Source organism: Pirellulales bacterium (assembly GCA_036267355.1).
GTDB lineage: Bacteria > Planctomycetota > Planctomycetia > Pirellulales > DATAWG01 > DATAWG01.
Genome location: DATAWG010000082.1, coordinates 1 through 57,671 on the forward strand (window position 1 = coordinate 1; position 57,671 = coordinate 57,671).

Here is a 57,671-nt window from a genome sequence, read left to right on the forward strand (position 1 = left end):
CCTTCTTCTTCAAAGCCTTCTTCCTCAAAGCCTTTTCTTCCCATGCTCAAGGCGCTGGAACTTGTCGGCTTCAAGAGTTTCGCCGACAAAACGCGGTTCGACTTTCCGCCCGGCATCACGGTCGTCGTCGGACCGAACGGCTCGGGCAAGTCGAACGTCGTCGATGCCATTCGCTGGATTCTCGGCGAACAGAGCATCAAGAATCTTCGCGGCAAGGAGATGGTCGACGTTATCTTCAACGGCTCCAGCAGCCGCCGCGCACTGAATTCCGCGGAAGCGACGCTGGTGTTCGACAATTCCGATCATCGTCTGCCGGTCGATGCGGCCGAAGTGGCCGTTACGCGGCGCGTGTATCGCAGCGGCGAAGGCGAATATCTGCTCAATCGGCAGCCATGCCGCTTGCGCGACGTTCGCGACCTGTTTGCCGGCACCGGCGCGGCGACCGAAGCCTACAGCGTCATCGAGCAGGGCAAGGTCGATATTCTGCTCCAATCGTCGCCGCGCGATCGCCGGGCGATTTTCGAAGAGGCTGCCGGCATCAGCCGCTTCAAGCTGAAGAAGATCGAAGCGCTGCGGCGATTGGAACGCGTCGAGCAGAATCTGCTGCGGCTGCGCGACATCGTCGATGAAGTCGAAGGACGGCTGAATTCGGTCCGCCAACAGGCGGGAAAAGCGCGGCGCTACAAGGAACTTGCCGATCGGCTGCAAGCACTGCGCGTCGGCATCGGGCGAACCGATTGGCGGAAATTCACCGCCCGCATCGAAGCCGCCGAACTGGAAATCGCCGGGCTGCGCGACGAGAGCGTGGCAGCGGCAGCCGAAGCCGATATTATCGAAACACGCGGCCTTTCGCTCGAAACGGATATCGCCGAGATCGATCGGCTCGTTCGCACCAGCGAATCGCGGATTGCCGAAAATCGCGAACGGCTTGCCAAACTCGATTCGACGATCGAGCATCAGCGCGCCCAGATCGCGGATTTCGAAGAACAGTCGGCTCGACACCGCCGGCAGGTGGCGGCACTGGGCGTGCGCACCAGCGACGTCGAAGAGCAGATGCAGGCCACGCGCGATGCCGTCGCTGCCGCGGAAACAAGCCACGAACAAAACACCCAGCAACTGGCCGAGCGGCAGAAATCTTTCGATGCGCTCACGAACCGGCTCGACCAAATCCGCAACGAGAACGACACTCGCCGCACGGCCCTGTTGGAGCAAACGCGTCTTGCGGCGGCCCGCGCCAAGGAAATTGCCGCCATCGAATCGCAGTCGGCCGCAGCGCGCAAGGGTCAGGAAACTTGCCTTGCTCTCCAATCAGAACTCGAAGCCGAACGAAATCGGGTCGCCGCCGAAGTGGGCGATCTGAACGCCCGCCACGAGCGGCTTGTCGACCAACTGTCTGCCAAGGCCGATGCGCGAACCGCGATCCAAAACCAACTGTCGGAAGTACGCCGCCGCCAACAATCGCATCAGGAAGAGCTGACGCGGTGGAAAGAACGTCTCACCGCCGCCCTCGAACGCGACCGAATTCTCAGCGAACTCGAAAATCGCTTGGAAGGGGTTGGCGCGGGCGTGAAGCAGATGCTGGCGATTGCCAGGCAAGACCCGGCCGGGCCGCTCGGCACAGTGCGCGGGATGCTCGCCGATCTCTTGCAAGTCGACGTGCCCATCGCGGCGCTGGTGGAAATGGCGCTCGGCGAAAAAGCCCAATATCTCGTGATCGACTCCGACGCACGCCTCGGCGAACTTTTAGCGGCCGAGGAAACGCTTGCCGGCCGGGCTGGCTTCCTGCCGATGTCGCCCTCCGCCTCGACCACGGCAAGTGCCACTTCGGCGGCGGCTGGTTCGAAGGAACTCGAACGTCGGCCGAGCGTCGTCGGCCGGGCCGATCGGTTCGTTCGCACGGCCGCTGAATACGAGCCGCTGGTGCGACAGCTTTTGAGTCGAACTTGGATCGTCGAAGATTATGCCGCTGCCGCGGAACTCTCCGCATCGCCGACCGGCCGTGGCTTGCAGTTCATCACGGTCGGCGGACAGGTGCTGGACGCCGACGGCAGCCGTTCGATCGGTCCGTTGCAATCCGCAGCAGGATTAATCTCGCGCCGCAGCGAACTCCGTGCGTTGGAATCGCAAATCGTCGAGTTCAAACGAAACATCGGGCAACTCGAATCGCTGTTGAGCACGCTCCAGCGGCAGGCGACCCGGCACGACCGCGAACTCGCCGACGCGACATCGCAACATCAGCACGTGTCGGAGCAATTGGCCGAGAGCCGTATGCGGCTCGAAGCGGCCAAAGCACGTCAATCGCGGATCGACGGCCGCTATGCAGCAATGGTCGGTGCTGCGAGCGAAGCCGAGCGACGGTTGTCGGATCTTTCCGCGGCGCTCACGGCATCGCGAGCTCTCGCCGAGCGGCAAACGGCCGATCTTGCTCAAGCCGAGAAACTATTTGAAGAAACCGCGCGGCAAATCGCCGAATTGGAGCAAAGCCGCGAAGAGCAACATCGCGAGATGAGCGCAGCCAAGGTCGAATGGGCTCGCGGCGAACAGAAACTCGACCACCTGAAAAACCAACTGCGGCAATTCTCGCAACACCGCGAAGAACGCCAGCGCGCCCTGACCGACAGCCGCGAGCAATTGGCGCGTTCGATCGAACGAATCGGCGAGGCCGAGGGACGAATCTTGTCTGCCGAGGCCGAATTGGCCGGCTTATATCTGCAAAAGGAATCGTTTTCCGGCGAAACGGCCGGGCATATCGATCGCCGCGAAGCGCTCCGCGCCGAACGCTCGGCCACGCTCGACGAAGCCCAGCGCCGCCGCAATCGGATTCGCAAGCTGGAAGAAAAACTCCACAAGCGCGAACTCGCCGCGGGCCAGTTGCAACACGAACGCGCAACGCTCGTCGAGCGGCTCCGCGAAGACTATTGTCTCGATCTGGCCGAGCTCGCCGAGCTGGGCAAGGGTGAGGGTGAGGGTGAGGGTGAAAGCGACGGTGGCAACGACCGGGGACTGGCTCATTTCGCGATGCCCGGTGAGCAAAATGTGCCTGTCCCCTTTGCGCCGAGAAAGCGAGCCGACATCGAGCAGGAGATTACCGATCTGCGCGCCCAATTGGCGGGTCTTGGGCACGTGAATCTCGATTCGCTCGAGGAAGCCGACGCCTTGGAGCAGCGGTTCGGCACCCTATCGGGGCAGTTCGACGATCTTTCGAAGGCCAAGGCGACCTTGCAACAGATCGTCGGCAAGATCAATGCCGACAGCCGCCGCCTGTTTGGCGAGACGCTGCAAACCGTGAAGGATCATTTTCAGGGGCTGTTTCGCAATCTATTCGGCGGCGGACAGGCCGACATCGTGCTCGAAGAGGGGGTCGATATCCTGGACGCCGGGATCGAAATCATCGCTCGGCCGCCCGGCAAGGAACCGCGGAATATTTCGCTGTTGAGCGGCGGCGAGAAGACGCTCACGTGCGTGGCCCTGCTGCTCTCGATTTTCCGCAGCCGGCCGAGCCCCTTCTGCGTGCTTGATGAAGTCGATTCGGCCCTCGACGAGGCCAACACCGAGCGATTCGTCGGCGTGTTGCACGAATTTCTCTCCTGGACGCAATTCATCATCGTGACGCATTCGAAACGCACGATGACGTCCGCCAACACGCTACACGGCGTCACGATGCAAGAATCGGGCGTGTCGAAGCGCGTCTCGGTGCGTTTCGAAGACGTAAGCGAGAACGGCGAGATTCTCTCCGCGCCAACGCAGCGCCCGGCCGCCGACGGCGGCAACGACGTCGCTCGTGCCGCGTAAGCAAACGAAGACGGCTCACACCAAGCCGCGGCCAACGTAGCAGGCACACTCCGTGTGCCGTCTGCCCTGCCCTGTGCGCAATGCGCCGCGGAGCGCCGAGGCATACGGAGTGTGCCTACTACAATGTCGAAGCGAGCCGCGAGGCGGATAGGTCACGAATGGCAAATGCCCGTTCGCCATTCGTGCTTCGTCGTTGCTTAGACATTCGGCGTTCGGCATTCGTCATACTCCTCCGCCCCTCCGCGCCGCCGCATGAAAACCGCCTGTCGCTGGTCTTTTCGCCGCAGCCCCTATAATTGATAGGGTTTGTCGTGCTGGAATTCTCGGTACAGGCGGACGGACGGAAGACGGCGATTGGAAGGGCGATCGGGCGCATAGCGTTTGGGGACGGCGACGGGCACCATCGAGCAATCAAAGGATATAGATATTCGGCGGCAAAATCCGCGGTTTCCGCGGGTTTGCCACCCTCGGCAGTACTTCTCTGACCCGTTCGAGCGTTACGACTGGCGAAAGTTTCTAAAGTCTGCTGGCCGCGCGACTCGAAACTAATCATCGGAAGGCTTGCTCTCGGAAGCGTTTGACCACCAATCTCAGCCCGCTGGGATTGGAGGGACAACGCGAGCGTGAGCGGGCCGCAGGGGGGACCTGCCCAGTCAGACGGCTATCGATCGGGGTGCTAGCGCGCGGTTTGGCGCTAGGGCCCGGGCGCTGGCGGTCTATCTTGTTGCCTGTCTCCCTCCGCGGTTCCGCGAGCGCGTGGATTCGGCGAGGGAAGTTCCGCTGAATGGGGAAGACACGGTGTGTTTCCCTGTTGGCGAATTTTCGCCCATTTCCGCCCGTCCGGCTAGCCGATGTGTCCCTTGTAGGCATTGGCAAGAGGGAACTGAGCCACGGCCCAACACGAAATCGACTATACGGAAGGCCCCGACCCAAAAGCAAACGGATCGCCCGGTTAAACCCGCAACCCGGCGAAGAAGGATCTGACCCATCAGACCGACGGTCCGCTAGCAAGGGGCGTGGAAGCTGACCTCGGATTGCCACGAGCACTCCGACGCGCGTCAGCGGAATCCCCAAACAAGCGAAGAGTACATTGGAGAGCCTGCGATGAAGGTCTTCACAACAGGACAGGTCGCAAAGATCTGTAAAGTGGCCCCGCGCACCGTCAGTAAGTGGTTCGACTCCGGTCGGCTTCGCGGCTACCGGATTCCCGGTTCCCAGGACCGCCGAATTCCCCGCGAATACCTGATCAAGTTTCTCAAGGAGCATGGTATGCCCCTGGGCGACTTGGAAGATGAGGCGATGGCCAAGGTGCTGGTCGTCGGTCAGGATCAGGTGCTGCTCGAAAATCTCAAGCGTCAGTTGCCCATCGAGCGGTCGTTCAAGATTGCCGTGGCCGCCAGCGGCTTCGAAGCTGGCATTCAGGCCGAAAGCTTCCATCCCGATTGCATTATCGTCGATTTTTCGATCGGCCGGGTGGAGTCGCTGCAAATCTGCCAGAACCTCCGCCGCAACCCTGAGTATGCCGACACGATCCTGATCGCCTTGCTGCCCGACGACGGCAGTTCGACGAGCTTCGATCGATCGACGATCAACGAAACGTTCAAGAAGCCGTTCGACGTGGCCTTGCTGGCCGAGCGTCTGCGGACCTTGATTGGCGCCCGCAAGGAACTGGTCTAAGAATGGGTTTGCGTCGGGAGGCAGTTTCCGCCCAAACGGCCGCCCGCTATTGCTTCGCCGATTTCCGCTCAAACCGTCGCGGATGACCCCCGCGGCGGATAATTTTCCGCTGCTCCGACAAACCCGAAGCGTTAGCGAGGATGCCTCGCCAACGCTTCGGGTTCGTTTGTTGTGGGAGCGCGGATTGGCGTGGCGCGCCCGATCAGAAGGCCAATTTGCTCACGCGGAGTCGCTGCGGAAGCGGGGAGCGCGGAGAAAACGCCAAAGCGGACGAAGTGGACGAAGTGGACGAAGCGAAATAGAGCGGACGGAAGGGACGGAGCAGACGGAGTGCAGGAAAATCGGGGAAGTAGCAACTCACGGTTGCCTGTCCCCCTCTCCCCTCCGTGGGAAATGGGTTAGGGGTGAGGGGAGCCCCGTCAGAAATCATTCCACCCAACCACTGGAACCCTCCGGGCACTCCCCTCCCCGGCTCCGCGTGATTCCTTCTGCCGCGTCGTGCTGACCGATTGCCGGTGGCCCGGGCGCGGCGCATAATCGCGCTTGCTGCCTCACAGCCTCAAGCCTCAAGCCTCACAGCCTCAAGCCTCACAGCCTTTTCCCCCATGTCCCACTTCGACGCCGAAGGCCGCAGCCGAATGGTCGACGTCGGCCAGAAGCCGATCACGGTGCGGATGGCACGAGCCACCGGCGAAGTGTACCTACTTGAAGCGACGCTCGATCGCATTCGCCGCCGCGATCTTTCCAAGGGCGACGTGCTCGAAGTCGCCCGCCTGGCCGGCATCATGGGCGCCAAGCGCACTTCGGAGCTGATTCCGCTGTGCCATCCCCTGCCGCTCGATGCGGTGACGATCGATTTCGCCTTCCCGGATGCGGGCACGCTGGCGATCGAAGCCCAGGTGCAGTGCACAGCGAAAACCGGCGTCGAAATGGAAGCCCTCACGGCCGTTTGTGTCGCCGCCCTGACCGTATACGACATGTGCAAAAGCATCGACCGCGAAATGCAAATCGGCGCCGTCCGGCTGGAAGAAAAATCCGGCGGCCGCAGCGGACATTTTGTGAGGGGCCAGGGAACGGGGAGCGGGGGCCACGGGACAGGGGCCAAAGATCAGGAAGCGAAATAGGTTCTCATCCAAACGCATGTTTTGGCCCGGCTACGCGCATGCAGCGGTTTGCAGCAGCCCGCAGCGCTGGCAAGGGAATCGAGCCCATACTCCCTTGCTTGCGCGACGGGCTAATTCTGCCTGCGGAGCAATTGAGTTCGGGGCGCCGGTCGGCGGCGGAACTCTTCGGTCGTCCGTTACATCCCGACATATTTCGCGTACACATTTCGAGCCGTGGCAATATCCTCCGTGCCGGCGATGATGGCGCGGCCGTCGGCGAAGAGGGTGATCGTGTAGCCGTCGATCGCGAAGCGGAGCAAAAATGCGTTGCGAGTTACCTGGCCGACCGTGCGAAGTTTTCTTTCGAGATCGTCGAGTGATGCGGCCGTTGACGAATCGTCCGTCGATGGCGACGCCAGTTGCACGGCGTTGCGGCCGCAGAGAACTGCCGTTTGACTGCCGCGGCGGCCGGAGAGCCAGGGGAAATCGCCGTCGCGGCACGTCGCACAGCCTTGCTCGGCCAATCGCGCGAGGCCCACTTGTCGGAACCGATTTTCCCACAGATCGACCACCGTCAATCCCCGGCTCACCGCGGCGAGATTGCCGCTAAGGATTTTGATCGCTTCGCAAGCCTGGATGGCCGAGACTGCGTGGATCGCCGAGGCGAGGATGCCGGCCGTGTCGCAGGTCGGCATGCTCCCCGGCGGCGGCGATTCGGGAATCACGCAGCGCAGGCATGGCGGCCGATCGGGCAGAATCGTCATCGCCTGGCCGATCGCGCCGATCGCACCGCCGTAGATCCAGGGGATTTTGCACCGCAAGGCGGCCTCGTTCAGCAGAAAGCGGGTTTCGAAATTGTCGGTGCCATCGACAATCAGATCGACGCCGTCGCACAGCGCCAAGATATTGCCGGCTGTGACATCGGCCACCAGGGGTTCGACTTCCACCGCCGAATTAATTCGCCCTAGTTTCGCGGCGGCGGCGATCGCTTTCGGCAATCCTTCCGCGGCGTCGGCTTCGTCGAACAGGACTTGACGCTGAAGATTCGTGATCTCGACGAAATCGCGATCGACGATCCTCAGCCGGCCGATGCCGGAGCGGGCGAGCGTATCCGCGGCCGCGGAGCCTAAGGCGCCGCACCCGCAGATGAGCACCCGCGCCGCCGCGAGCCGCCGCTGCCCCGTCTCGCCGATCGGCGGGTAGCGCATCTGCCGGGTGTATCGATCGAGAGATTCGCTCATTGTAGCAGGCATGCTCCGCATGCCGTCGGGGGGTTGAAACGCTTAATTGGCGGGAGGTTGTCACAAGGGCAGACGGCACACGGAGTGTGCCTGCTACGTTACGAAATAGCCTGCGAAATCGCCCGAAGCGGCCATGTCGTATTGTAATCGGTCGCACGCGGCGCGGGCGGCGGCAAGCTGGGCGGCGGCGCTTGAAATCCGGCGGCGAATCAAGACTGGAAGTTGGCAGCCGGTAGACGGTGGCAGGTGCTCCGCATCGACATCGCAAAGCAGCACTTGAGCCCATGGCGGAGCTACCCGCGCGGCGCCGGCCGAGAATTTTGCCGCAAACAGCACGTTCTTGGCGGCGGCGCGAATTGCAGAATCTACCTCCGCATCCGCCGGAAATATCAACAGAAAAATCGCCGGCCATTGGCCGAGCCGGCGTACTTCTTCGAGCAGATTTTCCGCGTGCGAGTTCAAATCAATGAAGAGCGGCACGCCGTGCTTACTCGCTTCCAAGCAAATGCCGTCATCCGGCGGAGGCCCGCAAAGCGTGATGTTCGCTTTGCGCGCCGCTTTTAGATCATCGACAGTAATTTGCGGCAACCATACGCCGCGCGGCACCCAGCGCACCATGTCTAAAAAAATTGCCCGCCCTTTTGTTCCCAGGCGCCGAATTCCGAACCAGCGTCGGATCGAATTGGATTGGCCCTCCGAAGGTTCCCCCTCACCCCTAACCCCTCTCCCGCAAGGGGAGAGGGGAACCGGCGTTGCGGCCTGTTCCACCGATTCCTCGCTACGGACGACTAGCTCGTTTCCCCTCGGCCCTCGTCCCTCGTCCCTCGCCCCTAGCTCGGCCCGATACAGCATCGGCAACTCGGGCGTCCAGAAGCACGGGTCGGGCACGACGGCTTCGGCCAACAGCGACTCGCCCGGCCCGAGATCTCGAAAGGGAATTCGGGCGGAAAGAGTTTGCGCGAAGCGGCATTCGGGACCGACGAGTTCACCGGATAGCTTCCGGTCGGCCGTCGATTCGTCGCGCGCGAGCCGCGCATAGACGCGGGCGGCCGCCTCATGGGCATCGCCGAAGAAAAGTTCGAGTTGATTCAATGCCTGCATCAAGAGCACCGGTTCAATTGTGTGCCACTGGCAAGCGAAGTCTGCCAGCGCGAGCGCCGCGCGACGCAATTATTTCCTTCGACGTCGCCGTCTGATCAAGGACCAGCCGTCCGCCTCGGATACAAAGTTCAACGTCAAGCTGCCCGCCGGCACTGGCAGACTGCGCTTGCCAGTGGCACATGGTTTGGGCGTCAGGCCGGTTGCTCCCGCGGTGGATGGGCGAGGGCTTCGGCGAGGAATCGGCCGGTGGCGGTGTGCGTTTGCCTGGCAATATATTCCGGCGTGCCTTGCGATACGATCCGGCCTCCCTCGTCGGCCGCTCCCGGGCCGAGGTCGATAATCCAATCGGCAGCCTTCATCATTTGCAAGTTGTGCTCGACCACGATCAGCGAATGCCCGACCGCTAATAGGGCCTCGAAGCAATCGAGCAATTGCACGACATCGGCGAAGTGCAGTCCTGTCGTCGGTTCGTCGAGGATAAATAGGGTGCGAGATCGCTTGGCGGCCGACATATAGCCGGCCAATTTCAGCCGCTGGGCCTCGCCGCCGGAAAGCGTGTTTGCCGGTTGGCCCAAGCGCAGATAATCCAGCCCGACGTCGATCAGCCGCTTCATCCGCACCTGCACCTTGCCGCAGCCGCGGAAGAAGGCGAACGCCTCGCGAGCCGTCATGTCGAGCACCTCGGCGATATTTCGGCCACGGTATTGCACGGCCAATATCTCCGGCCGATAACGCTGCCCGTTGCACTGCGGGCACTTCATATACACATCGGCCATGAATTGCATGTCGATCTGCAAATACCCGTCCCCTTCGCACATGCTGCACCGCCCGCCATCGACATTGAAGCTGAAATGGCTGGCGGAGTAGTTTCGCGTGCGGGCTTCGAGCGTTTCGGCGAACACGTTGCGGATTTCGTCAAAGGCTTTGATGTAGGTCACCGGCTTCGAGCGCGGCGATCGGCCGATCGGGCTCTGGTCGACCAGCACGAGGTCGTCGATTTGGCCGTCGCCGAACACGTCGTCGTAGGGGGCCGGCTTCGGGCCTTCGAGCCGCATTCGCCGCCGCAGGGCCGGATAAAGCGTGTCTTCGACCAACGTGCTTTTTCCCGACCCACTCACGCCCGTCACGAGGCACAACACGCCGAGCGGAAATTCGACGGTCAGGTTCTGCAAGTTGTTTCCCCTCGCGCCGGCGAGGCGAACCCAGCCGTGGCTTGGCCGGCGGCGGCGATTGATGCCGCTCACGCCGCGGCGGCCAGTGAGAAAATCGCCCGTCGTGCTTTGTGGACAATTCTCCATCTCGGCCACCGTGCCTTGGAACACGACCTTTCCGCCGCGCTCGCCGGCGCCGGGGCCGATCTCGATAATTTGATCCGCCGCACGGAGCATCGTTTCTTCGTGTTCCACCACCAGCACGGAATTACCGCGATCGCGCAGAGCGGTCACTGCCTTCAGGAGCCGATCGACGTCGGCCGGGTGCAAGCCGATCGACGGTTCGTCGAGCACATAGAGCATGTTCACCAGGCTCGAGCCGAGAGCCGAGGTGAGGGCGACGCGCTGCGATTCGCCGCCGCTGAGCGTGCGCAGCGTGCGGTCGAGCGTGAGATAGCCGAGCCCGACGGCATCGAGATATCCCATCCGCGATTGCACTTGTTCGAGCATCATCCGCCCCACGCGGCGCTGCCAGTCGGATAGCGGCAGCTTGGCGAAGAAGCCGAGAGCATCGCGGATTTTCAACGCAGCCAGTTCGGCGATATTCAGCCCGCCGATGCGCGTGGCAAGCGCCTCCGGCCGCAACCGGCTGCCGCCGCACACCGGGCACGGCCGATAACTCCGCCAACGGCTCAGATACACGCGCAGGTGCATCTTGTATTTCCGCCGCTCGAGCCATTGAAAGAAGCCTCGCAGGCCGCCGAAATTTCGCTCCGCCACGCCTTCGCGCACAATCCGCAGTTGCTCGTCATTCAAACTGCGAAATGGCACGTCCAGCGGCAATCCAAAATCGTCGGCCAGCGCGATCAGTTCCTTCAACTCGTGGGCATAGGCGGGCGTATTCCACGGGGCGATGGCCCCCTCGCGAACCGACTTGTTCGGATCCGGAACGATCAAATCCATATCCAAATCGATCACATTGCCGAACCCCTCGCATTCCGGGCAGGCCCCGAGCGGACTGTTAAAGCTGAATAGCCGCGGCTCGGGCAGCGGATATTCGATGCCGCAATCGTCGCAGCGCATGGTGCGGCTAAATGTGAGCCGCCACCACGGCCGACCATCCAATTCGAACGCCGCCCCGCGGCCGCCGCTGGGCAGATCGGGCCGCTCCGGCAGGTCGATGAGCACATGGCAGACGCCGTCGCCTTTGGCAAAAGCTGTTTCAATCGACTCGCGCAATCGTTGCGGCGTCGCGGCCCCGGCGGTAAGGCGATCGACGATGACGAGCAGAGGGGCGAGGGGCGAGGGGTGAGGGACGAGTGAAGGCCGGGGACTGTCCCCTTTTGCGGAGTCCGCGGAGCAAAAGGGGACCGTCCCCATCGGCGGCGCGCCCAGCGTCGTCGATTCCTCGTCACTCGCCCCTCGCCCCTCGCCCCTCGCCCCTATCTCCACCGTCCGCCCATCGAGCACCACCCGAACAAATCCTTCTTCTCGTAGCGCGGCCAATGGCGATGCAAGCTCGGCGTCGTCTCCGTTTGCCGCGGATTCCGGCGGCGGAGCGAAGGCCAACATGAACCGGGTGCCCGCCGGCAGCGGCGCAAGCGCGTTGGCGGTGCTCTCGGGCGATTCGCTGCGAACCGGCTGGCCGCAGTTCGTGCAAAACACCTGGCCGATTTTGGCCATCAGCAGCCGCAGGTAGTCGTAGGCTTCGGTAGCGGTTCCGACCGTGGCCCGGCTGGAGCGATTGCTGCTGCGATGGGTGACGGCGATCGCGGGCGGGATGCCGGCGATCAATTCGGCCGTGGGTTTTTCCAGCCGTTCGAAGAATTGCCGGGTGTAGGCAGAAAAAGTTTCGATATAGCGCCGCTGCCCCTCGGCATAGAGCGTGTCGAGGGCGAGGCTCGTTTTTCCGCTGCCGCTCAGGCCACAGAATACGACGAGCTTGCGGTGCGGGATATCGAGATCGATTCCCTTGAGGTTATGCACCTCGACGCCGCGCAGTCGGATAAATCCCTTGCTGCCGCTCACGAGTTGTCCTGCCAGCTATTTGCACGACGGTCCAAACTATCATCATAGACAACCGCCGCGCGCCAGCCCAGCCGGCGCTCGTTTCAGCCTTCAGCCTTTCGAAAAGAGCTGCGTCCCAGCGTCCCCTTTTCGCCGTCCCTTTTCGCCGTCGTTGCCCGTCTTCTGCCCGCCATGCTTCGGCTTGTTAATCAGCTTTGGTTGCTGCGGTTGACGGATCGATCAACGCGTCGGTTAATGCATCGATTCAATTGCAATATAAAAAGAGCGAGCGAAATGGATACCCAGCAAAAGGTCGTCATCGCGGGGGGAAGTGGTTTTCTGGGACGACCCTTGGCTCGATGGTTTGCCGAGCGAGATTGGGCCGTCACGGTGTTGTCTCGGCGCCCCGGCAATATTGCACCGCGAGTCCGTTCGATCGGTTGGGATGGCGAATCGCTCGGCGATTGGACGCAGGCACTAGAAGGCGCGGCGGCGGTTATCGATCTCGCGGGGCGCTCGGTCAACTGCCGCTACACTCGCGCAAATCGCCGCGAAATCATGCAATCGCGAGTGCGTTCGACGCGGGTGATCGGCGAAGCGATTGCCGCATGCTCGTCGCCACCGGCGGTATGGCTCAATTCGAGCACTGCCACCATCTACCGGCATTCGATCGATCGGCCGATGGATGATGTTACCGGCGAAATCGGCGCGACCGCGGAAGCCAACGACGCATTTTCGATCGAAGTTGCGACTACCTGGGAGCGGACGGTGGATGAAGCCTGCACACCGCGCACTCGCAAGGCAAAACTGCGCATCGCGATGGTGCTTGCTTTCGGCCGTGGGGGAGTGTTCGACGTGCTGCATCGGCTCGTTCGCTGTGGTCTGGGTGGAACGATGGGCCCCGGCAATCAATTCGTCTCATGGATTCACGGCGACGATTTTTGCCGGAGCATCGAGTGGCTGATCGAGCACGGCGACTTGAGCGGCCCCGTCAACATTGCCGCCCCGAATCCCTTGCCGAACCGCGAGTTGATGCGACTGTTGCGGCGGTTGTGCAGAATGCCGATCGGCCTGCCGGCGGCAAGTTGGATGCTGGAAATCGGCGCATTTTTTCTCCGCACGGAAACCGAGTTGATTCTGAAAAGCCGGCGCGTGGTGCCCCGGCGGCTGCTGGATTCGGGATTTCAATTTCAATTCGCCGACGCCGAATCTGCGCTCGCCGAGATTTTGCGCCGTTCGGGATGCGATCGCACGAGTCCATCGCCCCGCGAGCAGGCGGCATTGAAAACCGCCAAGCGCAGTTTTGCTCGCGTTGACAAAACCTATGCTGGCAGCTAGAGTTACGATGGCAATTCGGCGGTAGGTCGCCAGAATTTGCTTTTCCCGCGCGTTCTCGCCCTTGTTTGGAAGCGACTTGTGATGGTTCGGCGCCACTCGGCCGAAGCGGCCGAAGAAATGCCCGTCGATATCGCCGGATGCGAAGGCCGCATCGACTACGTATTTCGTGACAAGGGCTTGCTCCGCTCGGCATTGACGCACGCCTCGGGCGCCTTGCACCGCTTGGCTTCGAACGAGCGGTTGGAGTTTCTCGGTGATGCCATTCTCGGGGCCATCGTCTGCGAGATTCTGTTCCACCAGTATCCCGAATATCTCGAAGGGGATCTGACGAAGATCAAATCGGTCGTCGTCAGCCGCACGACCTGTGCAAAGCTCAGCGGCGAACTGGGGCTGGAAGAATTCTTGATTCTCGGCAAGGGGATGGCAACGCATCCGCGTGTGCCGCCCTCGGTTCTGGCCGACGTGTTCGAGTCGCTCGTGGCAGCCATCTATCTCGATGGCGGCGATGCGGCGATTCGGCCGTTTATCGAGAAATTCATTGCCCCGGAAATTGAAGCGGCCGTGACCGGCGACACCGGCAACAACTACAAGTCTCTGTTGCAGCAGGTTGCCCAGCGGCAGCACGGCCAGACGCCGACGTATCAACTGCTCGACGAAAAGGGCCCGGATCATAGCAAGTGCTTTAAGATCTCGGCCCAGATCGGCCAGCTACGCTATTCGCCGGCGTGGGGGCGGAACAAGAAAGAAGCCGAGCAATGCGCCGCCCGCAACGCGTTGAGCGAAATCTGCGGCGAAGCGATCCCGTTTCCGGCCGATTGATCTGGCCAAGCGTTGTCGCACCACACTAGCCCGAAGCGTAAGCGAGGGTGCGCCCCGTGGTGAAGCTAAAAGCTTGGCCCGTGGTGCCGAGGTTCACTAGCCCGAAGCGTAAGCGAGGATGCGCCCCGTGGGGGGTTGCCGTAGTTTACGCCTCGAGCCGACGTGCAGGTGGCGTTGGCGTCAGACAGCGAGGCGATCCGCCGTTGCGGGGCTCCCTCGCTCACGCTTCGGGCTTGTGTGCTTCGGGCTTGTGTGCTTCGGATTCGTGTGCTTCGGGCTCGTGTGCTTCGGGCTTGTGTGCTTCGGGTTCGTGTGCTGATCGGCTGGCTTGTTTAGCGGTGCCGCCATCACGGCCACGGATTGCCGCAATGCCGTGCCCGTGCGCCAAATCGCGGGGCGACTGGTCTTTTCCCGAACTGCCGGTTTCTGTTATTTCTACGCCTTCCGGAGCGGAAGCAAGCATCAGGGACCTAGGGATGGGGCTCGGCTTGCACACTTCTATCCGCGCGAAAATTGGATCAGGTGCCATGTCGATTGCCATTCGCAATTGCGGATCGTGCTTTGCATTTCGTGGTTGGTTCGCCGGGCTTTGTACCCTTTCTCTCGCGATTGCCGCGGTGCTTGCACCGCGGACCGCGGTCGCCCAGCAGCAGCCGGCGGCGGCCGGAGAGCTTCGCGAATACGACGTGCTTGTCAAGCAATCGCCGGTCGGCAAAGTTTCGATCCGCACCGCCGAACATCCGGATGGCACCGTGGTCGCCACGACCGACACCACCGTCAACGCGCGATTTTTCCTGGTCACCTACCACTACGAATATCACGGCACGGAAGTCTGGCAAAACGAACGGCTGGTGCGGCTCGATAGCCGTGCCGACGACGACGGCAAGAAGCTGGCAGTGACGGCAATCACCGACGCCCGCGCTTCGCGGACTGATCTGCCGGGAGGGCCGCCGCGCTCGGGCCCGTCGCTGGTGATGACCAGCAACTACTGGCGCCTGCCGGATCAGCGGCTTACTGCCGGCGATTTTGCCATCATCGACTCCGACACGGGCACACTTTTCACCGTAAAGATTCAACGCCTGGGAACCGATACGATTGCCGTCGACGGACAGAATATTGCCTGCGAGCACTTTCGTGTGTCGGGCGATACATCGGCCGAACTATGGTTCGACGGCAAGCGCCGGCTGATCCGGCAGCAAACCGTCGAACAAGGCCACCTCACCGAAGTGCGACTGGTGCGGATCCGCGCGGTGGCTGCGAGACAATAATCGCTCGCGGCAATCGCGGCAAGCAAGCCGCGTTGCTAGCGTTGCGAGCTTGTTCTTGCGACACGTTTCGACTTGGTCGATTGTTACGAACCGGGTACGATGCTCGGTCTGCGGATGGCAAGTCGGGCAGGAGAGCCCGACGCGGAAAAGCTCAGGCTTCTGGCCTGGCGGGAAAGCCACGGATGGGCGGGAGCAAAATGGAGATGGATCGAGTCCACACGTCGGCTCGGACTCCTTCGGCGGAAAGCGCCGAAGTCTGGCTCGATTTCGACGGCACCTTGACCAACCAAGATGTCGTCGATTCGCTGGTGCGCGGCTTCAGCGCGACGGACGAGTGGCGCGAAATCGAAGATGCGTGGCAGGCGGGGCGGATTGGTTCGCGTGCCTGCCTGGTCGGCCAATTCGCTTTAGTCCGCATCCGCGACAAACAACTCGACAGTTTTCTGCGTTCGGTATCGCTCGATCCGGGCACCCCGCGGCTGCTGGATTTGCTCGAGCAGCATGGTGTTCCGGCGACGATCGTGAGCGATGGCATCGATTGGTTTATCGATCGCATTCTTCGCGCGCATGGATTGCGACCGCCGCGAATCCGCAGCAATACGCTGGTGCGCGACGGCAACTCGTGGCGGCTCGGCTGTCCCCATTCTTCGTTGTCGTGTGCCGTCGCGGCTGCGCATTGCAAATGCGCTTCGATGGAGCAGCTTGGCAGTGCGGAGCGGCGACGGATTTATGTCGGCGACGGCCGCAGCGACCTATGCGCCGCCCGGAAGGCCCACCTGCGGTTTGCCAAAGGCACGCTCGCCGCCCTGCTCGATGGGGAGGCGTTGGAGTATATTCCGTTCTCGACGCTGCACGATGTGTGCGCCGTGCTGGATGCGGCATGGTCGCGATCGAGGGCCCGCGCAGCATGACGAGCGCGAACGCATCAACCACGTATGTCGCGAATCCGAACAGTCCGGAACTAGTCGTCGCAGGCACGGGGCAGTCGGCCGATTGCCGTGCGCTGGTGGCCGCCGATCGGGCGATCGAACAGGCGATGCTCGAATTTCTCCTCGCCGCGTTGGGCTTCCGTAGCATCAGCGGCGAAGAACGCGAGTTCGTCCATTTCGTCGCCGCTTGGGGACGACGGCATGGCTTTCGCGCCGACCTGTGGGAAGCGGACGAAGCTTCCTTGGGCGCCGAGCACAAAAAATTCGCCCGCCATATTCCGCTCGCCGGCCGGCCGACGCTCGTGCTCGAGTTGCCCGGCGATCCGGACTTGCCGTCGCTGATGTTCAATGCGCATTCCGACATGGTCGCCGCCGATGCCGATGCCTGGTCGCATGATCCTTGGGCCGGCACGCTCATCGACGGTCGCGTGTTTGGCCGCGGCGCCTGCGATGTCAAAGGGCCTTTGACGAGTGCGCTTTGGGCAATGATGCATCTGGCCCGCCGATCCGAGCGGCGTGGGAGTATTCTTCTGGAACTTGTCCCCGGCGAAGAAGACTGTGTCGGCCTGGGAACGCTCACAAGCGTGATGCGCGGCTGGAACGCCGATGGCCTCGTTGTTTTGGAACCGACGGAACAGTATCCGCGCTGCGCTTCGCGCGGCGGATGCCGCTTCGAAATCGAGGTCCTAGGTCGCGCGGTTCACGGAACCGTCAAATGGATTGGCCGCGATGCGATTCCGGCGATGTGTACGACGATCGGGGTGTTGACCGAGTTGGAAGCTGATCTGAACCGAACGGCGAGCAGTTGCGACGGACAAATTCACGAAGGCGACCCACTTTTTGCCGCGTATCCCTTCCTTCGGCCAATCACGGTCGACGCGATTCACGGCGGCCAGTGGCAGGGAATGGTGTGCGATCGGTGCATGTGTGCTGGGTATTTCGAGCTTCTACCGGATGATGATGTTCGCGGCTGGCAGCAAAAGTTCATCGGCGAAGTAACGGCAAGGATCGCGGCTCGCGGAATTCGATCCGACGAAGTGCGCGTCCGCTTCACCGAGGAATACCAGGGTCATCGCTTGGCGCCGAACCATGCACTGTGCGGCCGCGCGGCGAAAGCGATTTCGGGGTGCGCGGGGTCGGCCGGCTTTTCCTGGAAAGGGTTCAATGCGGGCTGCGAAGCGGGACTTCGCGCCAACCGGAGCCAGACGCCGACGTTGGTTTGGGGGCCAGGCAGTTTGGCCCAGGCCCATGCCGTCGATGAATACGTCGAATGGGCCGACGTGCGCCGCGTCGCGGATATGTTTACGACATTTGCCACACTTTGGACGGGCAACATCGATGAAATTTGACCCTCCCGCGCAGACCTACGAACTGGCATTCGATCCGGCGCACGATGCTCCCTCCTCGAGCGCTTGGTTTGCTCGCGCCAAGCAGGCGCTGGCAGGCGGAATCAGCAGCTCGGCCAGGGCCACGACCACCGTGGCCGAGCCGTATCCGCTCTATCTCGAACGCGGCCGTGGCGGACGAGTGCAGGATGTCGACGGCAACGAATTCGTGGATTTCCTGTTGAGCTATGGAGCACTGATTCTCGGACACGCGAATCCAGCGCTCGTGCAGGCCGCCAGCGAACAACTGCGCCGTGGCACGATGTTCGGCACCGCAAACTCGGTCGAAGTCGAGTTGGCCGAAGCCATCCATCGGATGGTGCCTTGTGCCGATCTGGTCCGCTTTGCGAATTCCGGCTCGGAAGCGATGTGCGGCGCCGTGCGCGCCGCGCGCGGTTTCACGGGAAGAAACAAATTGCTGAAATTCGAGGGCCATTATCACGGTTGGGTCGATGTTTTGGCCGTGAGCAATCGGCCCACATTGGCCGAGGCCGGGCCGGCCAACCGGCCGAACAGCGTCGCCCATTCGCGGGGCATTCCCAGCGGCGTGAGCAGCGATGTGATCGTGTGTCCCTGGAACGATCTTGCGGCGCTGCGAGCCGTGCTCGATGCCCACGCGGGCGAATTTGCCGCGGTGGTTGCCGAACCCATCGTTGCCAATAATGCGTGCGTGATGCCCGCCCCGGGCTATTTGGAGTTTTTGCGCGATGAATGCACGCGGCGTGGAATCGTGCTGATCTTCGACGAGATTGTGACCGGCTTCCGGCTGGCGGCCGGCGGCGCGCAGAGTTTTTTCGGCGTCGTGCCCGATATTGGCGTGTATAGCAAGGCGCTGGGGGGCGGATTCCCGATCAGTGCCTTTGCGGGCGTGCGCAAGGTGATGGAACCGATCGGCGCCAACCAGGTCAAACATGGCGGCACGTACAACGGCAACTCGCTCTGTGCGACGGCCGCGCTGACAGTGTTGCGGTGCGTGGAACGGCCGGAAACGCTGGTAGGGATTCGCCGGCATGGCGAGCGGTTGATCGAGGCGATTCGCCGGGCGGCGCGCGATCATGCGATTCCGTGCTGCGTCGCCGGGGATGGGACGATGTTTCAGGTGGTGTTTTCGCCCGATGGCCGGGCCCCCGCAAACTACCGCGAACTATTGGCTGCCGACATGCGGCGATACGTCCAATTGCGCGACGCCCTGTTGCGCCGCGGCGTGCATATCACCCCCAGCGGCAGCGCCTGCTGGTTTCTTTCGACGGATCATGACGACGACGACATCTCGCTGGCCTGCGACGCGATCGACGCGGCATTTGCAGATTTGATGTAGCAACGGAAGGAACGAACATGCTTTTTGCCGCGGCGGATCGTGCGATCAACTTTGTTTCGGACAGCGGGCTCGCCTATCTCTATCGCCGCACGCCCGTGAGCTTGCTGGACGGCTTGGCGCGCTATCGCTTCCGGCGCACGGTGCGTTGGGTGGCGAAGAAATCGGCCTTTTATCGCGAGGCGTTTCGGGCGCTCGGAATCGACGCACGGCGCGTCCGCTCGCCGGAGGATTTGGGTGATTTTTTCACCACGCCCGACGATTTGAGCCGCGATCCCGAAAAATTCCTCTGCGCCCCGCCGAGCTTCGTGTTCGAATCGTCGGGCACGAGCGGCACGAACAAGCAGGTCTATTTCGACGTCGAAGAAATGACCTACATCGGCAAAGTCGCCGCTTCCGCGATGTCGCTGATGGGGATCGCGCCTGGCGACCGCGTGGCCAACGGCTTCGATTTCTCGATTTGGATTCCCGGCATGCTCTTTCACCAAGGGCTGACCCACACTGGCACGTTTTGCCAGATCTTCAGCAAGGTCGATCCGATCGAGGTCTACCGGCGGCTGAAACGCTATCGCTTCAATGTCGTGCTCGGCGAACCGACGTGGCTGATCCGATTGACCGAAATTGCGGAAAAGGAAGGCAGGTATCCGTTGAAGTTGCTGATCGGTGGGGCGGAAGAAATGCCCGCCTCGGCAATTCCCTGGATGCGCGAGGTATGGGGCGGAGCCGACGTGAAAATGTGCTACGGCAGCGTCGAAATGGGAGGCGGCCTCGGTTTCCAACCCTGCTCGAATCACGACGGCTATCACCTCGATAACATCAACTTCCTGCCCGAATTCATCGATCCCGATTCCGATGGATACGGCGAAATCGTGTTCACGACCTTGAGCCGCCATGTGATGCCGCTGGTGCGCTATCGCACGCACGATGTCGCGCGGCTCGAAACGGAGTGCTGCCCGTGCGGCGTGCGCGTGCCGCGGTTGAGCAAACTCCGCGGCCGGCGCGATGAAATGGTCGTCGCCAGCGGCGGCAATCTTTATCCGCTCATGTTCGAGGAAATCCTCCGCGACGTGCCGGGCCTGACTCGCGATTGGCAAGTCGTTTTCACGCTCGACGGTATTCGCGAGGTGCTCGATATCCACGTCGAAACCGAGCGCACCGATCTGAAATCGCTCGAGCAAGACATCTTCGCTCGGGCGACGAATCGTTATCCCGATCTGATGAAAAACCTGGCTCTGGGCACGTTCCAAATGAAAGTCACGCCGCAGCTTCCGGGCCGAATCCGAACCGGCCGAAAACTGCGCCGCATGGTCGATCGGCGGTTCGATTCCGCCGAGCCGCAGTCGTCGCTCCGCGCCCCACACGGCACGCATTGCACCGTCTAAACTCCCGTTGAAGCATTGCCAAGTGTAGTGCCTGCGAAATACGGTGCCTGATTAGTCTCGCGCGCCGGCTTTTTTTCAAACCACCGAGCCACCGAGAACACCGAGAAAACAAAGCAGAGTCGAGGGCCAGACGTTTCGACCGGCACCAGACGGCGTCGCTCGCCCATTCGGACGCTTCCCGCCGTTCTCTGTGTGCTCGGCGACTCTGTGGTTAACCTTCGCGGCCGTCCCTGTAAGATTTGCCGTCGAAACGTGCTGAAGCGAACACCGTCTGTGTGAGACAATACGCTCGCGTCGAAATACTTCAACAGGCTACGCTTATGTGCCCTTCGAAAACCGACACCTCGGCCGCAGTGCGCGGAGGGCTCTCCGCGATCCTTCGCCCCACCAGGCGGCGGGCGATTTCGCTGGCGCTGATCGCTGTCGCCGGCGGCGCCGTCTGGGCCGGCTATGCCGTGTGGCAGCAGATCCGTAGCGAAGTCGCCGCCAGCGACGAATATCGCCTGACGCCGCAAGAAATCGAAATCACACCGCCGCCCCCCTGGGTCCGCGGCGACGTGAAGGCCGAAGCCCTGCGCAGCGCCGGGCTCGATGGCCCGATGTCGATTTTGGACGACGATCTGGTTCAGAAACTTCAGACCGCGTTTTCCTTGCATCCCTGGGTGGCGAGCGTCGTGCATGTGAGCAAGCAATATCCGGCACATGTCGATGTGGAATTGACCTATCGCAAGCCGGTGGCGATGGTTGAAGTGCATGAGAACGGCGCCGATGGCTTGTATCCGGTCGATGTCGACGGCGTGTTATTGCCGAGCAACGATTTTTCACCGCTGGAAGCGCGCGGCTATCCGCGATTGGCGGGCGTCGAGAGCAGCCCGCTGGGAACCGTCGGCTCGCGATGGGGCGATCCGGTCGTCGCCGGCGGAGCGCGAATTGCAGTCGCTTTGGCACCGCATTGGGCCGAATGGAAGCTCTGGTCGATCCACTGGATCAAACCCACGGGCGCGAGCAATGCCTCCGCTCCGGCCGATTTCGAACTCATTACCGGCGCCGGCCAGCCCGTCCACTGGGGCGCCGCGCCGGCCAACGAGCCGCCGAGCGAACCGACCGCCGAGCAAAAAGTGGCCGAGCTAAAAGCTTTCGTCGATCAGCACGGCTCGCTCGACGACCCCGCGGCGAAATCGCTCGACCTCAGTCAGCCCGGCGCCGCCGCTCGAACGGCCAAAGCGGCCGGCCCAACGAGCGAGTAATCGGCTCGATCGGAAGGGCTTCTCTGCGAATCCAATCGTCGATGGTACGCCGCGGCACCAGGCTTTACACTATCCGCCATGGCCATCGATGTGGTTACCAGCGAAACGGTGAATGCCGCGGCGCAACTTGCCGAGTGGGCGCGCCGCACGCCGCAAGCGATCGCGGTTGCCGAGCCGCGCCGGGGCCGGATTGGCCGCTGGAGAATGTCCGCCGCGCGAACCTATCGCCGGCTCACGTTCGCCGAACTCGAAGCAGACACCAATCGGCTCGCCGAGGGTTTGGTGGCGATGGGCGTTCGCCCCGGCACGCGGCTGGCCATGTTCATGCCGTTCGGGATTGACTTCATTTCGCTGGTGTATGCGGTTTTCAAGAGCGGCGGGGTGGCCGTGTTGATCGATCCGGGCATGGGATTGCGCAGCACGCTCGATTGCTTGGGCGAAGTGCGGCCGGAGGGGTTTATCGCCGTCCCGCCGGTTCATGCATTTCGGGCATTGCCGGGAGGACGATTCGCCAATCGCGGGCTGAATGTGACGGTCGGCCGGCGGTGGTTTTGGGGCGGGGCGACAATCGCCCAATTTCGCCGTCGCGGATCAGGCGAATTCACTGCCGTCGCAATGCAAGCCGACGATCCGGCCGCGATCATTTTCACTTCCGGCAGCACCGGGCCGGCCAAGGGTGTTCTCTATTGCCACGGCAATTTCATTCACCAAGCGAAAGAAATCCAAACATTTTACAAAATTCCGCCGGGCGAAATCGACGCCCCCTGTTTTCCCCTTTTCGGCCTGTTCAACGCGTCGATGGGCGTAACGACCGTTATTCCGGATATGGACCCGCGGCATCCGGCCCGCGTCGATCCGCGGCGGCTGATTGCCACGATCAACGATTGGCAAGCGACCCAAAGCTCCGGGTCGCCGGCAGTATGGAAGCGTGTCGGCCAATATTGCGAAGAGCAGGGAGTGAGGATTTCAACGCTGAAGCGTGTTTTTTCCGCCGGCGCGCCTGCCCGGATACCGATGCTGCGGCGAATGCAAGCCTGCATTCATCCCGAGGGCGAAATGCACACTCCCTACGGAGCGACCGAAGCGCTGCCGGTCGCATCGATCGAAGCGCGCGAAGTGCTCGGCGAAACCGGGCGGCGAACCGATGCCGGAAGCGGCGTTTGCGTTGGACGGAAATTTCCCGGCATCGAATGGCGCGTGATCCGCATCGTCGATCGGCCACTGTCGTCGATTCGCGATTTGGAGTTGCCGACGGGCGAAATCGGCGAATTGATCGTTCGCGGACCGGTGGTTACGCGAGAATATGTGACACGACTGGAGGCCAACGGCTGGGCCAAGATTCCCGAGGACGCCGGCTTTTGGCACCGCATGGGCGATCTCGGCTACTTGGATGCGCAAGATCGATTCTGGTTTTGCGGCCGGAAGACGCAACGAGTGCTCACCGCAACAGGCCCGATGTACACGATCCCCTGCGAAGCGATCTTTAATCGGCATGCCGACGTCAGCCGTTCGGCCCTGGTCGGCATCGGGGCGCCGGGGATGCAAACGGCGGCGATCGTCGTCGAACCGCTGCCGGGAAAAGGCTTGCATCGGGGGATGGCTCGCGGAAAACTCATCGGCGAACTGCGCACACTGGCCCTTTCCAGCCCACTGACCTCGGAAATCCGGCATTTTTTCGTTCGCCGCCGCATGCCGGTCGATATCCGACACAACGCGAAAATCGCCCGCGAAAAACTTGCGGAGTGGGCATCGCGGCGGATAGCCAAAAGTTGACCCAGACGCGCGAAACCGCAAGCGTGCCCCCACACCGATTAGCATAGAAGCTCGCTTGCGGCTTCGCGTGTGCGTCTCCCTGTCCGCTCACCCTCGCCCTCACCCTTCCCCTCGCCCTCACCCTCAACCTTCCCCGCATGCACGCCCTCGTCACCGGCGCCAACGGCTTTCTCGGCCGCTATATCGTCGAGCAATTGTTGGCCCGCGGCGATCGGGTGCGGGCATTGGTGCGAAGCGATTCGCCCGAACTGCGATCGGCGGGGGCAGAAATCGCGGTGGCCGACATTCGCGATCGCCAAGCCACCATTGCGGCGTGTGCCGGCATCGACGTCGTGTTTCATGTTGCCGGTCTGTCGGGCATCTGGGGACCGTGGGAAGCGTATTATGGCGTCAACGTCGCAGGCACCGAAAACGTGCTGGAAGGCTGCCGGCAGCACGGCATCGGCCGGTTGGTCTACACGAGCAGCCCGAGCGTGACATTCGATGGCCGGGATCAATGCGGCATTGATGAATCGGCCCCGTATGCCAGCCGCTGGCTTTGCCATTATCCACATACCAAAGCGATCGCCGAGCAGCGCGTGCTGGCGGCAAACGCGGCGGCGATGCACGCGTGTGCCTTGCGGCCGCATCTGATCTGGGGGCCGGGCGATCGGCACCTAGTGCCTCGGCTTTTGGAACGAGCCCGCTATGGCGAATTGCGCCGCGTCGGAAGCGGCAAAAACCTGATCGACATGATTTACGTCGAAAACGCCGCTCGAGCTCATCTCCAGGCCGCCGACGCGCTCGCCAGCAACCCTGGGATCGCCGGCCGGGCGTATTTCATCAGCCAAGGGGAACCGGTGAATTGCTGGGCGTGGATCGATCGGCTCTTGGGCCTCGGCGGGCTGCCGCCGCTGCGCCGTTCGATTCCGACAGGCGTCGCATGGTATGCCGGCGCCCTCTTGGAGACCTATCACCGCTGGTTTTGTCCCGATGAAGAACCGCGAATGACCCGATTCCTAGCCGCCCAACTGGGCCGATCGCATTATTTCGATATTCGCCGCGCTCGCGACGATTTCGGCTATAGGGCAGTCGTTAGTACGGATGAGGGGATGGAGCGATTGGGGCGTTATCTGGCGAAGTAGGCTGCGGTTAATGGGCAGTGGCACCTCGGGGTGTCCAGCGGCGCGCTAGCGGGACCCAAAGTCGAGCCTCCTCGCGCTGCCTTGTCAGCCAACGTAAAACCCGGTAACTTCAAGGGTTCAAATCGTTTCGACAAGTGTGTTGACGGCGGCGCGAGCGAGGACGGAGCGGATGATTGCCGGAAAACCCGACAGCCAGCGAATCGTGATCACCGGGGTGGGCTTGGCTGCGCCTAACGGGAAAAATCTGGCAGAATTTCGCGAAAACTTGCTGGCCTGCCGTAGCGGCGTCCGGCGGTATGAAATTCGTTACGTCGGCGAAACGCTGGCCGGCGTGTCCGAGTTCGACGAACAGAAGTATCAAAAGCGCAAAGACATACGTCGCGGCACCCGGGCCGGCAGCATCGGCATCTATTGCAGCCAAGAGGCGATTGCCGACGCCGGCCTCGATTGGCCGAATGTCGACAAGGCCCAGGTGGGCGTTTATGTCGGTGTGACCGAGCACGGCAACGTCGAAACCGAAAACGAAGTCTACCAGCTTCAAGGCTTCAACTTCGACACCCGCTGCTGGTCGCACCACCACAACCCGCGAACCGTGGCCAATAACCCGGCCGGCGAGATTTCGCTGAATCTGGGCATTACCGGCCCGCATTACACGATTGGCGCCGCCTGCGCCGCGGGCAATGCCGGCCTGATCCAAGGGGCCCAAATGCTGTTGCTGGGCGAGTGCGATGTAGCGCTCGCCGGCGGTGTCTCGGAAAGCATTCATACGTTCGGAATTTTCGCCAGCTTCAAGAGCCAGGGAGCACTCGCTTCGCATGCCGATCCGACGAAGGCTTCGCGGCCGTTCGATGTGGAGCGCAACGGCATTGTCGTCGCCGAGGGGGGCTGCATGTATGTCCTCGAGCGCTATTGCGATGCTAAGGCGCGCGGCGCGACAATTTACGGCGAAGTGGCCGGCTATGCCATGAATAGCGATGCCACGGATTTCGTGCTTCCCAATCCCGACCGCCAGGCGCAGTGTATTCGCACGGCCTTGAATCGCGCCGGCATTTCGGCGGATCGAATCGATATCGTCAGCACGCATGCCACCGGCACCACCAGCGGCGACACGCAAGAATCCGCCGCCCTGCGGCAAGCGTTCGGCGGCTCTAGCCGCACGCGATTCAACAACACCAAGAGCTACATCGGCCACGCGATGGGCGCCGCCGGAGCTCTCGAGTTGGCCGGCAATTTGCCCGCCTTCCGCGACGGCGTTTGCCATCCCACGATCAATCTCGAGCAACTCGACCCGGAATGCCGGCTCGAAGGCCTCGTCGTCGGCGAGCCGCGCGAAATGGGCCGCGTCGATTATATTTTGAACAACTCATTCGGGATGCTAGGTATCAATTCGGTGGTTATTATCAAGAGACTCGGCGTTTGATAAATGACGAATACCGAATGACGAATGTCTGAAGAATGACTGAATTCGAATGACGAATGTTGAGTTTCAAGAGCGGCACCCACGGTACCGCATTCGTCGTTCGTCATTCCTTAGACATGCGTGCTTCGTCATTCGTCATTGATGCGGTGTCGGTCGGCTTCCATCGTCGCAAAAGGACCGTGGCATGACTTCGGGGGAAATTCGCGCGGCAATCATCGATATTCTTTCGGATATCCTTCCCGATGAAGATCTTTCGAACCTGAAAGACGATGTGCCGCTGCGCGAACAAATCGAACTGGATAGCATGGACTTTCTCGACATCGTCATGGAGCTTCGCAAGCGCTATCGAATTCAAATTCCCGAGGACGACTACATCCACATGGCCACGCTCGGCGGAACGGTCGACTACCTCCAACCGCGAATGAAAGACGTCGAAGCAAAGGGATAATGACGAATGTCGAATGTCTAAATAATTTCGAATGACGGATGACGAAATCGGCAAACTGGCGTTTCCTTCGTCATTCGTGCTTCGTCATTCTTTCGACATTCGTCATTAGCTATTAGACATTGGCACCCTATGTACGACGCGATCATCATCGGCGCGGGGCTTTCCGGTTTGGCGGCAGGAGTGCGCTTGGCCCATTTCGGTCGCCGGGTACTCATTCTCGAGCGCCACTATGCCATTGGCGGTCTGAATTCCTACTATCGGCTGGATGGCCGCAATTACGATGTCGGTCTCCACGCGGTGACGAATTTTCGCCCGAAGGGGGCTCGAAGCGGTCCGTTGCCGCGATTGCTGCGGCAGTTGCGGCTTAGTTGGGACGACTTTTCGCTGGCCGAGCAGATCGGCTCGAAGATTGTTTTCCCCGGCACCGCGCTCGAATTCTCGAACGATCCGGCGCTGCTCGAAAACCAAGTCGCCGAACGGTTCCCCAGCCAGATCGACGGTTTCCGTAAGTTGAGCGGCGAGCTGTTGGACTACGACGCCATCGACACGCCCGCGGCCCGCGAGTCGGCCCGCGAAGTGGTGGGGGGGCGGATCAGCGATCCGATGCTGCTCGAGATGCTGTTTTGCCCGATCCTGTTCTACGGCGGCTCGAATCCGCACGATATTGATTTCGGCCAATTCAGCATTTTGTTTCGCAGCATTTTCTTGGAGGGCCTCGCCCGGCCCCCGGCCGGCATCCGCGCGATCTTGAAAAAGCTGGTGCGGCGGTTCAAGGATTTGGGGGGCGAATTGCGGCTGCGTTCCGGAGTCCAACGGCTGGCCCCGGAAACGGACGAGGTCCGCGTTGTGCTCGACGATGCGGATGAACTGTCGGCGCGGCAAATCCTGTCGTCGGCCGGCTGGTGCGAAACCGTGCGGATGTGCGACGATCTCGCCGGCGATCTCTTACCCGGCGAACCGATCGCCGCCGTAGCAGGCCAATCGCCCGGCGAGCCAGGCGACGAAGCAAGGCCGCCCAGCGGACAGCTTTCCTTCGTCGAATCGGTCTCGACGCTCGACGTCAAGCCGGCCGACATCGGCCACCGGCACACGATCGTGTTTTTCAACGATAGCCCGAAGTTTCATTGGCAGCGGCCCGAGGAACCGCTCGATGTGCGCAGCGGCGTGGTTTGCTCGCCGAACAATTTCGCATATGCCGATCCGGCTTCGGCTCCGGAGGAAGGCTCAATTCGGCTCACGGCCCTGGCCAACTTCGACCATTGGAACGAGTTGCCCGAAGCCGAATACACCGCGGCGAAGCAGCATTGGTACGAACGTCTGGCCGCGTCGGCGGTGCGGTTTATCTCCGATTTCCGTTCGCACGTGGTGGCGGTCGACATCTTCACGCCCAAAACGATTCGCCGCTTCACGAGCCACGACAACGGTGCCGTCTACGGCGCTCCGCACAAGCGATTCGACGGCACGACCGCGCTGAAAAACGTCTTTCTCTGCGGGACAGACCAGGGCCTGGTCGGTATCATAGGAGCGATGACCAGCGGCATCCTAATGGCCAACCGTCTGCTCAGCGGCCAGGCTGCGAAAACATGACTCTTGCCGAACACTCCGATCGGCAAGGCCGTTGCTGAGGGGCATCCGGCGCACGTCGGAATTGAGCTGATCGATACGGTGTTTGGTATAATCGCGAGGATGCTGATCACAATTTCCCTTTCACATCACGTTCGACAACCGCGTCTAGCGCGTACTGCGTGAACGCGTGTCTAATGCCCGAGCCGCGCACGGCGGCCCACTCCACCAACCGTGGCAAGTCAACGGCACCATTGCTCGTTGCAACTTCAGTCACCAGACTGCCAGCCCACCGGTAATACCGGTATTTCCCTGATGCCACGCGATTTTCTCCAAAACGCTCGCGAGGAATACGATTGCATCGTCATCGGCAGCGGGCTGGCCGGATTGACGGCGGCCAACACGCTGGCCCGCGCCGGCCGGAGCGTACTGCTGTTGGAGCAGCACTACAAGCTCGGCGGCATGGCCACTTGGTTTCGCCGGCCTCGCGGGCATATTTTCGACATCTCGCTGCATGGCTTCCCGATCGGCATGGTGAAAAGTTGCCGCCGCTATTGGTCGAGCGAGATTGCCGATTCGATCGTGCAACTGAAGAACATCCGCTTCGACAATCCGATGTTCGCGCTCACGACCACGTTCGATCGAGCAGATTTCACGCGATTGCTGGTCGAGCGATTTGCCATCCCGCCGGCAACGGTGCAGGCGTTTTTCGACACCGTTCGCGGAATGAATTTCTACGACGACCAGGGCGATACCGTCGGCCAGCTTTTCGAGCGGTTTTTTCCGGGGCGTGAAGATGTGATCCGCCTATTGATGGAGCCGATCACGTATGCCAATGGCTCGACGCTCGAAGACCCGGCCATTTCCTACGGCATCGTGTTTTCCAATTTCATGTCGAAAGGGGTTTACACCTTCCAAGGCGGCACCGACCGGCTGATTCATTGGATGCACGAAGAGCTTGTGAAAAGCGGCGTCGATGTGCGGATTCGCACCGATGTCGAAAAGATCCATGTTCGCGGCGGACGCGTCGAAGGCGTCACGGTGGGCGGTCGAAACATCAAGACGCGCGCCATCGTGTCCAACGCCAACCTGAAGTCGACCATCTTCCAACTCGTCGGCGAGGAGCATTTCGATCGCCAATTTGTCGATCAGGCGCGGGCAGTGCGGCTCAATAATTCGAGTTGCCAAGTCTATATCGCCATGAAACCGGCCGTCGAGGTGTCTGAGAGCACCGGCGATTTGCTGTTCAGCTCCACCGCTCCGCTCTTCCGCACCGAACTGTTGCTCAGCCGAGACATCACCAGCCGCACGTTTTCGATTTACTATCCACGCACGCGCCCCGGCTCCGATCGAACATTAATCGTTTCGAGCACGAACGCCAATTTCGACGATTGGGCCCGGCTTTCGAAAGAAGAATACGAAGCGAGCAAGGCCGACCTGGTGGAAACAACCCTGGCGGCTCTGGAAAAATACATTCCCGACGTGCGGCAGAAAATCGACCATGCCGAAGCGGCCACGCCGGTCACTTTCCAGCATTACACGCGGCACATGCAGGGCGCCAGTTTCGGCACGAAATTCGAAGGCCTCGCCGTGAGCCGGGCGATTCCGCAGCAGATTGCCGGCCTGTTTCACGCCGGCAGCGTCGGCATTATCATGTCGGGCTGGCTGGGAGCGATGAACTACGGCGTGATCGTCGCCAACGACGTCGATTCGCTGCTGATGAAGTCGTCGATCGTTTCTGCGGCGGCTCTGGCGCGGTGAAGGTCGGGCCAACTCGCGGGTCTCCCTCGCTAACGCTTCGGGCTAGTGTCGTGTTCGCCGCCGCCGTTGAGAAAGTGTTTGATGCCCGCCGGCCGCGGGACACTAGCCCGAAGCGTTAGCGAGGACGCGCACCACAAACGTTAGTTCACGGCTCATAGCCAGCCCGACACCGCTGACGAAGTCGTCGATCGCTCCGGCGCGGTGAAGGTCGGGCCAACTCGCGGGTCTCCCTCGCTAACGCTTCGGGCTAGTGTCGCGTTCGCCGCCGCCGTTGAGAAAGTGTTTGATGCCCGCCGGAGGCGGGACACTAGCCCGAAGCGTTAGCGAGGACGCGCACCACAAACGTTAGTTCATCGCTCCCAGCCAGCCGGACATCGCTGATGAAGTCGTCGATCGTTTCTGCGGCGGCTCCGGCGCGGTGAAGGTCGGGCCAACTCGCGGGTCTCCCTCGCTAACGCTTCGGGCTAGTGTCGCGTTCGCCGCCGCCGTTGATAAAGTGTTTGATGACCACCGGACGCGGGACACTAGCCCGAAGCGTCAGCGAGGACGCGCACCACAAACGTTAGTTCATCGCTCCTAGCCAGCCAGACGCGGGACACTAGCCCGAAGCGTTAGCGAGGACGCGCACCACAAACGTTAGTTCACCGCTCCCAGCCAGCCAGACATCGCTGATGAAGTCGTCGATCGCTCCGGCGCGGTGAAGGTCGGGCCAACTCGCGGATCTTCCTCGCTAACGCTTCGGGCTAGTGTCGCGTTCGCCGCCGCCGTTGACAAAGTGTTTGATGACCACCGGACGCGGGACACTAGCCCGAAGCGTCAGCGAGGACGCGCACCACAAACGTTAGTTCACCGCTCCTAGCCAGCCCGACACCGCTGACGAAGTCGTCGATCGCTCCGGCCGCGGCTCCGGCGCGGTGAAGGTCGGGCCAACTCGCGGGTCTCCCTCGCTAACGCTTCGGGCTAGTGTCGCGTTCGCCGCCGCCGTTGATAAAGTGTTTGATGACCGCCGGAGGCGGGACACGACCCCGAAGTTTTGGCTAAAACGCGCACCACAAACACCACCCATTGCGAACGCCCATGACACTCGCCGAAATTCAGGCCGCGATCCCGCATCGCGAACCGTTCTTGCTGATCGACGAAATCGTCGAACGCTCCGATCTCCGGATTGTGTGCCGCAAGCGATTCAGCGGCGATGAGTTTTTTTTCGCGGGCCATTATCCAGGCTTTCCGCTGGTGCCAGGCGTGTTGCTTTGCGAGGCCGCGATGCAAGCCGGCGCGGTGCTGCTTTCGAGCCACATGGCCGGCGATGGCCGCTTTCCGGTCGCCACGCGGATAAACGACGTGCGGTTCAAGCGCATCGTGCGGCCGGGCGAAACGATCGACATCGAAGTTGAACTCACCGAGCGGCTGGCCGACGCATTTTTCTTGAAGGCGAAAATAACGTGCGAAGCTAAAGTTGCCGCCCGGTTCGATTTCGCCTGCACGGCGGCGAAGATGGAAAACCCCAAATGACAACGTCGTTTACGGCTGAGAGCCGCGCGCTGCGCAGCACGCGAAACACCAGAGATTCGGAAAAGTCGGTAAGCCGTTGAAGCGGGCGAGAATTCGTTTCGTTATAACTGCGGTTTCGCCGGCGTGAATGCCGGGGCTATGGAAAAGGCTGCACGCCATCGCAGTTCCGTCCGCAGGGCGGCGGGATACAACCGCGAAGAGGATTACCCTTGGACGACTTCCTGCAGCTCGCTGGAAAAACGGTGTTGGTTTGCGGGTTGGCCAATCGCAAGAGCGTGGCCTGGCATATCGGGCGAGTGCTCGCGGAGGTGGGGGCGCGGCCGCTGTTTGTCGTGCGGTCGGCCGAGCGGCTCCAGAGCGTGCGGCGGTTTGTCGGCGATTGGCCGGTGCACGTTTGCGACGTGGAATTCCCAGAGCAAATCGCCCGGCTGGCAGATGAACTTTCGACCGCCGGCGTGCGCTTGGCCGGCTTGGTGCATTCGATCGCTTTTGCCGACTATTCGGCAGGCGTGAAGCCATTTCACGAAACGCCCAAGAGCGCGTTCTTGCGATCGATGGATATTTCTTGTTATTCGCTGATCGCGCTTTCCGAGGCCTTGCGCGAGCGGATCGATCCCGACGGATCGGTGGTCACGATTTCGATTTCCACCACTCGCATGGCCAGCGAAAACTACGGCTACATGGCGCCGGTGAAAGCGGCCCTCGATTCGGCGCTCGTGTTCCTCGCCAAATCGTTCAGCCAGTTCTCGCGGATCCGCTTCAATGCCGTCGCTCCGGGACTGTTGAAAACATCGGCGTCGGCCGGCATTCCGGGTTATGTCGACGCGTATCTTTATGCCGAGCAAGCGACGCTTCGCCGCCGGGCCGTCGAGACGGAAGAAGTGGCCAATGTGGCGGCATTTCTCCTCAGCCCGCGCTCCAGCGGAATCAACGCCCAGCGAATCGTCGTCGACGCGGGCATGTCGGTCAACTATTTCGACCGTAGCCTGACCCGCAAGGCGCTCGCGGAAGATACCCCCCCACAGCCCGGGCCCAAAGAAGACTAGCCCGGATAATTCATAGTGCCACACTAGCCCGAAGCGTAAGCGAGGGAGCCGTTGCGAGCGTAAGCGAGGGCGTAAGCGAGGGAGCCGTTGCGAGCGTAAGCGAGGGAGCCGCTGCGAGCGTAAGCGAGGGAGCCGCTGCGAGCGTAAGCGAGGGAGCCGCTGCGAGCGTAAGCGAGGGAGCCACTGCGACCTACCCTCGCTAACGCTTCGGGCTACGATTTCGCGGCGTGTCTCAAACTCGTGGCACAATGAATAACCTCCGCCTAAAATCTACGGCGGCGCGAGGCGAATCGGATTCCGTCGACGGTCGACAAAAAAAGACAGCCTGGAGCGCGGCGGCTCCAAGGCTGTCGGGGGGTCGCAAAATAATTCGGCCGGCGCTTAGCAGGTGCCGCAGCAGACCGGGGTGTTCTTGAACGAGATGTAGCAGCAGCAGCCGGGTTGGCAGCAGCAAGCGGCGATGCAATCGCAGCAGGCTTGGATCATCTCGCAGCACTTCTTGTCGGCGCTGGTGCAAGTGATGCAAACGCCGTCCTTGGTGTTTTCGCAGTGGCAGAAGCCCAAGGTCAGATTGCACTGGCAGATTTGGATGCCATTGCAGCAAGCGCAGCACGAGCAGGTGCCGTCGCAGAGCATGTTGCAGAGGGTCTGCAACTGGGCGCAGGCCACTTCGTCTTCGCAGGCGCAATGGATCTTGAATCCGCCGTTGCACTTCTCGAATTCCAGCTTGCAGCGCGGCATCACGGAGAAACCAGCGGCTGCCGGCGCCGCACTCGGGCCGTAAGCCGACTGCCAAGGGGCCGCGGGAGCAATCCACGGGCCGCTGGCAATCGAACGTTCCGCAGCAATTGTGCTAGCCATTGTCCAACACTCCTTTCAAACGACGGGCATGCCAGACGCGTTGCCGGTATCGCTCAAACTCTTCGAGCGAGAAAAAAGGACCGTGCGCCGGAGAAAAACCCGTTCCATGGTTCTTGCGCGGCTGCCGAATTTCGGCCGGCCGCACGTCAGACTCCGATTCCGAACCGAATCCATGCGGCTTTTTACGGGAGACAAGCCGCCAATACCGGGTCAATATATGTCTGCGGCGAAAAACGATGCAAGAGGAAACGGGGCGGGGTCTGGTTCGTGGCTCGTGGTTCGTGACTAGCGACTCGGAACGATGCATGCATCGCGACCCTGTTTCCCCCGAGCCACGAGCCCCGAGCCACCGTCCCGTCAAGCTGCATCGAGTTTGACGTTTTTCGGGAGAACTCGCCGAAAATCACCGCTTTGCCATGCGTTTGCCGGCCTATTCGGGCCAAGTTCTTCTACTAGCTTCTCGATGAAAGTAAGTACCAACATCGGATTGGTGATGCTAGCAAATTCGCTACTCGGTTCTTCCTTTGGCGTCGTCAGGGCGGTGCGGCAATGCTCAAGAATCGGATCAGCAAATATTTTTCTGCCGCGGCCGAAACACAACCCCAGCCGGAGCCGCCGAGCGTGAACCCATCGGCCTTTGTGGGAATGCCAAATGGTGTAGTTGGCCCGGCCATGCCAGGCGGAATGCCGTCGGCCCCGAAGAATATCTACGAGATCGCCTTGGCCGCGGCGCAACGGAAAATTGCCGAAGAACGGGCGAAAGAACACGACGACCTCGCCGGCTGGTTCAACGAGAATTTCTAAACCGGCGAGCCAACGTAGCAGGCATACTCCGTATGCCGTCTGCCCCGCCAACACACGACGCCCGGCCCGTGCTCGCCGGCTGGTTCAACGAGAATTTCTAAACCGGCGAGCCAACGTAGCAGGCATACTTCGTATGCCGTCTGCCCAACGTAGCAGGCATACTCCGTATGCCGTCTGCCCTTGCAAGGTGGCGACGGCTCCCGCAGGTGCCGGCGATATTGCTTGCGGCTTACCTCCCTCTATTTCTTCCCGCCGCTCAGCGCCGCCTTTGCCGTCGCAACAATATTCTCCGTCGTCAAACCAAAAAACTTCATCAGTGCCGGCCCTGGCGCGGAAGCGCCGAATGTCTTCATGCCGACGAATCGGCCCGATGGTCCCAGATAGCGGTCCCAACCGAATTGGGCCGCCGCCTCGACGCCGACTCGCGCCGTAATCGCCGGTGGCAGCACGCTGTTGCGATAGGCCTCGTCCTGCGCTTCGAACAATTCCCAGCACGGCATGCTGACGACACGCGCGGCAATGCCCTCCTTGGTGAGTTGTTCGTAAGCTTCGACGCATGGCCCGACTTCGCTGCCGGTCGCCATGAGGATCACGGCCGGCTTTCCGTGCGGCGGATCGGCCAGCACGTAGGCTCCCTTCGCCACTCCGCTGGCGGCGCCGAATTTGGACCGATCGACGGTCGGAAGATTTTGCCGCGTCAGCACGAGAGCCGCCGGCCGATCCTTAAGCGGCATCACCACGCGCCATGTCTCGACCACCTCGTTGGCGTCTGCCGGGCGAAACACAAGGATGTTCGGAATCGCCCGCATCGCCGCCAAATGCTCGATCGGTTGATGGGTCGGCCCATCTTCGCCGAGGCCGATCGAATCGTGGGTGAAGATAAAGATCACCGGCAGCTTGCCAATCGCAGCCAAGCGGAGCGACGGCTTGCAATAGTCGAAGAACACGAAAAACGTGGCCACGAATGGCCGCACTTTGGCGAATGCCATGCCATTGGCCGCGGCAACCATCGCGTGTTCGCGGATGCCGAAGTGGAAATTCCGGCCGCTGTAGTTGCCGGTTTCGAAGTCGGTGTATCCTTCGCCGGTGAGCAGCGTCATCGTCGAGGGCGCGAGATCGGCCGCCCCGCCGATCAACCAAGGCACATGCTTCGCCACGGCCCCTTCGGCCTTGCCCGACGAAATGCGGCTCGCCACGCCCTTGGCATCGGCCGGCTGCGGCTTCAGGTCGGCATCCCATCCGGCCGGCAGATCGCGGACGTTCATCAATTCCCATTCCTTGGCCAAGTCGGGATATTGCGTCGCATACCTTTTCCAACTGGCTTCCCATTCGGCGTGCAATTTCTTGCCGCGCACGGCCACGCCCGCTTGAAAATGCTCGCGGGCTTCCTCGGGCACGAGAAAATGGGCGTCTTCCGGCCAACCGTAGACCTTCTTTGTCAGCCGCACTTCCTCTTCGCCGAGCGCTTCGCCGTGTGCTTTGGCGGTGTCTTGCTTGTTGGGCGAACCGTAGCCGATATGGCTGCGGACGATGATCATCGTCGGCCGATCGTCGGTTTTCTCGAACGACTGGAACGCGGCGGCAAGCGCGTCGAGATCGTTCGCGTCGGCCACATGCAGCACATGCCAGCCCAGCCCCTCGAACCGATGCCCAACGTCCTCGTCGAACGCGAGCTGCGTGTTGCCCTCGATCGTGATGTGATTGTCGTCGTAAATCCAACAGAGATTGGAAAGCTTCAAGTGACCGGCCAGCGAGGCGGCTTCGTTGGAAACGCCTTCCATCATGTCGCCGTCGCTGCACATGGTGTAGACGTTGTAGTCGAATAGCTTGAAGCCTGGCCGATCGAAGTGGGCCGCCAGCCACCGCTGGGCGATCGCCATGCCGACGCTGTTGCCGCAGCCTTGGCCGAGCGGGCCGGTCGTGGTCTCGACGCCCGTGGTCTCGAACGATTCCGGATGGCCCGGGCAGCGGCTGTGCAATTGCCGAAAACGCTTGATTTGATCGAGCGAGCAAGCCAGTTCGCCGGTCGGCTTGGCGTCGTGCGTATATTGCTTCACTCCGGCCAGATGCAGCACCGAATAGAGCAGCATCGACGCATGACCGCAGGAAAGAACGAAGCGGTCGCGGGCCGGCCAGAGCGGCGCATCGGGATCGAACCGCATCAGATTCCGCCACAGCGTATACGCCACCGGGGCCAACGCCATCGGCGTGCCCGGATGTCCGCTCTTGGCGGCCTGCACGGCATCCATCGACAGCGTGCGAATCGTGTTGATCGTCAACTGTTCGATCGAGACTTCGGAGGAGACAGACATGGTCGGCTCGCTCAAGATTTGTGAGGAAAATCGTTTAGCCGAAAGTCTAAGGGGGTCGGCCTGCCGCGTCAATCAGCGGCGTGGCTCGTTACAAACGCTTTACGCTTGCATGAGCAATTTGTCGGTAGAATTCGAGCGGCCCACTTGATCGCTACCAACCATCCCAACGGCAGAGGAGTGAATCATGCGACGAATCTTGACCCCGACGATGTTACTGATAGCTTTCGCGATTGTCGGATTGGTGCGTCAGCCCGTCAGTCGTGGCGGGGCGATCGACAATCTGTGCGATCTGGCTGGCCTGGCAATCTCCGAAAACGCCGCAACGGCCAAAACGGCAATCGTTCAGCTACGGTCGCACGGCCCCGAAGGACTACGGGCTTTGCTTTCGGTACATGCTGAACTGGTTGCTCGCCATCAGGGGCGGCCGGCTGCATTGGTGGCAACCGGGTCCGGCGAAGTCGCCGATCCCAATTGGCAACGACTTCAAACCGCCCTCGATCAAGTCAGTGGGCAGCGGGATTGCCATGCATCGCGATTATTCTGGTACACCGATTTCGAAGAGGCGAAAGCTGCCGCCCAGCGCGAACACAAACCGATTCTTTCGCTGCGCTTGCTCGGCAAGCTCACCGACGAATATAGCTGCGCGAACAGCCGTTTCTTCCGCACCACGCTGTATGCCAACGATGCGGTCGGCAAGGAATTGCGCGACCGATTCATCCTGCACTGGAAATCGGTTCGGCCGGTGCCGAAAGTGACCATCGATTTCGGCGATGGCCGAAAGCTCGAACGGACCCTGACCGGCAACAGCATCCACTATGTGCTCGATAGCGACGGCCGGGTGATCGACGCACTGCCGGGCCTCTACGGTCCGGCGGCCTTCTTGCGCGAGCTTGATCGGGCCGAAAAGATCGCCCGGCGATCGGCCAATTTAGCCCCTGCCGAACGCGATCAATTGCTCGCCGCCTTCCACGCCGGTCGGGCCGCTGCGATTCAAACCGAATGGCAAGCGGATCTTGCCAAGCTCGGCATGCAAGTGGCTGCCGCCAACACCGATCAGCCAGCAAATCAAACGAGCAGTACGCAAGCCTCTTATGCTGCTCCATCGGCAGCGAAAACCGGTACGGTTGCACCGAGCAAATGCATCACCAAAGGACCGATCGTCGTCGCGGTAACCCCGCAAACTCTGGAAGCGGCAACGACCGAACAGGTTTGGAACCGTATCGCGGCACTCCATATCCACGACAGCGCGCTCGATGCAGGCAGCATTGCGTTGCTCGCCAGCCAACATCCGACCGCCGCGGCCGCGGCGCCGGTGGCAATTTCCAAATTCATCGTGGAAAACCCATTGCTGCGAATGGTGAACGCGTTTCAGCGTTCGATTGCACTCGACACCGTGCGCAACGAATACTTGCTGCATCGCCAAATTCATAAATGGCTGGCCGCCGCTCCGGCAGCGAATCTCGATAGATTCAACGAGCGCGTTTATGCCGAGCTGTTTCTTACCCCGAGTTCCGATCCCTGGCTGGGCCTGATGCCCGCCGACACCTATACGGCCCTGGAAAACAACGGCGTCTCGAAATCGAAATAAGGGAAACACCTCGTCCCGCGCAACCGCTGAAGCTATGCTGCAATTGCTTGCCAAGCGTCCTGTCCCCGTCCCCCTCACCCTCATCCTCACCCTCGCCCTTGCCGTTGCTGCACGTCCTCACGATCGAAGACGATCCGGCGATTCGCCGCGGAATCGTCGATTCGCTGCGGTTTGCCGGCTATGCGCCGCTTGAGGCGGGCCGCGGCGACGAAGGGTTGCGCATGGCCACCGAGCGCAATTACGATCTGCTGCTGTTGGATCTCGTTCTTCCCGGCTGCGATGGTCTGGAAATTTTGAAGGCAGTGCGGACGCAACGGCCCACCCAGCCCGTGATTCTGCTGACCGCTCGCGGCGACGAGTGCGACCGAGTTGCAGGTCTGCGGCTGGGGGCCGACGATTATGTTGTCAAGCCGTTCAGCGTCAAAGAACTCTTGGCGCGGGTCGAAGCCGTGCTGCGCCGATCGCCGGAGCGGCCGCAGCAGGTGAACCTGATCGAATTGCCGCAAGGCGTGGCCGATCTGGCGCGGTCGGAGGTCCGCTTTCAGGATGGCATGCGATTCGAACTCTCCGAGAAAGAAGTCGAGTTGCTCCGCTATCTGGCCGCCAACCGCGGTCGGGCCATTTCGCGCGACGAGCTTTTGCTTCGAGTTTGGCAGATCAGTCCGCACGGCTTGCCGACACGGACGATCGACATGCACGTAACGCGATTGCGCGAAAAACTGCGCGACGACCCGGCGCAGCCGGCGATCGTGCTGACCGTGCGCGGCAAAGGATATATGATCGGCACTCCGTAGGTCGGGCTTTCCAGCCCGACAGGAATCACGTCCTAGGTTAGACTACCGGCCTGACAGGAATCATGTTTCGACCCTGGCAAATCTGGTTGGCCTTCGGCACCTGCCTGGCGATCGTGGTCGCGGCGGTGGGTTGGATGAGCGTGCGGGCGCTCGAGGCCGACGACGCCCAGTCCGCCGCGCGGCGGCAAGCCGGGATCGAGGCGAACGCTCAATTGGCCCTCTGGCGAATGGATTCGGCGATGGCGCCGCTCGTGGCTCAAGAAAGCGCCAGGCCTTATTTCACCTACGAATCGTTCTATTCGATCGCCCGGCCGGTTTCAGCGTCGAAGGGCAAGTCGTCGGCCGACGTGCGTGTTCCATCGCCGCTCTTGGTCGAATGCCCGCCGGACGTGCTGCTGCATTTCGAGATCGGGCCGCACGACCATTTTTCCTCGCCGCGCGTTCCGCCCCCCGCGATGCGATCGCGCGCGATTCCGAAATATTTGAGCGCCACGGCCGCCGGGCAGGCGGCAAAGTTTTTGGATCGAGTGCGATCCTTAATCCGGCCGGCCGAACTCTGGGCGTCGTTGCCATCGCTCGATGCCTCGGCAACGGGGCTGAATGTCGCGACCGCAAACTCCGCACCGACCCCGTCCGGCCAGCCGAACCAACTCGCGACCGAACAACAGCCGTCACCGCAACAATCTCCGGCGCAGCAAGCGCTGCCTCAAGAAACGTCGCAGCAGCAGGCGCCGCCGCAACAAGCGGTGCTACAGCAAACTTCGCCGCAGCAATCCGCCGCGGCGCCGCAGGCCCAGCAAGCCAACGGCCCACCGAACCAGAGCGTCGCCCAAAACGGAGCCAACGAATTCCAGGCCCGCTCGCAATATCTCTCGCAGAATTTTCAAACATTCGCCAATTCCTATAACGGTGTCGCGATCGTCAACGGCGGCGGCGCGCTGAATTCCGGTTTCTCCAGCGGCGGCCAGCAGGAATCCGGCGCCGCGTCCGATCTGCCGGCGTCCGGCGATGTTCGGGCCAGCGTCATGAAGCCGCTCTGGATCGCCGATCAATTGATTCTCGTCCGCCGGGTGCGGATGAATGGGCAGGAATTTATCCAGGGCTGCCTGCTCGATTGGCCGACGATCCAACATCAACTGTTGAGCACCGTCCAAGACCTGTTGCCCAAGGCGCGGCTGTCGCCCGTGTCGGCCAATAGTTCCGACGAGCCGGCACATGAGTTGGCCTCGCTGCCGGTGCGGCTCGAGGCGGGCCCGCTTGCCGGCGCGGCGGCGGAGGGAATTTCGCCGGTGCGGATGTCGCTTGTCGGCGCGTGGGGCGCTCTGCTGCTGGCGGCCCTGGCGGTCGCGGCATTGCTGCAAGGCGTGTTGTCGCTCAGCGAGCGACGGGGAGCGTTTGTCTCCGCGGTGACTCACGAACTGCGCACTCCGCTGACCACGTTTCGCATGTATGCCGAAATGCTCGCCGACAACATGGTGCCCGACGAAACCAGCCGGCGCACCTATTTGGAAACGCTGCGCGTCGAAGCCGACCGGCTAACGCATCTGGTGGAAAATGTTTTGCTCTATGCCCGGCTGGAGCGCGGGCGGCGCGGCGGGCGAACGGCCCCGATCGCCGTGTCGCAGCTTTTCGAACACGCAGGAGCTCGATTGACGGATCGGGCGCGGCAAGCGAATTTGGAAATCGCCATCGACGCGGGCCCGCCGGTTCGCGAAATACGTGTTCTCGCCGATCCCGCGGCCGTCGAGCAGATTCTGTTCAACCTGGTCGACAACGCGTGCAAATATGCCGCATCGGCGACGGATCGCACGCTGCACATCGACGCCCGCCAAGCGGCCGGCCGGATCGAATTGCGGGTGCGCGATCATGGCCCAGGCATCGCCGCCGAGCAGCGTCGGGTGCTGTTTCAGCCGTTCCGCAAATCGGCCCAAGAAGCGGCCCATTCGGCCCCCGGCGTCGGCCTCGGCCTGGCCCTCTGCCGCCGATTGGCCCGCGACATGGGCGGCGAACTTTCCTACACGCCCAGCGATACAGTAGGGGCCTGCTTCACACTCCGGCTGCGAAACGCTACGAAGATAAATAGAACTACGAAAGAAACGAAATAGGAAAAAAATCGGCAAGATGATCGGCCTGTGTCTTTCGTCGCTTTCGTGTGTTTCGTGGTTTCACCCTCCGGGCGCACAGCAGACGCAGAAAACCGTCAGCGATCTTGGGCCGTGGGCGCCGATGACCAGGGACTGTTCGATGTCGGCGGTTTTCGAGGGGCCGGAGATGAAAGCGCCGTAGCTGGGCTGCGGGAAGCTCAGGCGCTCGTAGGCTTGGTGCATGTTGTCGAGGATCTGCTCGGCCGGGATCACGAGAGCCAAATGCTGGACGATGAAATAGATCGCCCGATGACGGAGATCTGCGTCGGTGACCCAGATCGCGCCATTTTCGGCCACGCCGAATTGGCCCGGCAAGATCGCGAAATCGATCGATGCCAAAGCGTGCGGGTCGTCGACCGAATTTGGATCGAAATTCGCTCGTCCCGCGCCGGCAACCAGCGACACGATTTGCTTCGCCGACGTGTAGGCGGAGATCTCATCGAGCGCGCGGTTGAGTTGGTCGAGACTTTCGACCGCGACGCAGCGGCCGCCGACCGATTCGATCGTGGCGGCGAATTGCTGGTAGCGATCGGCGAACGAGAGCCAGGCGTTATCGAGCGCGGGCAGTTCGGCCGGCGCGGGCCGTTTCGCACGCACCTGGCCGAGGATTTTTTCTCTGCTGGTCATGGTCGTCCTTCGCTAACGCTTCGGGCCAGTATGAAAACCACTAACTTCTCGATAGTACTAGCCCGAAGCGTAAGCGAGGAGGGCACGCCCGCGGCGCGGCCTTGTCTTGCGGCTCACTTGCCATTTTGCCGCTGGCGATAAAGTTCGCGGAAGCTGCGCGGCGGCATCGGGGGCAGCTCGCGCTGCCGGCCCCAGCCGTTGAAGCGATTGTAGATCATAAACCTCGGCAGCCAAGGCACGATCGTGCGCGCCGTTTTTCCGGCGATCTTGTAAAGCCACGGATGCCGCAGCACGAAGCTTGCCGCTTTCATCGACAGCCGTTTTCGTAGCGGCAGATTACCGTGAAGGGCAATTTCGCGCCGCCACGTGAGCAACTGATGATGGATATCGATTTTCACCGGGCAAACATCCGTGCACGACCCGCACAAACTGCACGCGTGCGGCAGCGAAGCGAATTTTTTCATGTCGCGGGCCGGCGCCAGAATCGACCCGATCGGTCCCGGCACCGTCGTTTCGTAACTGTGCCCGCCGCTGCGGCGATACACCGGGCAGGTGTTCATGCACGCCCCGCAGCGAATGCAATTGAGCGAGCGGCGAAATTCATCGCTCCCCAAGATCTCGCTCCGACCGTTGTCCACCAGCACGATATGCAATTCGCCGCCGGGCAGCGGGCCGTGGAAATGCGACGAATACGTCGTGATCGGCTGACCGGTGGCGCTGCGGGCCAAGAGCCGCAGGAAGACACCGAGGTCTTTGGCTCGCGGAATCAGTTTTTCGATTCCCATGCAGGCAATGTGCAGCTTCGGCAGCGACACGCCCAGATCGGCGTTGCCTTCATTGGTGCAGACGACGAACCCGCCGGTCTCGGCCACGGCGAAATTGACGCCCGTCAGGCCAGCGTCGGCCGTGAGGAATTTGTCTCGCAGGTGTTGCCGGGCGGCTTCGGCCAGGTAGTTTGGATCGCTCGCCCCGGCCTCGGTGCCCAGGTGTTCGTGAAACAGGGTGCCGATGTCTTCTTTCTTGTAATGGATGGCCGGCATGACAATGTGACTGGGCGGTTCGCCCGAGAGCTGCACGATCCGCTCTCCCAGATCACTATCGACCACTTCGATGCCGTGCCGCTCGAGAAACGGATTGAGATGGCATTCCTCGGTGAGCATCGATTTGCTTTTGACGAGCCGGCGCACACCATGCCGCTCGAGAATTTCGAGCACGATCTGGTTGTGCTCCGCGGCGTTGGCGGCCCAGTGAACATGGGCACCCAGCCGCGTGGCATTGGCTTCGAATTGCTCGAGATAGTCGGCCAGATTGGCCATCGTGGCGGCTTTGATCTGCGAGGCCGCTTCGCGCAATTGCTCCCACTCGGGAACCTGATGTGCCGCCTTATCGCGCTTGGCGCGCACGAACCAAAGCGTTTGGTCGTGCCAATGGGCACGCGGCCCGTCGGCGACGAATTCAGCGGCCAGCGTGGCGTGGGTCATTGATGTCTCGGTAGCACAAGGGGGTCAGGCACATTTTTCGACCTACGCCAATCGTGGTTCAAACCCGTACCTTGCCGAAAAATGAGCCAGACCCCGGTCTGGCCGGCAGAAGGGGGTCGGGCACATTTTTCGACCTACGCCAATCGTGGTTCAAACCCGCACCTCGCCGAAAAATGAGCCAGACCCTCATTGGCGGCCGGCGAGAATTTCAGCGATGTGCATCACGCGGATCGGCGTGCGGTCGCGGCGGATCAGCCCTTCCAAGTGCATCAGGCACGACATATCGTTGGCCGTCAGCACTTCCGTGCCGGCCCGCAGATGATCGGCGATGCGGTCTTTCCCCATCATACACGAAACGGCTTCTTCGCTGACGGCAAACGTGCCGCCGAAGCCGCAACATTCGTCCGGCCGATCGAGTTGCGAAAACTCGATCCCTTCGACCAGCTTGAGCAATTGCAGGGCTTTGCCGAAGCTCGGGCCGATCAACTCCGTGTCGCTGGCCAGTCGCAATTCGCGCAGTCCGTGGCAACTCTGATGCAATCCGACGCGATGCGAAAACCGCACATCGAGCCGATCCACCTTGAGCACGTCGGTGAGAAATTCGCAAAGCTCGAACGTCTTGCCTTTCAGTTCCTCGAAACCGGGCTCGCCATGCAAAAGCTCGTCGTAATGCTTTCGCACCATCGCTACGCAGCTTCCCGACGGAGCGACCACGTAGTCATAGCCGCGAAAGATTTCGAGAAACCGCCGGGCCAGCGGCAGCGCATCGCCCGTGCAGCCGACATTGGCCATCGGCTGTCCGCAGCACGTCTGCTCGACGGGAAACTCGACCTGTGCTCCAAACCGTTCGAGCAGTTCGACGGTCGCCATCCCGACCTGCGGATAGAGCTGATCGATATAGCAGGGGATGAAAAGACCGACGGGCATGAAGAGCGGCGAGGGGCGAGGGGCGAGGGGCGAGGGGCGAGGATAAGCGGAGGGGCCGTTGATTTGAAGCGACGTGGCCAACTCGCCAACTCGATTCTTGCCGATGACGAGTTTGTGCGTCAAGCGCCTTGGCCGGGCTTGCGAGCAGCACCACATAGCCGGTGCGCCGCCCCTTCCGTGTTTGGACGGCAAGGCCCCGTTTGCAGGCTCCCAGGGCTCGGCCGAAAAATAACTTCCCCCCCCGCTCCCCTTGTGGAAAGGGGGGTGAGGGGTTCGAAAAGCGGAAGTTCTTTTTCGGCCGAGCCCAGGAGCGCTCGACGCCGCACAGCAAAAGGTCGGGCGTGTTTACTTGGGCCCCGATTCTAGGGTGTTGTTCGGATCGGTTTGGGGAAGCTCGCTCTTGGGCAACGGCGGGGCCTTTTCGCTGCCGATCATGGTTTGGAGTGTCAGCGTTTGGCCGTTGCGGCGAACGCCGATCGACACTTGGCCCCCCGCCCGACCCATCGCTTGAATTTGCCCCACAAACAAATCGTAGGTCGACACCGGATAATCGTTGACCGTGACGATCTCGTCGCCAATGCGCAGGCCGGCTCGCGCAGCAGGGCTGTTGGGTTCGACGCCGCTAACGCGAAGCTGCCCATTGCTGTCGTCGAGCACAACGCCGAGTCGTGGCCGATCCGTGATCGCCTTCTTGCCGCCGACGTTGACGTTGATCGTGTCGAGCGTGCCGCGCCGGCGGACCAGCAAGCTGATGTTGCCATCGGTTTGGGCAGCGGTGCGGAGCCCTGCGACGAGCCCTTCGAAGTTCGTGATTCGCTTGCCGTTGATCGAGGTGATTTCGTCGCCAATGAGCAGCCCGGCCGGAAATGCAGGGCTTGTCGGCTCGATCCCGACAACCTTCAGCCCGTCGCTATTGCCGATCGGCACGACCGTAATCCCGAGGTGCCCAAAATTGTGGGGCGGAATTCCGACGGCATTCAGGCTGGCCTGGGGTGCGGTTTGGACCGAAGCCGTCGGAGGAGCGGCGGGAAGCGATTCCGAGCCGCCGGCATCCACCGGACCGAGAGGGCCAATCGGTCCCGTGAGCGGAGCCGGGGCGGTCGTCGGCGGCTTGGCGGCCGGGTCTGGGCCGGATGGAGCCGCAGTTCCGGCGTTCGGAGCCGGAATCGGCGGAAGCGAAACGGCACGGTTCGGATCGTTCAACAAGGTGGTCGTGCCGCCACCTTGATTGACAGGTTGGCCGAGGCCGGGACCAGCCGATTGCGGGGTGGCAATAGCCGGTGCAACGGTCGCACCGCCAAGCGCGGGCCCCTGGGCTGGCGTCGAACCGAGAGCTGGTTGGCCGGTTTGGGGCGCGACCCCGCTGGAATTGCCGGCGGCAGCGGTGCCAGCCCCGCCTTCCAACGCGCCGGTTTGCGCCACTGCATGGGATGCGGAAAGCAACGTCGCCGCGGCGATTAGTCCGCCGCTGGCGGCAATTAGAACCATGGTTCGTCGCGTGAACGACATGGCCGGCAAGGAATGAACCACCTGCAGGCCATGACCCATTTGAATGCGATTCATAACAACGCTCCTTGATGCAAATGCCAATCGGCTGCGTGGCCGAAACTTGTGGGCCGGTTTTGCGGACAATCAATTTTAGGCCGCTAAACGGCTGGCAACAAACGAAAACTGGCCCCGCAAAGGGCTGGCGGCGAACGCGTTTTCGGTGCGAGTGCCTTGCCGAAACGTTTCCGCTCGGTATGGAAAACGCGAAATTTTGCGATTCATGGGTGGCGGGAATTTTTCATTTGCGCGGGTCGAAATTTCTTTCGCCCACGCCGCTCGTCTGTTACACTAGGTGGACGGCATGTTCGCGATTCCGGCTCCGCCAGCATCTTTCGCTGGTGTTGAAGCGTCGGGGGCTTGCGAGTCGCCCTCCCGCACGATCTGCACCAGATCGTGCGAGGGTATGCCGCCCCGCCCACCTAAATCCCTCCACCAATAGGCACATCGCCATGCAAGTTCGCCAGCAAATGCCGCGCTCCCGTCGTATGTTGTTCCTGTCGCTCGCTACCTTGGCCGCCAGCATCGCGCTGGTCTTTTCGGCGAATCGGTGGCTCTGGTCGGCCGACAACTCGACCGACGCCAAGCCGGCAAGCCTTCAGATTCACCCGGGCGACCACATCTGCCTCATCGGCAACACGCTGGCCGACCGCATGCAGCACGACGGCTGGCTGGAAGCGTACCTCTACAGCCGCTTTCCGAAAGACAATCTTGTGGTGCGCGACCTGGGCTTCTCGGGCGATGAACTGACATTCCGCCAACGCTCGGCCGGCTTCGGCACCCCCGACGACCACCTGACCCGCACCAAGGCCGACGTGGTGTTCGCGTTTTTCGGCTACAACGAGTCGTTCGCCGGCGTCGCGGGGCTCGACAAATTCAAGCACGATCTGACCGACTTCATTCATCACACGCAAAGCGAGAAATACAACGGCAAGAGCGCCCCCCAATTGGTGCTCTTCTCCCCGATTGCAAATGAAAATCTGCACGATCGAAATCTGCCGGACGGCAGCGAGAATAACTGGCGATTGGAACAATACACGACCGCCATGGCCGAGGTGGCCAAGGCCAACCATGTGCCGATGGTCGATCTCTACGAACCGACATTGAAGGCTTATGCCCAAGCCCCCAAGCCGCTCACGATCAATGGCATCCATCTCACTCCGCACGGCGATGAAGTCGTCGCCCAGGTGATCGATCAATCGCTCTTGGCGGGCGCCGGCGGGGCGGCAGCCGGCCAGCAGCCGAATCGCGATCCGCAAGCGATGGAAAAGCTGCGCCAAGCGATCGCCGATAAAGATCTGGTCTGGTTCAATCGCTATCGCACGCTCGACGGCTATTCGATCTTCGGCGGGCGGGCCGATCTGGCCTTCGTCAACCGGCAGACCAATCGCGACGTCGCCGACCGCGAAATGGAAGTGCTCGACATCATGACGGCCAATCGCGACAAGCGGATTTGGGCCGTCGCGCAAGGGGGCGATCTCAAGGTCGACGACAGCAATACCCCGCCATTTCTCAAGGTCATCACCAACAAGCCCGGCAAGGGCCCCCACGGCGAACACATCTATCTGACGCCCGAGCAAGAGCTCAAGACGATGACCGTGGCCAAGGGGCTGAAGGTCACCGAATGGGCGTCGGAGCAGGAATTTCCGCTCTTGGAAAAGGCCGTGCAAATGTCGTTCGACCCCAAGGGCCGGCTGTGGGTGACCGTCTGGCCGAGCTATCCGCACTGGAAGCCGAAAGACCCGTTGAACGACAAGATTCTGATCTTGGAAGATACGAAAGGCACGGGCCACGCCGATAAGTGTACCGTCTTCGCCGACCATTTGAATTGCCCGACCGGCTTCGAATTCTACAACGGCGGCGTGATCGTGGCCGATGCACCGTCGTTGCTCTTTCTCAAAGACAGCACCGGCGGCGACCACGCCGACATCCGGATCCGCGTTCTCGACGGAATCGATTCGGCCGACACGCACCACACCGCCAATAGCTTCACGCTCGATCCGGGCGGCGCGATGTATTTCCAGGAAGGCACGTTCATGCACACGCAGGTGGAAACACCCTACGGCCCGTCGTTTCGCAATGCGAATGCCGGCGTGTATCGCTACGAACCCCGCACGCAAAAATTCGAGGCGTATGTCACCTACGGCTTCGCCAACCCGCACGGCCACGCATGGAACCGCTGGGGTGAAGACGTGGTGATGGACGCCACCGGCGCCGAACCGTACCACGGAGCCCTGTTTTCCGGCCATCTCGATTTCCCGGAAAAACATAGCCGTCCGCCGAAACTGTATGAGCAGCGCACCCGGCCCTGCCCCGGCATTGCCTATCTGTCGAGCCGGCAGTTCCCCGCATCGATGCAGGGCGACTTGCTGGTGTGCAACGTGATCGGCTTCCAAGGCATCTTGCGATACAAGGTCGACGAAGACGGCTCCAGCTTCCACGGCACCGAGCTTTCGCCGATTCTATCCTCGACCGACGAAAATTTCCGCCCGGTCGATCTCAAGATCGGTCCCGACGGGGCACTGTATTTCATTGACTGGCAGAACCCGCTGATCGGCCACATGCAGCACAACCTGCGCGACCCCAGCCGCGACCACACCCACGGTCGCATCTACCGGGTCGTCGCCGAAGACCGCCCGCTGCTCAAGCCGGCCAAGATCGCCGGCGAGCCGATCGACAAATTGCTCGATCTATTGAAGCAGCCCGACGACCAGGTGCGCTATCGCGCCCGAATCGAGCTCGGCGGCCGCAATAGCGACGAAGTCGTCGCGGCCTTGCAGAAATGGGTGCCATCGCTCGATCCGAAAGATCCGCAATACGAGCACAACATGCTCGAAGCCCTGTGGGCCTATCAATATCAGAACGTCGTGAATCTCGACCTGCTCCATCGCGAATTGGCTTCGCCCGATTATCGGGCTCGCCGGGCGGCAGTGCGCGTGCTCGTCGCGTGGCGGGATCGGGTGCCGGATGCGCTCGCCCTGCTGAAAAAGCTGGCCGCCGATCCGTCGCCCCAAGTGCGGCTGCACGCCGTTCGGGCCGCGAGCTTCTTCACGCAGCCGGAGGCGGTCGAAGTGCCGCTGGTTTCGACCGAGTATCCTTCCGACAAATACCTCGACTACGTCCGCGGCGAGACGATGAAGGCGCTCGAGCCGTATGTGAAGAAGGCGATCGCCGAAGGCCTCGACCTGCCGCTGACCAGCCCGGCCGCGGCCCGCTATTTCTTCAAGAACGTCAGCACCGACGATCTGTTGAAGATGAAGCGCAGCCAGGCGGTCGATTTGGAATTGCTCTTCCGCCGCGGCATCCGCGATGAATTGCGGCACGAAGCGCTCTCCTCGCTGAGTAAAGTGGAAGGCAAGAGCGAACTCGACGTGTTGCTCGCCGCCATTCGCGGCCAAGACGAGTTGCAAGGAAGCCAAGACGATACGGTCGTGTTCGACCTGGTGCGCTTGCTCACGAACCGCGATCCCAGCGAACTGGCGGGAGTCCGCGATCAATTGGAAAAAATGGCCACAAGCGCCAAATTGCCCGTCACCCGGCAGCTGGGCTTCGTCGCACTGGTCGCTGCCGATGGCAGCGCCGAGCGGGCCTGGGCAATCGCCTCGAAATCGCTCCAAGGATTGCGCGACTTGGCGACCGCTATGCCGCTGATCCACGATCCGGGCGAGCGAGCCAGTTTGTATCCGAAGGTCGAGCCGCTTGTCGCCGCCGTGCCGAAAGAATTGGCCAGCGCCAAGTCGCACAGCAAGCAGACCTTCGGCCGCTATGTGCGCATCGAATTGCCCGGCCGCGGCCGTACGCTGACGCTTGCCGAAGTTGAAGTGTATAGCGATGGCCATAACCTCGCTCGCCAGGGCAAGGCCACCCAAAAGAACACCTATGCCGATGGCGCCGCCAGCCGGGCGATCGACGGCAATACCAGCCCGGATTGGGGCAACCAGGGCCAAAGCCATACCCAGGAAAACACGTCGAATCCCTGGTGGGAAGTCGATCTCGGCAGCGAATCGCCGATCGAATCGATCGCGATCTATAACCGCGGCGACGGCCTGAGCCAGCGCTTGCAAGGCTTCACGCTCCGAGTGCTCGACAATCAACGCAAGGTCGTTTACGAAAAACTCAAGCAGCCCGCTCCCGATCTCGTATCCAAATACGAGCTCGGCGGGGAATCGCCGGACGACGCGGTGCGCCGCGCGGCAATGGTCGCCATCACGTCGGTGCGCGGCCAGGAAACAGCCGCCTTCAAGGCAATCGCTCCCTTCGTCGGCGACGACAATTTCCGCGCCGCCGCCATCGAAGCCTTGCACCACATTCCAGCCGCTTATTGGCCGAAGGAAGAAGCCAAACCCGTGACCGATAGCCTGTTGGCCTACGTTCGCAAGGTGCCCGTGGCCGAGCGCAATAATCCCGACGTGCTCGATGCGATTCAATTCGGCGACAACCTTGCCGCCCTTTTGCCTCCCGACGACGCCAAGCACGTTCGCAAAGAACTTGGCGAGCTCGGAGTGCGCGTCGTGCGATTGGCGACGCTGCCGGAGAAGATGGAATACGACAAGGAGCGGCTCGTGGTGCAGGCCGGCAAGCCGGTCGAGATCGTGCTCGAAAACAACGACCTGATGCCGCACAATTTCGTGATCGTCGAGCCCGGGTCGATGGAGGAAGTCGGCACGCTGGCCGAAACGACCGGCTTGCAGCCCGACGCCTTCAAGCGGCAATTCGTGCCCCGCAGCAACAAGGTGCTTTTCCACGGCCGCTTGCTCCAGCCACGCGAAACCGAGCGGCTCAGCTTCACGGCCCCGTCGAAGCCGGGCGTTTATCCCTATATCTGCACCTTCCCCGGCCATTGGCGGCGGATGTACGGCGCGCTGTATGTCGTCGAAAATCTCGAAGACTATCAGGCCGCGCCCGAGGCCTATCTGGCCAAGCATGTGCTGCCGATCAACGATGCGCTGTTGAAATTCAACCGCCCGCGGACCGAGTGGAAGTTCGACGATTTGCGTCCGCTGGCCGAAAATATGGACCACGGGCGCAACTTCGCCGACGGCAAACAGATGTTTACCGTGGCAAGCTGCATCGCCTGCCACCGCCTGAACAATGTCGGCACGCAGGTCGGCGCCGATCTGACGAAGATCGATCCGAAGTGGAAACCAGTCGATGTGCTGCACAAGCTCGTCGATCCGTCAGAACACATCAACGACAAGTTCTACACCTACATCCTGAGTCTCGACACAGGCAAGACCGTCACCGGCCTGATCACCGAGGAAACGGCCGACACGGTGAAGCTGATGGAAAACCCGTTGGCCAAGTGCGAGCCGACGATCGTCAAGAAGTCGAGCATCGAAGGGCGAAAGAAATCGAACGTGTCGATCATGCCGAAGGGCCTGTTGGAAAAGCTCACCAAGGAAGAGATTCTGGACCTGGTGGCGTACGTGTATTCGCATGGCGATCCGCACAACAAGCTCTTCCAAGGCGGCAACCAAACGGCAAGCCGGTAAGCAACGCTGGAGTTCACGCTTCCGCGTGCGCCTCCGACCGAGCAACCGCCATCGAAGCCGATTCCCATTATGGCGAACCATCGCCTATGGCTCGGCCGAAAAATGACTTCTCCACGGCCTCCTCTCCCCTTGCGGGAGAGGAGCCGGGGGCGCGGAAGGGCGAGGGACTGAGAGCAATCCGCGGCGAGCAATCAAACCCTTCGTCATTCCTTAGTCATTCGGTCATTCGAATGCACAAAAAGGTGTTAGGAAATCAGATCGCGGCGCGGGATGAATGGCCGACGCCGGCGGGTCGAAACGGCTTCCTGATCCTGACACCTGCTTCTGCCCGATCACAATCGCGGCCGTAAGGCCGCACCCAACGTAGCAGGCACACTCCGTGTGCCGTCTGCCCCGCTCTGTGCGCAACCCGCTGCGAAGCGCAGACGGCACACGGAGTGTGCCTGCTACGTTGGCGCCTTCATTCGAAATTCATCGTCGCCCGCAGCGCGATCGGTGCCGTCGCATTGCCGGAAAATATTGCCGCGGAAATCAAAGCGATCCAACGTAGCAGGCACACTCCGTGTGCCGTCTGCCCCGCTCTGTGCCCAACCCGCCGCGGAGCGCAGACGGCACACGGAGTGTGCCTGCTACGTTGGCGCCTTCATTCGAAATTCATCGTCGCCCGCAGCGCTGTCGGTGCCACCGGCGATTGCATTGTAGCCCGAAGCGTTAGCGAGGGACGCACGCCGCCGAACGTTCCATTTGTGTGCCAACTCAAGCGGCGCTCCACTGGCCGACTGCGCTGGCCAGTGGCACACCGGCGAACGCCCCCTCACCCCTGGCCCCTCTCCCGTGAAGGGGGAGAGGGGAACTGGTGTGCCACCGGCGAACGCATTGTAGCCCGAAGCGTTAGCGAGGACGCACGCCGCTGGACGTTCCATTTATGTGCGAGCTCAAGCGGCGCTCGCACTGGCCGACTGCGCTGGCCAGTGGCACACTGGCGAACGCCCCCTCACCCCTGGCCCCTCTCCCGCGAAGGGGAGAGGGGAAACTGGTGTGCCACCGGCGAACGCATTGTAGCCCGAAGCGTTAGCGAGGGACGCACGCCGCTGGACGTTCCATTTGTGTGCGAGCTCAAGCGGCGCTCCACTGGCCGACTACGCTGGCCAGTGGCACACCGGCGAACGCCCCCTCACCCCTGGCCCCTCTCCCGCGAAGGGGAGAGGGGAACCGGTGTGCCACCGGCGAACGCCCGCTCATGCCTAATCCTCTCCCCTTGCGGGAGAGGGGTCCGAAAAGCGGAAGTTATTTTTCGGCCGAGCCTGAGCTACACGCTGAAGCGAATGTGAAGAATGTCGCCGTCTTTGACGACGTAGTCTTTCGGCTCTTGGCGGAGCAGATTGTGGGCTTTGATTTCGCGCTCGCTGCCAAGCCGCACCAGATCGGCACACTGCATCACTTCCGCGCGAATGAACCCGCGAGCAAGGTCGGTGTGGATATTGTCGGCGGCCTCGAGCGCCGTGCCGCCTTTTCGCAATAGCCACGTGCGCACTTCTTTGTCGCCGGCGGTGAAATAGATCATCTGACCGGTGCAATCCATGATTTGCCGCAACAGGCTGTCGCGATCGCTGGAACCGACGCCCATTTCCTTTTGGAAATCGGTCCGATCTTCCGGCGTCATCCGCGCCAGTTCGACTTCGAGCGACACTGGCACGGCAACGAGCGGCACCCCGGGCGGCGCTTTTGCGACAAACCGCTCGGGCGAATCGTCGTCGGCCAGATTCACGACCACGAGCTTCGGCTTCTGCGTCAGCAGGCGAAAACTGCTCGTGGCCTTGAGCTGCTCCTCGGTCATTTCGGCGGCGTGCAGATGTTGGCTCGCTTCGAGCTTGGCGGCCAACGGCGCGAGCGCGGCCAATTCAGCTTCCAGATTTTCGCGTTCTTCCTTGCGCAGCGTTTTCTTGAACGACGCTTGTATGCGCTCCATCCGCCCGGTGACGATTTCCAGATCGGCCAGGAGAAAATCCTCATCGAAGCTCGCCAGCTCCACGAGCGGATCGCCGCCGCCAAACGCTCCGACCACCAGCACCAGCCCGCCCGCCTCGCGGATCATCCCCAGCCGCGCGGCATTGCCCTCATGCGTGCGGCTCAGGCCGGGTGTGTCGACCAATTCGAGCGAAGCGCGAGTGATCTTTTTCGGATGATAGATCTCGCAAAGCTGGTCGATGCGCGGGTCGGGCACGAAAGCCATCGCGCTTTGGCCCAGGTGCGCGGTCGCGGGATCGGGCTTCACGCCCGTCAGCCATTCGAACAGCGAACTCTTGCCCGAACCTTGATATCCGACAATGCCGATTTTCATGAACGAGCAAGTTGGGGATGAATAAACCGGAGATTGCTGCGAAAACGGCTATCGTCGCAGTCGTCGCGGTCCGGATTTTTGCCGCGCGACGGTCGTTTGCAGTTGATCGAGCAACTGTTCTACCGCTGCGGCTTGGCGGCTGTCCAGTGCCCTGCGGCCGAATCGCACGCGGTAATAAGCATCGACAACGCGGCGGGCCAGAAGCCCGGCGGATGGGCCATTAGAAGCGTTTGGCAACGCGGCGGCCGCGGCTTGGGCCAGCTCGAGCTGCGTTTGTCCGGAACGGCGAACCAGCCCGCGGCGGGCCAAGATCGCTTCGAAGCGGCGATAGAAGGCGATCTCCGGCCCGACGCCGTTCACTGCGGCGTTTCTGCTCTGCTTGGATTTGCCTCCCGCAAGCCTGCGAACGAGCCGGTACCCACCAAGCGCGGCCCCCGCGAAAATCGCGAGCAGCAGGCAAATCGGCCCTATGAAAAATCCTTCGCCGGCTCCCGCCGGGCTGCGAATCCAATAATGTTTCAGGCGGTCGGCCAAATCGGCGGCCGACGCCTCGACCGCTCGCCACGCCTTCTTGATCGCATCACCGGCCTGCACCAGGGGTTGATAGACGAGTCGATCTTGCCGATCCGTGTTGAGCCCAACGACGTAGGAGTTCCAAAGCTGGGATAAGTAATCGTTCAAATCTTCGAACGATGAGAGCCACGAATCGCCGGCCAAACTGGCCGCGGCACTGCTGGCGGGCGTCGAATCGAGCACGAGCCATGCCCCGTTTCGCACCGAAATGCCGCGAGGCCGCTCGCCCGTGGGGATTTGTCCCGGTTCCAAGTACGCTTCGACCCAAGCATGCGCGTGCAATTGCCGCACGTCGAACAACGATCGGTCCGGATCCCATTCGCCGCCGCGGTAGCCGATCACCATCCGGGCCGGAATCCCTTGACTGCGCAGCATGAGCGCCAGCGCACTGGCAAAATATTCACAGTGCCCGGAATGATTCCGTGTGACGAAGTCTTCGATCGGATCGACACCGGGCGCGGGCGGAGGCCGATCGAGCGAATACTCGAAGGGGGGCGAACTCAGCATCCGCTCGAGCGCTTTTGCCTTGCCGAAGCGGTCGCCGTCGGCGAGATGAGCATCGCGAATCGTTTTGGAAGCCAATGCCCGCAAACCGCTGAGCCGATCAATAGGTTCGACCTTGTCGTAAGCGCCGCCGGGCACTACAGGCGACGACTCCGCGACGCCATCGGGCATGTTCAACATGCTGTCCAATTCCGACGAGGTCATCGACGTCGTCTGCGGGATGATGCGGCTCTGGCCGGCAGTCGTCAGCCCGATCGTGAACAGTTCGTACTTGAACGTATCGCCCTGCAATTCGGCAGGCCGAACCAATTGTTGCCCGTTGGGATCGAACATCACGTGTTCGGAATTCGCGTCGAAGGCGGGATAAACGGCAAACAGAACGGGCTCGCGTTGCGGTTCGAGCGTGATTCTCTGTCGCACTAAGGGCAGTCGCTGCAATCCGGGCGGCGCCATCAGGGGCACCAATGTTGACTGGCCCCCGTCTGTGAATTCATTTTTCCATTCGCCACGGGAATATTTGATCACCAGCGAGCCGCGCATCAGCGGCGGATTCTTGGGAATGATGTCTTGCTTGGTAGCTTCATCTTGATATCGGACCCGCATCACGAGTTCCTTGTTCTGCAGTAGCGGCCCGAGATCGCCGAGTTTCACGGTGGGCGAATAGCCTGTGGAAGCATGCCCGCTGCCGCCGCCGGCCCAAATCGATCGTCCGAATCGCGGCATTGAAAAGAAGCAGACGGCCGCAACGACGAGCGTTCCCATGCCGGTGGCGAGCGTGCGGCGAAAAATTCCCGGTCCCAGCAGTTCCGCCGCCGGGTCGGTCGGAAAACTCGTTGAAATCCGAATCGCGGCGGGATTAGGGGCGCGGGGCGCGGGACACGGGGTGAGCGCAGCAGACGAACGCGCAATCCCGTTTTTGGTTCGCGGCCTTTGGCGTTTGGGTCCTGGGGCGCTGACGTAGGAGGGGCTATCGTAGGGGGGGCTGTCGAGGGAGGGGCTATCGAAGGGGGGGCTGTACGGGGGGGCCAAGGGGACAGTCCCCTTTTGCTCCGCGGACTCCGCAAAAGGGGACAGTCCCCGCGCAAAAGGGGACGGTCCCCGGTCTTTACTCGCCCCTCGCCCCCCGGCCCTCGCCCCTGTCATCCTTTGCCAACGCTCCGCTTCGCGCTGGATGAACAATAGGTTCATCGCCGCCAGGGTCACGAACAAATACACCACCAAAAGCAAGCCGAACAGCATATCCAAATCGAGCGCTGCTCCCACCACCACCTGCAAGACATTCAGCACCAGCAATTGCCAGTACATACGGCCGGTTTTCCTTTGAAACATCAACACCACCTGCAGGTACACCAGCAGGTTGGCGACCGCCAGCAATTGATCTTCGCTGGTGACGTGGAAAAAATTCGACACTGAAAACACGACCGCCAACAACGCGGCCAAGTTGGCCACCGGCCGATTCAACCGAATCCAGCCGCGCAAATCGGTGACATAGATCGAAACGCCGGCGGCGAGAATCGTCACCAGCGGCAAGGTCAGGCTGCGCTGCCCCATCCCGAGCAGCATCGTCCCTAGCGCCACGAGCGTGGCAAACGTGATCTGCAGCAACCGATCGATCGGCATCCGCTGCGGGGCGGTCCGGACGGCAGCGCCCGGTCGCGGCGAATGAGGGCGACCGAAGCGACGCCCGCGAGCGACACCGCCGGCGGCAACGGTCGCCGCGCCATTTGTTTTCACCGCACCGTTTGAGTTCATGGTTTTTCGCACTGCAAGCAATCACGGATCGATCGAAAAATAACTTCGCCGCAACTCCCTCTCCCCTTGCGGGAGAGGGAAGGTTGAGGGGTATGAAAAGCAGAAGTAATTTTGCGGATCGAACCTAAGGTTGAAAATACTGAAGAAACTCTTCGCTGCCAGCTACGAGCCGAACCACGCGGGCCGACGTGCGGCCCTGCGCCAAGAGCAGGGCCGACGGATCCGGCAGCGCCGGGTGGCTCGTCACCAAGACAACCTGCCCGGCCGTCGGCCGCGAATCGGTCGCCGCTTCGATCAATTGCTCGAGTTGGTCTCGCGAAGCGGCTTCGGCCACGGCCAGGCTGGCGAGAATGGTGCGCGCCAGCGATTTGGAGGCCCCACCGCGATGCGACGAACGCTCTTGTCCCGCCACGACGATTTGCAACTGGCTGCCGCCCCGACGGCATGCTTCGACCGTCGCCGTGGCGGCAAAGCGAATCGCCAATTCGACGCGCTCGCGTTCCTCGGCCGACGGCTGCTCGGGCTGCCAAAGCTCGAGCAAAAGCGTCAGATTTTCGCTCCGCGGCTGCTCGAATTGCCGCACCATCAAACCGCCGCGCCGGGCCGACGTGCGCCAATGGATCAAACGGCGGCTATCGCCGGGTTGCCAATCGCGCAAGCCGTAAAACTCCCCGTCGGTCGGGCGTTGCCGTCCGGCGCTCTGCTGGCTGCCGTGATCGACTCTGTGTGCCAATTGCCGCCAGCTTTCGCTCAGTCGGCCAAGCCGCGGCAGCACCAATAATCGGCCCATGCGACGCACGCGCACCGAACGAGCCACCAGCCCAAAGGGATGCCTCGTTTCGACCCAAAACGGACCGAACTCATACTGTCCGCGCTCCGCGAACTCGACTCGATATTCGGCCCGCGCTGTTCGGCCGGGAGCCACATTGGAAATCGCCACGATGCCTTTCGCGTCTTGTGCGACGGCGGCGTTGCTCTGCATTTGCGGTGCTGGACGGCTCGTCAATCGCGAATTCCCTTTGCCCCGCGTGCCGTCGACGGGGCGGATCGCGTCGGTGATCACAAGTGCCGTGCAGCCGTGGGGGCTCGACACTTCGACCTCGACGGTGAACGTGTCGCCGGCGCCGATTTGGTCGGGCAATCGCCGGCGGATTTGAATTCGCCGGAGCATCGAGCGGGCTAAATGCCAATTGAAATAAATCGCCCCGACCATCATCCCGGCCATGATCAGCATCAAGTTGATCTGCCGCATCGACCCGGCAACGACAATGAAGGCCAGCACGATGAGGAAATAGGCCCCCTCGTGCGTAAGCCGCGTTCGCCGTTTGCCGAACATAAGGACAGGTCTCAAAAAATCCGTGGACGGAAAGGAGCTCCGGAACGCCGGAACACGCCGGCTAGCATCATCTTGCGCTCGAAAAGGTTGGCGAGATGATCGGCCTTTTTCAACGCGTCATCGACATCGACTGAGCTCATGATGATCCTCGCCGCGGTGGATCGCTTTCTCTTCGCAGCGCCTCAATC

At 61.8% G+C, this 57,671-nt stretch carries 37 protein-coding genes (1 of these 37 running past the window's edge); 24 read left to right on the plus strand and 13 right to left on the minus strand.

All coding sequences use genetic code 11. The features are described from left to right. Positions 1 to 42: 42 nt before the first annotated feature. The 3 genes from smc (at position 43) to moaC (ending at position 6,593) form a co-directional block, all read left to right on the plus strand. The gene (smc, locus tag VHX65_12885) at positions 43 to 3,792 is read left to right on the plus strand and encodes a chromosome segregation protein SMC (GenBank protein HEX3999439.1); all 3,750 of its coding nucleotides are present in this window, start codon (positions 43 to 45) and stop codon (positions 3,790 to 3,792) included. Positions 3,793 to 4,896: 1,104 nt separating this feature from the next. After that, positions 4,897 to 5,469 carry a helix-turn-helix domain-containing protein gene (locus VHX65_12890; GenBank protein HEX3999440.1) on the plus strand — a complete coding sequence of 191 codons (573 nt, stop codon included), beginning with the start codon at positions 4,897 to 4,899 and terminating at the stop codon, positions 5,467 to 5,469. A gap of 605 nt (positions 5,470 to 6,074) precedes the next feature. Next, positions 6,075 to 6,593, plus strand: a complete 519-nt coding sequence (gene moaC / locus VHX65_12895; protein HEX3999441.1) for a cyclic pyranopterin monophosphate synthase MoaC — start codon at positions 6,075 to 6,077, stop codon at positions 6,591 to 6,593. A gap of 176 nt (positions 6,594 to 6,769) precedes the next feature. Here the strand turns inward: moaC and VHX65_12900 are convergent, their stop codons facing one another. The 3 genes from VHX65_12900 to uvrA form a co-directional block, all read right to left on the minus strand. Further along, positions 6,770 to 7,813: a ThiF family adenylyltransferase gene (locus tag VHX65_12900; protein ID HEX3999442.1), complete on the minus strand. Its 1,044-nt coding sequence runs from the start codon at positions 7,811 to 7,813 to the stop codon at positions 6,770 to 6,772. Between the two features lie 93 nt (positions 7,814 to 7,906). After that, positions 7,907 to 8,914: a hypothetical protein gene (locus VHX65_12905; GenBank protein ID HEX3999443.1), complete on the minus strand. Its 1,008-nt coding sequence runs from the start codon at positions 8,912 to 8,914 to the stop codon at positions 7,907 to 7,909. A 191-nt stretch (positions 8,915 to 9,105) separates the two neighbouring features. Beyond that, on the minus strand, positions 9,106 to 12,093 hold the full coding sequence (gene uvrA / locus VHX65_12910) for an excinuclease ABC subunit UvrA (GenBank protein HEX3999444.1): 2,988 nt from the start codon (positions 12,091 to 12,093) through the stop codon (positions 9,106 to 9,108). A gap of 273 nt (positions 12,094 to 12,366) precedes the next feature. Here uvrA and VHX65_12915 point away from each other — a divergent pair, with 273 nt between their 5' ends. The 16 genes from VHX65_12915 (at position 12,367) to VHX65_12990 (ending at position 32,402) form a co-directional block, all read left to right on the plus strand. Next, the gene (locus tag VHX65_12915) at positions 12,367 to 13,410 is read left to right on the plus strand and encodes a TIGR01777 family oxidoreductase (GenBank protein ID HEX3999445.1); all 1,044 of its coding nucleotides are present in this window, start codon (positions 12,367 to 12,369) and stop codon (positions 13,408 to 13,410) included. A gap of 81 nt (positions 13,411 to 13,491) precedes the next feature. Next, entirely contained in the window at positions 13,492 to 14,229 is a 738-nt protein-coding gene (gene rnc, locus VHX65_12920; GenBank protein ID HEX3999446.1) for a ribonuclease III, read from the plus strand. A 527-nt stretch (positions 14,230 to 14,756) separates the two neighbouring features. Continuing rightward, a complete protein-coding gene (locus VHX65_12925; protein HEX3999447.1) occupies positions 14,757 to 15,497 on the plus strand; it encodes a DUF6134 family protein in 741 nt (246 codons plus the stop codon). A gap of 203 nt (positions 15,498 to 15,700) precedes the next feature. Then, positions 15,701 to 16,408, plus strand: a complete 708-nt coding sequence (locus tag VHX65_12930; protein ID HEX3999448.1) for an MtnX-like HAD-IB family phosphatase — start codon at positions 15,701 to 15,703, stop codon at positions 16,406 to 16,408. Then, positions 16,378 to 17,775: a M20/M25/M40 family metallo-hydrolase gene (locus VHX65_12935; GenBank protein ID HEX3999449.1), complete on the plus strand. Its 1,398-nt coding sequence runs from the start codon at positions 16,378 to 16,380 to the stop codon at positions 17,773 to 17,775. Before VHX65_12930 ends, VHX65_12935 begins: the two co-directional genes overlap by 31 nt. After that, positions 17,765 to 19,129, plus strand: a complete 1,365-nt coding sequence (locus VHX65_12940; GenBank protein HEX3999450.1) for an aspartate aminotransferase family protein — start codon at positions 17,765 to 17,767, stop codon at positions 19,127 to 19,129. The genes VHX65_12935 and VHX65_12940 overlap by 11 nt, the downstream gene beginning before the upstream one ends. Before the next feature lie 17 nt (positions 19,130 to 19,146). Then, entirely contained in the window at positions 19,147 to 20,508 is a 1,362-nt protein-coding gene (locus VHX65_12945; protein HEX3999451.1) for an AMP-binding protein, read from the plus strand. A 320-nt stretch (positions 20,509 to 20,828) separates the two neighbouring features. Continuing rightward, positions 20,829 to 21,755 (plus strand): hypothetical protein, encoded by a 927-nt coding sequence (locus VHX65_12950; protein ID HEX3999452.1) that lies wholly within the window; start codon positions 20,829 to 20,831, stop codon positions 21,753 to 21,755. Between the two features lie 78 nt (positions 21,756 to 21,833). Next, positions 21,834 to 23,528 (plus strand): fatty acid CoA ligase family protein, encoded by a 1,695-nt coding sequence (locus tag VHX65_12955; GenBank protein ID HEX3999453.1) that lies wholly within the window; start codon positions 21,834 to 21,836, stop codon positions 23,526 to 23,528. Positions 23,529 to 23,665: 137 nt separating this feature from the next. Next, on the plus strand, positions 23,666 to 24,652 hold the full coding sequence (locus VHX65_12960; protein HEX3999454.1) for an NAD-dependent epimerase/dehydratase family protein: 987 nt from the start codon (positions 23,666 to 23,668) through the stop codon (positions 24,650 to 24,652). Positions 24,653 to 24,821: 169 nt separating this feature from the next. Beyond that, on the plus strand, positions 24,822 to 26,072 hold the full coding sequence (locus VHX65_12965; protein ID HEX3999455.1) for a beta-ketoacyl-[acyl-carrier-protein] synthase family protein: 1,251 nt from the start codon (positions 24,822 to 24,824) through the stop codon (positions 26,070 to 26,072). Between the two features lie 184 nt (positions 26,073 to 26,256). Continuing rightward, positions 26,257 to 26,520: an acyl carrier protein gene (locus tag VHX65_12970; GenBank protein HEX3999456.1), complete on the plus strand. Its 264-nt coding sequence runs from the start codon at positions 26,257 to 26,259 to the stop codon at positions 26,518 to 26,520. A 129-nt stretch (positions 26,521 to 26,649) separates the two neighbouring features. Continuing rightward, complete coding sequence (locus VHX65_12975) at positions 26,650 to 28,107, plus strand: NAD(P)/FAD-dependent oxidoreductase (protein HEX3999457.1); 1,458 nt, start codon at positions 26,650 to 26,652, stop codon at positions 28,105 to 28,107. Between the two features lie 291 nt (positions 28,108 to 28,398). Then, entirely contained in the window at positions 28,399 to 29,844 is a 1,446-nt protein-coding gene (locus tag VHX65_12980) for an FAD-dependent oxidoreductase (GenBank protein ID HEX3999458.1), read from the plus strand. Positions 29,845 to 30,921: 1,077 nt separating this feature from the next. Continuing rightward, positions 30,922 to 31,356 carry a 3-hydroxyacyl-ACP dehydratase FabZ family protein gene (locus VHX65_12985; GenBank protein HEX3999459.1) on the plus strand — a complete coding sequence of 145 codons (435 nt, stop codon included), beginning with the start codon at positions 30,922 to 30,924 and terminating at the stop codon, positions 31,354 to 31,356. 209 nt (positions 31,357 to 31,565) lie between these two features. After that, positions 31,566 to 32,402, plus strand: coding sequence for an SDR family oxidoreductase (locus VHX65_12990; protein ID HEX3999460.1), 837 nt, complete (start codon positions 31,566 to 31,568; stop codon positions 32,400 to 32,402). 381 nt (positions 32,403 to 32,783) lie between these two features. Here the strand turns inward: VHX65_12990 and VHX65_12995 are convergent, their stop codons facing one another. Beyond that, positions 32,784 to 33,263 (minus strand): hypothetical protein, encoded by a 480-nt coding sequence (locus VHX65_12995; GenBank protein ID HEX3999461.1) that lies wholly within the window; start codon positions 33,261 to 33,263, stop codon positions 32,784 to 32,786. 549 nt (positions 33,264 to 33,812) lie between these two features. Here VHX65_12995 and VHX65_13000 point away from each other — a divergent pair. Beyond that, positions 33,813 to 34,067, plus strand: coding sequence for a hypothetical protein (locus VHX65_13000; protein ID HEX3999462.1), 255 nt, complete (start codon positions 33,813 to 33,815; stop codon positions 34,065 to 34,067). Positions 34,068 to 34,306: 239 nt separating this feature from the next. Here VHX65_13000 and tkt read toward each other — a convergent pair whose 3' ends face one another. Further along, a complete protein-coding gene (gene tkt, locus VHX65_13005) occupies positions 34,307 to 36,379 on the minus strand; it encodes a transketolase (protein HEX3999463.1) in 2,073 nt (690 codons plus the stop codon). Between the two features lie 184 nt (positions 36,380 to 36,563). Between tkt and VHX65_13010 the strand changes: the two genes are divergently transcribed. The 3 genes from VHX65_13010 (at position 36,564) to VHX65_13020 (ending at position 40,866) form a co-directional block, all read left to right on the plus strand. After that, on the plus strand, positions 36,564 to 37,967 hold the full coding sequence (locus tag VHX65_13010) for a hypothetical protein (protein HEX3999464.1): 1,404 nt from the start codon (positions 36,564 to 36,566) through the stop codon (positions 37,965 to 37,967). A 104-nt stretch (positions 37,968 to 38,071) separates the two neighbouring features. Then, positions 38,072 to 38,761: a response regulator transcription factor gene (locus tag VHX65_13015; GenBank protein ID HEX3999465.1), complete on the plus strand. Its 690-nt coding sequence runs from the start codon at positions 38,072 to 38,074 to the stop codon at positions 38,759 to 38,761. A 62-nt stretch (positions 38,762 to 38,823) separates the two neighbouring features. Next, on the plus strand, positions 38,824 to 40,866 hold the full coding sequence (locus tag VHX65_13020) for an ATP-binding protein (GenBank protein ID HEX3999466.1): 2,043 nt from the start codon (positions 38,824 to 38,826) through the stop codon (positions 40,864 to 40,866). Positions 40,867 to 40,926: 60 nt separating this feature from the next. Here the strand turns inward: VHX65_13020 and VHX65_13025 are convergent, their stop codons facing one another. The 4 genes from VHX65_13025 to VHX65_13040 all read right to left on the minus strand — a co-directional run bounded on the left by VHX65_13025 (position 40,927) and on the right by VHX65_13040 (position 45,503). Next, entirely contained in the window at positions 40,927 to 41,532 is a 606-nt protein-coding gene (locus VHX65_13025) for an LUD domain-containing protein (protein ID HEX3999467.1), read from the minus strand. 113 nt (positions 41,533 to 41,645) lie between these two features. Continuing rightward, positions 41,646 to 43,013, minus strand: coding sequence for a lactate utilization protein B (locus tag VHX65_13030; protein HEX3999468.1), 1,368 nt, complete (start codon positions 43,011 to 43,013; stop codon positions 41,646 to 41,648). A 186-nt stretch (positions 43,014 to 43,199) separates the two neighbouring features. Then, entirely contained in the window at positions 43,200 to 44,063 is an 864-nt protein-coding gene (locus VHX65_13035) for a (Fe-S)-binding protein (GenBank protein HEX3999469.1), read from the minus strand. 222 nt (positions 44,064 to 44,285) lie between these two features. Continuing rightward, positions 44,286 to 45,503 (minus strand): PDZ domain-containing protein, encoded by a 1,218-nt coding sequence (locus VHX65_13040; GenBank protein ID HEX3999470.1) that lies wholly within the window; start codon positions 45,501 to 45,503, stop codon positions 44,286 to 44,288. A 434-nt stretch (positions 45,504 to 45,937) separates the two neighbouring features. On the opposite strand from VHX65_13040, the gene VHX65_13045 reads away from it, so the two are divergent. Then, on the plus strand, positions 45,938 to 50,977 hold the full coding sequence (locus VHX65_13045) for a PVC-type heme-binding CxxCH protein (protein ID HEX3999471.1): 5,040 nt from the start codon (positions 45,938 to 45,940) through the stop codon (positions 50,975 to 50,977). Between the two features lie 1,309 nt (positions 50,978 to 52,286). On the opposite strand, the gene VHX65_13050 is transcribed toward VHX65_13045, so the two are convergent. From VHX65_13050 to VHX65_13065, 4 genes are all read right to left on the minus strand, one after another. After that, complete coding sequence (locus VHX65_13050; protein ID HEX3999472.1) at positions 52,287 to 53,318, minus strand: DUF933 domain-containing protein; 1,032 nt, start codon at positions 53,316 to 53,318, stop codon at positions 52,287 to 52,289. Positions 53,319 to 53,366: 48 nt separating this feature from the next. Beyond that, on the minus strand, positions 53,367 to 56,147 hold the full coding sequence (locus VHX65_13055) for a DUF3488 and transglutaminase-like domain-containing protein (GenBank protein HEX3999473.1): 2,781 nt from the start codon (positions 56,145 to 56,147) through the stop codon (positions 53,367 to 53,369). A gap of 124 nt (positions 56,148 to 56,271) precedes the next feature. Next, positions 56,272 to 57,483, minus strand: a complete 1,212-nt coding sequence (locus tag VHX65_13060; protein ID HEX3999474.1) for a DUF58 domain-containing protein — start codon at positions 57,481 to 57,483, stop codon at positions 56,272 to 56,274. A gap of 136 nt (positions 57,484 to 57,619) precedes the next feature. Continuing rightward, positions 57,620 to 57,671: the end of a hypothetical protein gene (locus VHX65_13065; GenBank protein HEX3999475.1), read on the minus strand. The gene runs 242 nt beyond the window's last position; 52 of the gene's 294 nt are visible here — the last part of the coding sequence; the start codon falls outside the window, past its right edge; the stop codon is at positions 57,620 to 57,622.

Excerpts from the sequence above, each read along its gene's own strand:
- smc (HEX3999439.1), top strand. The coding sequence starts at position 43 with ATGCTCAAGGCGCTGGAACTTGTCGGCTTCAAGAGTTTCGCCGACAAA.
- VHX65_12890 (HEX3999440.1), top strand. The coding sequence starts at position 4,897 with ATGAAGGTCTTCACAACAGGACAGGTCGCAAAGATCTGTAAAGTGGCC.
- moaC (HEX3999441.1), top strand. The coding sequence starts at position 6,075 with ATGTCCCACTTCGACGCCGAAGGCCGCAGCCGAATGGTCGACGTCGGC.
- VHX65_12900 (HEX3999442.1), bottom strand. The coding sequence starts at position 7,813 with ATGAGCGAATCTCTCGATCGATACACCCGGCAGATGCGCTACCCGCCG.
- VHX65_12905 (HEX3999443.1), bottom strand. The coding sequence starts at position 8,914 with ATGCAGGCATTGAATCAACTCGAACTTTTCTTCGGCGATGCCCATGAG.
- VHX65_12915 (HEX3999445.1), top strand. The coding sequence starts at position 12,367 with ATGGATACCCAGCAAAAGGTCGTCATCGCGGGGGGAAGTGGTTTTCTG.
- rnc (HEX3999446.1), top strand. The coding sequence starts at position 13,492 with ATGGTTCGGCGCCACTCGGCCGAAGCGGCCGAAGAAATGCCCGTCGAT.
- VHX65_12925 (HEX3999447.1), top strand. The coding sequence starts at position 14,757 with ATGTCGATTGCCATTCGCAATTGCGGATCGTGCTTTGCATTTCGTGGT.
- VHX65_12930 (HEX3999448.1), top strand. The coding sequence starts at position 15,701 with ATGGATCGAGTCCACACGTCGGCTCGGACTCCTTCGGCGGAAAGCGCC.
- VHX65_12935 (HEX3999449.1), top strand. The coding sequence starts at position 16,378 with ATGGTCGCGATCGAGGGCCCGCGCAGCATGACGAGCGCGAACGCATCA.
- VHX65_12940 (HEX3999450.1), top strand. The coding sequence starts at position 17,765 with ATGAAATTTGACCCTCCCGCGCAGACCTACGAACTGGCATTCGATCCG.
- VHX65_12945 (HEX3999451.1), top strand. The coding sequence starts at position 19,147 with ATGCTTTTTGCCGCGGCGGATCGTGCGATCAACTTTGTTTCGGACAGC.
- VHX65_12950 (HEX3999452.1), top strand. The coding sequence starts at position 20,829 with ATGTGCCCTTCGAAAACCGACACCTCGGCCGCAGTGCGCGGAGGGCTC.
- VHX65_12955 (HEX3999453.1), top strand. The coding sequence starts at position 21,834 with ATGGCCATCGATGTGGTTACCAGCGAAACGGTGAATGCCGCGGCGCAA.
- VHX65_12960 (HEX3999454.1), top strand. The coding sequence starts at position 23,666 with ATGCACGCCCTCGTCACCGGCGCCAACGGCTTTCTCGGCCGCTATATC.
- VHX65_12965 (HEX3999455.1), top strand. The coding sequence starts at position 24,822 with ATGATTGCCGGAAAACCCGACAGCCAGCGAATCGTGATCACCGGGGTG.
- VHX65_12970 (HEX3999456.1), top strand. The coding sequence starts at position 26,257 with ATGACTTCGGGGGAAATTCGCGCGGCAATCATCGATATTCTTTCGGAT.
- VHX65_12975 (HEX3999457.1), top strand. The coding sequence starts at position 26,650 with ATGTACGACGCGATCATCATCGGCGCGGGGCTTTCCGGTTTGGCGGCA.
- VHX65_12980 (HEX3999458.1), top strand. The coding sequence starts at position 28,399 with ATGCCACGCGATTTTCTCCAAAACGCTCGCGAGGAATACGATTGCATC.
- VHX65_12985 (HEX3999459.1), top strand. The coding sequence starts at position 30,922 with ATGACACTCGCCGAAATTCAGGCCGCGATCCCGCATCGCGAACCGTTC.
- VHX65_12995 (HEX3999461.1), bottom strand. The coding sequence starts at position 33,263 with ATGGCTAGCACAATTGCTGCGGAACGTTCGATTGCCAGCGGCCCGTGG.
- VHX65_13000 (HEX3999462.1), top strand. The coding sequence starts at position 33,813 with ATGCTCAAGAATCGGATCAGCAAATATTTTTCTGCCGCGGCCGAAACA.
- tkt (HEX3999463.1), bottom strand. The coding sequence starts at position 36,379 with ATGTCTGTCTCCTCCGAAGTCTCGATCGAACAGTTGACGATCAACACG.
- VHX65_13010 (HEX3999464.1), top strand. The coding sequence starts at position 36,564 with ATGCGACGAATCTTGACCCCGACGATGTTACTGATAGCTTTCGCGATT.
- VHX65_13020 (HEX3999466.1), top strand. The coding sequence starts at position 38,824 with ATGTTTCGACCCTGGCAAATCTGGTTGGCCTTCGGCACCTGCCTGGCG.
- VHX65_13025 (HEX3999467.1), bottom strand. The coding sequence starts at position 41,532 with ATGACCAGCAGAGAAAAAATCCTCGGCCAGGTGCGTGCGAAACGGCCC.
- VHX65_13030 (HEX3999468.1), bottom strand. The coding sequence starts at position 43,013 with ATGACCCACGCCACGCTGGCCGCTGAATTCGTCGCCGACGGGCCGCGT.
- VHX65_13040 (HEX3999470.1), bottom strand. The coding sequence starts at position 45,503 with ATGAATCGCATTCAAATGGGTCATGGCCTGCAGGTGGTTCATTCCTTG.
- VHX65_13045 (HEX3999471.1), top strand. The coding sequence starts at position 45,938 with ATGCAAGTTCGCCAGCAAATGCCGCGCTCCCGTCGTATGTTGTTCCTG.
- VHX65_13050 (HEX3999472.1), bottom strand. The coding sequence starts at position 53,318 with ATGAAAATCGGCATTGTCGGATATCAAGGTTCGGGCAAGAGTTCGCTG.
- VHX65_13055 (HEX3999473.1), bottom strand. The coding sequence starts at position 56,147 with ATGAACTCAAACGGTGCGGTGAAAACAAATGGCGCGGCGACCGTTGCC.
- VHX65_13060 (HEX3999474.1), bottom strand. The coding sequence starts at position 57,483 with ATGTTCGGCAAACGGCGAACGCGGCTTACGCACGAGGGGGCCTATTTC.